At 64.3% G+C, this 54577-nt stretch carries 60 protein-coding genes and 1 tRNA gene (1 of these 61 cut by a window edge); 33 read left to right on the top strand and 28 right to left on the bottom strand.

The annotated features are described in order from the left end of the window. Both Q0C64_RS00800 and ruvA read right to left on the bottom strand, forming a co-directional pair. The coding region (locus tag Q0C64_RS00800) for a GFA family protein (RefSeq protein ID WP_294120144.1) at positions 1-332 on the bottom strand (332 nt) is incomplete at its 3' end. After that, positions 329-925, bottom strand: a complete 597-nt coding sequence (gene ruvA / locus Q0C64_RS00805) for a Holliday junction branch migration protein RuvA (protein ID WP_294120145.1) — start codon at positions 923-925, stop codon at positions 329-331. The genes Q0C64_RS00800 and ruvA, both read right to left, overlap by 4 nt. A 191-nt stretch (positions 926-1116) precedes the next feature. Between ruvA and Q0C64_RS00810 the strand changes: the two genes are divergently transcribed. Then, positions 1117-1992 carry an alpha/beta hydrolase gene (locus Q0C64_RS00810; RefSeq protein ID WP_294120146.1) on the top strand — a complete coding sequence of 292 codons (876 nt, stop codon included), beginning with the start codon at positions 1117-1119 and terminating at the stop codon, positions 1990-1992. 3 nt (positions 1993-1995) lie between these two features. Here the strand turns inward: Q0C64_RS00810 and ruvC are convergent, their stop codons facing one another. Genes ruvC through Q0C64_RS00830 form a run of 4 tightly spaced genes read right to left on the bottom strand, consistent with a single transcriptional unit; the run spans position 1996 to position 4004 of the window. After that, entirely contained in the window at positions 1996-2481 is a 486-nt protein-coding gene (gene ruvC / locus Q0C64_RS00815; protein WP_294120147.1) for a crossover junction endodeoxyribonuclease RuvC, read from the bottom strand. Next, on the bottom strand, positions 2478-2903 hold the full coding sequence (locus tag Q0C64_RS00820; protein ID WP_294120148.1) for a GxxExxY protein: 426 nt from the start codon (positions 2901-2903) through the stop codon (positions 2478-2480). Before Q0C64_RS00820 ends, ruvC begins: the two co-directional genes overlap by 4 nt. Positions 2904-2959: 56 nt before the next feature. Further along, positions 2960-3703, bottom strand: a complete 744-nt coding sequence (locus tag Q0C64_RS00825) for a YebC/PmpR family DNA-binding transcriptional regulator (RefSeq protein ID WP_294120150.1) — start codon at positions 3701-3703, stop codon at positions 2960-2962. 58 nt (positions 3704-3761) lie between these two features. Continuing rightward, a complete protein-coding gene (locus Q0C64_RS00830; RefSeq protein WP_294120152.1) occupies positions 3762-4004 on the bottom strand; it encodes a DUF2312 domain-containing protein in 243 nt (80 codons plus the stop codon). Positions 4005-4116: 112 nt separating this feature from the next. Between Q0C64_RS00830 and pyk the strand changes: the two genes are divergently transcribed. From pyk to Q0C64_RS00890, 12 genes are all read left to right on the top strand, one after another. After that, positions 4117-5571: a pyruvate kinase gene (gene pyk, locus Q0C64_RS00835; RefSeq protein WP_294120154.1), complete on the top strand. Its 1455-nt coding sequence runs from the start codon at positions 4117-4119 to the stop codon at positions 5569-5571. A 116-nt stretch (positions 5572-5687) separates the two neighbouring features. Continuing rightward, positions 5688-7250, top strand: coding sequence for a hypothetical protein (locus Q0C64_RS00840; RefSeq protein ID WP_294120156.1), 1563 nt, complete (start codon positions 5688-5690; stop codon positions 7248-7250). Between the two features lie 84 nt (positions 7251-7334). After that, on the top strand, positions 7335-10382 hold the full coding sequence (locus Q0C64_RS00845) for a hypothetical protein (RefSeq protein WP_294120158.1): 3048 nt from the start codon (positions 7335-7337) through the stop codon (positions 10380-10382). A gap of 10 nt (positions 10383-10392) precedes the next feature. Continuing rightward, positions 10393-11439 (top strand): PrsW family glutamic-type intramembrane protease, encoded by a 1047-nt coding sequence (locus tag Q0C64_RS00850; protein WP_294120159.1) that lies wholly within the window; start codon positions 10393-10395, stop codon positions 11437-11439. Between the two features lie 314 nt (positions 11440-11753). Beyond that, positions 11754-13289, top strand: a complete 1536-nt coding sequence (locus Q0C64_RS00855; RefSeq protein WP_294120161.1) for an acyl-CoA carboxylase subunit beta — start codon at positions 11754-11756, stop codon at positions 13287-13289. A gap of 304 nt (positions 13290-13593) precedes the next feature. Next, complete coding sequence (gene mce / locus Q0C64_RS00860) at positions 13594-14013, top strand: methylmalonyl-CoA epimerase (RefSeq protein ID WP_294120162.1); 420 nt, start codon at positions 13594-13596, stop codon at positions 14011-14013. A gap of 2 nt (positions 14014-14015) precedes the next feature. Continuing rightward, positions 14016-14786 carry an alpha/beta fold hydrolase gene (locus Q0C64_RS00865; RefSeq protein ID WP_294120163.1) on the top strand — a complete coding sequence of 257 codons (771 nt, stop codon included), beginning with the start codon at positions 14016-14018 and terminating at the stop codon, positions 14784-14786. 9 nt (positions 14787-14795) lie between these two features. Continuing rightward, positions 14796-15260: an OsmC family protein gene (locus Q0C64_RS00870; RefSeq protein ID WP_294120165.1), complete on the top strand. Its 465-nt coding sequence runs from the start codon at positions 14796-14798 to the stop codon at positions 15258-15260. 169 nt (positions 15261-15429) lie between these two features. Further along, entirely contained in the window at positions 15430-17646 is a 2217-nt protein-coding gene (gene scpA / locus Q0C64_RS00875) for a methylmalonyl-CoA mutase (protein ID WP_294120167.1), read from the top strand. A gap of 218 nt (positions 17647-17864) precedes the next feature. Continuing rightward, positions 17865-19988 (top strand): acetyl/propionyl/methylcrotonyl-CoA carboxylase subunit alpha, encoded by a 2124-nt coding sequence (locus tag Q0C64_RS00880; RefSeq protein ID WP_294120168.1) that lies wholly within the window; start codon positions 17865-17867, stop codon positions 19986-19988. 51 nt (positions 19989-20039) lie between these two features. After that, on the top strand, positions 20040-20327 hold the full coding sequence (locus Q0C64_RS00885; RefSeq protein ID WP_294120170.1) for a GIY-YIG nuclease family protein: 288 nt from the start codon (positions 20040-20042) through the stop codon (positions 20325-20327). 79 nt (positions 20328-20406) lie between these two features. Continuing rightward, positions 20407-20880: a hypothetical protein gene (locus tag Q0C64_RS00890; protein ID WP_294120172.1), complete on the top strand. Its 474-nt coding sequence runs from the start codon at positions 20407-20409 to the stop codon at positions 20878-20880. On the opposite strand, the gene Q0C64_RS00895 is transcribed toward Q0C64_RS00890, so the two are convergent. From Q0C64_RS00895 to Q0C64_RS00915, 5 genes are all read right to left on the bottom strand, one after another. Then, positions 20881-22458, bottom strand: coding sequence for an AMP-binding protein (locus Q0C64_RS00895; RefSeq protein WP_294120174.1), 1578 nt, complete (start codon positions 22456-22458; stop codon positions 20881-20883). Positions 22459-22553: 95 nt separating this feature from the next. Next, positions 22554-22946, bottom strand: coding sequence for a RidA family protein (locus Q0C64_RS00900; protein ID WP_294120175.1), 393 nt, complete (start codon positions 22944-22946; stop codon positions 22554-22556). After that, the gene (locus tag Q0C64_RS00905) at positions 22943-24085 is read right to left on the bottom strand and encodes an acyl-CoA dehydrogenase family protein (protein ID WP_294120178.1); all 1143 of its coding nucleotides are present in this window, start codon (positions 24083-24085) and stop codon (positions 22943-22945) included. Before Q0C64_RS00905 ends, Q0C64_RS00900 begins: the two co-directional genes overlap by 4 nt. Next, positions 24078-24887, bottom strand: coding sequence for an enoyl-CoA hydratase family protein (locus tag Q0C64_RS00910; RefSeq protein ID WP_294120180.1), 810 nt, complete (start codon positions 24885-24887; stop codon positions 24078-24080). The genes Q0C64_RS00905 and Q0C64_RS00910 overlap by 8 nt, the downstream gene beginning before the upstream one ends. Beyond that, positions 24884-25654, bottom strand: coding sequence for an SDR family oxidoreductase (locus tag Q0C64_RS00915; protein WP_294120182.1), 771 nt, complete (start codon positions 25652-25654; stop codon positions 24884-24886). Before Q0C64_RS00915 ends, Q0C64_RS00910 begins: the two co-directional genes overlap by 4 nt. Before the next feature lie 76 nt (positions 25655-25730). On the opposite strand from Q0C64_RS00915, the gene Q0C64_RS00920 reads away from it, so the two are divergent. From Q0C64_RS00920 to Q0C64_RS00945, 6 genes are all read left to right on the top strand, one after another. After that, on the top strand, positions 25731-26975 hold the full coding sequence (locus Q0C64_RS00920) for a hypothetical protein (RefSeq protein ID WP_294120183.1): 1245 nt from the start codon (positions 25731-25733) through the stop codon (positions 26973-26975). A gap of 65 nt (positions 26976-27040) precedes the next feature. Next, positions 27041-28153, top strand: a complete 1113-nt coding sequence (locus tag Q0C64_RS00925) for an S-(hydroxymethyl)glutathione dehydrogenase/class III alcohol dehydrogenase (protein WP_294120185.1) — start codon at positions 27041-27043, stop codon at positions 28151-28153. Then, on the top strand, positions 28153-28509 hold the full coding sequence (locus Q0C64_RS00930) for a cupin domain-containing protein (protein ID WP_294120186.1): 357 nt from the start codon (positions 28153-28155) through the stop codon (positions 28507-28509). Before Q0C64_RS00925 ends, Q0C64_RS00930 begins: the two co-directional genes overlap by 1 nt. A gap of 14 nt (positions 28510-28523) precedes the next feature. Next, positions 28524-28895, top strand: a complete 372-nt coding sequence (locus tag Q0C64_RS00935) for a VOC family protein (protein WP_294120187.1) — start codon at positions 28524-28526, stop codon at positions 28893-28895. After that, positions 28892-29737, top strand: a complete 846-nt coding sequence (fghA, locus tag Q0C64_RS00940; RefSeq protein WP_294120188.1) for an S-formylglutathione hydrolase — start codon at positions 28892-28894, stop codon at positions 29735-29737. Before Q0C64_RS00935 ends, fghA begins: the two co-directional genes overlap by 4 nt. Then, a complete protein-coding gene (locus Q0C64_RS00945; RefSeq protein ID WP_294120189.1) occupies positions 29734-30984 on the top strand; it encodes a DUF4010 domain-containing protein in 1251 nt (416 codons plus the stop codon). Before fghA ends, Q0C64_RS00945 begins: the two co-directional genes overlap by 4 nt. Here Q0C64_RS00945 and Q0C64_RS00950 read toward each other — a convergent pair whose 3' ends face one another. From Q0C64_RS00950 to Q0C64_RS00970, 5 genes are read right to left on the bottom strand one after another with little or no spacing between them, the layout of a single operon-like run. Continuing rightward, positions 30985-31461 carry a YHS domain-containing (seleno)protein gene (locus Q0C64_RS00950; RefSeq protein WP_294120190.1) on the bottom strand — a complete coding sequence of 159 codons (477 nt, stop codon included), beginning with the start codon at positions 31459-31461 and terminating at the stop codon, positions 30985-30987. Positions 31462-31484: 23 nt separating this feature from the next. Further along, entirely contained in the window at positions 31485-31940 is a 456-nt protein-coding gene (locus Q0C64_RS00955) for a DoxX family protein (RefSeq protein WP_294120191.1), read from the bottom strand. Between the two features lie 21 nt (positions 31941-31961). Continuing rightward, positions 31962-32675, bottom strand: coding sequence for a DNA-binding domain-containing protein (locus Q0C64_RS00960; RefSeq protein WP_294120192.1), 714 nt, complete (start codon positions 32673-32675; stop codon positions 31962-31964). Then, a complete protein-coding gene (locus Q0C64_RS00965) occupies positions 32668-33510 on the bottom strand; it encodes a DUF692 domain-containing protein (RefSeq protein ID WP_294120193.1) in 843 nt (280 codons plus the stop codon). Before Q0C64_RS00965 ends, Q0C64_RS00960 begins: the two co-directional genes overlap by 8 nt. Before the next feature lie 5 nt (positions 33511-33515). Beyond that, on the bottom strand, positions 33516-33791 hold the full coding sequence (locus Q0C64_RS00970; protein ID WP_294120194.1) for a DUF2282 domain-containing protein: 276 nt from the start codon (positions 33789-33791) through the stop codon (positions 33516-33518). 266 nt (positions 33792-34057) lie between these two features. Here Q0C64_RS00970 and Q0C64_RS00975 point away from each other — a divergent pair, with 266 nt between their 5' ends. The 3 genes from Q0C64_RS00975 (at position 34058) to Q0C64_RS00985 (ending at position 36246) form a co-directional block, all read left to right on the top strand. After that, positions 34058-34564, top strand: a complete 507-nt coding sequence (locus tag Q0C64_RS00975) for a sigma-70 family RNA polymerase sigma factor (RefSeq protein WP_366004065.1) — start codon at positions 34058-34060, stop codon at positions 34562-34564. Next, entirely contained in the window at positions 34564-35199 is a 636-nt protein-coding gene (locus Q0C64_RS00980; RefSeq protein ID WP_294120195.1) for a DUF1109 domain-containing protein, read from the top strand. Before Q0C64_RS00975 ends, Q0C64_RS00980 begins: the two co-directional genes overlap by 1 nt. Positions 35200-35304: 105 nt before the next feature. Next, a complete protein-coding gene (locus tag Q0C64_RS00985) occupies positions 35305-36246 on the top strand; it encodes a LysR family transcriptional regulator (RefSeq protein ID WP_294120196.1) in 942 nt (313 codons plus the stop codon). Here the strand turns inward: Q0C64_RS00985 and Q0C64_RS00990 are convergent. The 3 genes from Q0C64_RS00990 to Q0C64_RS01000 form a co-directional block, all read right to left on the bottom strand. Then, a complete protein-coding gene (locus Q0C64_RS00990) occupies positions 36187-36582 on the bottom strand; it encodes a carboxymuconolactone decarboxylase family protein (protein WP_294120197.1) in 396 nt (131 codons plus the stop codon). The two genes, Q0C64_RS00985 and Q0C64_RS00990, sit on opposite strands and share 60 nt — an antisense overlap. Beyond that, positions 36579-37772 (bottom strand): MFS transporter, encoded by a 1194-nt coding sequence (locus tag Q0C64_RS00995; RefSeq protein WP_294120200.1) that lies wholly within the window; start codon positions 37770-37772, stop codon positions 36579-36581. Before Q0C64_RS00995 ends, Q0C64_RS00990 begins: the two co-directional genes overlap by 4 nt. Before the next feature lie 96 nt (positions 37773-37868). After that, a complete protein-coding gene (locus Q0C64_RS01000) occupies positions 37869-38315 on the bottom strand; it encodes a cupin domain-containing protein (protein ID WP_294120202.1) in 447 nt (148 codons plus the stop codon). A gap of 233 nt (positions 38316-38548) precedes the next feature. Between Q0C64_RS01000 and Q0C64_RS01005 the strand changes: the two genes are divergently transcribed. The 9 genes from Q0C64_RS01005 (at position 38549) to Q0C64_RS01045 (ending at position 45850) form a co-directional block, all read left to right on the top strand. Then, complete coding sequence (locus tag Q0C64_RS01005; protein WP_294120203.1) at positions 38549-39373, top strand: 3-hydroxybutyrate dehydrogenase; 825 nt, start codon at positions 38549-38551, stop codon at positions 39371-39373. 1 nt (position 39374) lies between these two features. Further along, positions 39375-40652, top strand: coding sequence for an NAD(P)/FAD-dependent oxidoreductase (locus tag Q0C64_RS01010; protein WP_294120204.1), 1278 nt, complete (start codon positions 39375-39377; stop codon positions 40650-40652). Between the two features lie 11 nt (positions 40653-40663). Beyond that, entirely contained in the window at positions 40664-41812 is a 1149-nt protein-coding gene (locus Q0C64_RS01015) for a patatin-like phospholipase family protein (protein ID WP_294120205.1), read from the top strand. Further along, complete coding sequence (locus Q0C64_RS01020; protein WP_294120206.1) at positions 41809-42390, top strand: NAD(P)H-dependent oxidoreductase; 582 nt, start codon at positions 41809-41811, stop codon at positions 42388-42390. The genes Q0C64_RS01015 and Q0C64_RS01020 overlap by 4 nt, the downstream gene beginning before the upstream one ends. A 36-nt stretch (positions 42391-42426) precedes the next feature. Continuing rightward, positions 42427-42897, top strand: a complete 471-nt coding sequence (locus Q0C64_RS01025; RefSeq protein ID WP_294120208.1) for a RidA family protein — start codon at positions 42427-42429, stop codon at positions 42895-42897. A gap of 66 nt (positions 42898-42963) precedes the next feature. Beyond that, complete coding sequence (locus tag Q0C64_RS01030) at positions 42964-43476, top strand: DUF302 domain-containing protein (RefSeq protein ID WP_294120209.1); 513 nt, start codon at positions 42964-42966, stop codon at positions 43474-43476. Further along, the gene (locus tag Q0C64_RS01035) at positions 43473-43646 is read left to right on the top strand and encodes a hypothetical protein (protein WP_294120210.1); all 174 of its coding nucleotides are present in this window, start codon (positions 43473-43475) and stop codon (positions 43644-43646) included. Before Q0C64_RS01030 ends, Q0C64_RS01035 begins: the two co-directional genes overlap by 4 nt. 7 nt (positions 43647-43653) lie before the next feature. Further along, positions 43654-45156, top strand: a complete 1503-nt coding sequence (locus tag Q0C64_RS01040; protein ID WP_294120211.1) for a hypothetical protein — start codon at positions 43654-43656, stop codon at positions 45154-45156. Continuing rightward, positions 45143-45850, top strand: coding sequence for an SDR family oxidoreductase (locus tag Q0C64_RS01045; protein ID WP_294120212.1), 708 nt, complete (start codon positions 45143-45145; stop codon positions 45848-45850). Before Q0C64_RS01040 ends, Q0C64_RS01045 begins: the two co-directional genes overlap by 14 nt. A gap of 28 nt (positions 45851-45878) precedes the next feature. Here Q0C64_RS01045 and Q0C64_RS01050 read toward each other — a convergent pair whose 3' ends face one another. The 6 genes from Q0C64_RS01050 to glpX form a co-directional block, all read right to left on the bottom strand. Then, entirely contained in the window at positions 45879-46409 is a 531-nt protein-coding gene (locus Q0C64_RS01050) for a hypothetical protein (protein WP_294120213.1), read from the bottom strand. Between the two features lie 138 nt (positions 46410-46547). Further along, positions 46548-46622, bottom strand: a tRNA-Glu gene (locus Q0C64_RS01055). A 45-nt stretch (positions 46623-46667) separates the two neighbouring features. Then, positions 46668-48422 (bottom strand): single-stranded-DNA-specific exonuclease RecJ, encoded by a 1755-nt coding sequence (gene recJ / locus Q0C64_RS01060; RefSeq protein WP_294120214.1) that lies wholly within the window; start codon positions 48420-48422, stop codon positions 46668-46670. Next, complete coding sequence (locus Q0C64_RS01065; protein WP_294120215.1) at positions 48419-49909, bottom strand: PH domain-containing protein; 1491 nt, start codon at positions 49907-49909, stop codon at positions 48419-48421. Before Q0C64_RS01065 ends, recJ begins: the two co-directional genes overlap by 4 nt. Then, positions 49906-50394 (bottom strand): PH domain-containing protein, encoded by a 489-nt coding sequence (locus Q0C64_RS01070; protein ID WP_294120217.1) that lies wholly within the window; start codon positions 50392-50394, stop codon positions 49906-49908. The genes Q0C64_RS01065 and Q0C64_RS01070 overlap by 4 nt, the downstream gene beginning before the upstream one ends. 28 nt (positions 50395-50422) lie before the next feature. Then, the gene (gene glpX / locus Q0C64_RS01075) at positions 50423-51397 is read right to left on the bottom strand and encodes a class II fructose-bisphosphatase (protein WP_294120218.1); all 975 of its coding nucleotides are present in this window, start codon (positions 51395-51397) and stop codon (positions 50423-50425) included. A gap of 229 nt (positions 51398-51626) precedes the next feature. Here glpX and Q0C64_RS01080 point away from each other — a divergent pair, with 229 nt between their 5' ends. Further along, positions 51627-51839, top strand: coding sequence for a hypothetical protein (locus Q0C64_RS01080; protein WP_294120219.1), 213 nt, complete (start codon positions 51627-51629; stop codon positions 51837-51839). A gap of 10 nt (positions 51840-51849) precedes the next feature. On the opposite strand, the gene Q0C64_RS01085 is transcribed toward Q0C64_RS01080, so the two are convergent. Together Q0C64_RS01085 and Q0C64_RS01090 are read right to left on the bottom strand one after the other, a co-directional pair. Further along, the gene (locus tag Q0C64_RS01085) at positions 51850-52338 is read right to left on the bottom strand and encodes a DUF2721 domain-containing protein (protein ID WP_294120220.1); all 489 of its coding nucleotides are present in this window, start codon (positions 52336-52338) and stop codon (positions 51850-51852) included. A gap of 35 nt (positions 52339-52373) precedes the next feature. Continuing rightward, positions 52374-52952 (bottom strand): L,D-transpeptidase family protein, encoded by a 579-nt coding sequence (locus Q0C64_RS01090; protein ID WP_294120221.1) that lies wholly within the window; start codon positions 52950-52952, stop codon positions 52374-52376. A 196-nt stretch (positions 52953-53148) separates the two neighbouring features. Here Q0C64_RS01090 and Q0C64_RS01095 point away from each other — a divergent pair, with 196 nt between their 5' ends. Next, the gene (locus tag Q0C64_RS01095) at positions 53149-53976 is read left to right on the top strand and encodes a hypothetical protein (RefSeq protein ID WP_294120222.1); all 828 of its coding nucleotides are present in this window, start codon (positions 53149-53151) and stop codon (positions 53974-53976) included. Here Q0C64_RS01095 and Q0C64_RS01100 read toward each other — a convergent pair. Beyond that, positions 53973-54577 carry the 3' portion of an LL-diaminopimelate aminotransferase gene (locus Q0C64_RS01100; protein WP_294120223.1) on the bottom strand. The gene runs 574 nt beyond the window's last position, so the window shows 605 of its 1179 coding nt (coding positions 575-1179); its start codon lies beyond the right edge, outside the window; the stop codon is at positions 53973-53975. The genes Q0C64_RS01095 and Q0C64_RS01100 overlap by 4 nt on opposite strands.

The following is a 54577-nucleotide window of genomic DNA, read 5'->3' on the forward strand; positions in this document are numbered from 1 at the left end:
TATTGCGGCACCAGGAAATAAGGGTCGTCGAACGCGCCTAGCGGAATGGCGATCTGCCCATCGGCCCCGCCTTCGTTGTGGTAGTAGACGTCCGAGCCGCAGTCCGGGCAGAAATGGAATGTCGCCCGGCCGCCGCTATCCCCGACCATTTCGAACGAGCTCGAGCGGCCCTCGATGATGACCTGTTCGGCAGGCCAGCGCGCCTGGGCGGCGAAGGCCGAGCCACTGCGCTTCTGGCAATTGAGACAATGGCAGACCGACACGCGAACCGGTTCGCCGGTGACGGTGGCCTTAAGCTGCCCGCAGCGGCACGAAGCCGAGCGATCGCTCATTTCGCTGCCTTCCGGAGCGCCAGCCGGACCAGCGCGTCGAGGCTGGCGTCGGGGCCAAGTTCTTCATTGGCGGCATGGACCGCGGCGCTGGCTTCGGCCGGCTTGAAGCCAAGGTTGGCTAGCGCGGAGAGGGCATCATTGGCCGGTCCGCCGCGCGGCGTCGGCGTGCCGGCCGCACCGGCCAGAGCGGGCGAGCCGAGCTTGCCGGCCAGTTCGTTGACGATCCGCTGGGCGAGCTTGGGGCCGACGCCATTGGCCCGCGCAACCATCGCCTTGTCGCCGCGCGACACGGCGGTCGCCAGTTCGGTCGGATCGAGTACCGAGAGGATCGCCAGCGCGACCCGGCCGCCGACGCCCTGGACGCTGGTCAGGGCGCGGAACGTCTCGCGCTCCCCCGCCGAGCCGAACCCGAACAGGGTCCAGCCGTCTTCGCGCACCTGGAGTTCGGTGAGGATCGTGACATCGCCGCCGATCGGGCCGAGGGCATCCAGCGTCCGGGCGCTGGCCTGCACCTGGTAGCCGACGCCCTGCACGTCGATAATCGCGCCGTCGGCGCTGGTCTCGGCGAGCTTTCCAGTCAGGCGAGCAATCATGCAACGCTAACTGTCATTGCGAGCAGGGCGAAGCAATCCATTGCGCTGGATTGCCGCGTCCCCTCGATCATGTCGAGGGTCCTCGCAATGACGAAATTCCAATGACTCCTCTTGAGTTGCGCAAAGGCGTAATAATCTCAACCTACGGAGTCGCCGGGGGGCGGGGACCAGGAGCCCAAGGAGACCTGACCATGCCGACCACTAAAACCCGCGACGGGACCGAGATTTTCTACAAGGACTGGGGTCCCAAGGACGCCCAGCCGCTGTTCTTCCACCATGGCTGGCCGCTCAGCGCGGACGATTGGGACAATCAGCTGATTTTCTTCCTGAACAAGGGCTATCGGGTGATTGCCCATGATCGCCGGGGCCATGGCCGTTCGGAACAGACTTCCGGCGGCAACGAGATGGACACTTATGCGGCCGACGTCATCGACCTGGTGACGGCGCTCGACCTTAGGAACGCCATCCATATCGGCCATTCGACGGGCGGCGGCGAAGTTGCCCATTATGTTGCGCGATCCGAGCCCGGACGCGTCGCCAAGGCCGTGCTGCTCGAGGCCGTGCCCCCGGTGATGGTCAAGAAGGAGTCCAACCCGGGCGGAACGCCGATCGAGGTGTTCGACGGATTCCGTACCGCACTCCAAACCAACCGCGCCCAATTCTACTTCGATATCCCGACCGGGCCATTCTACGGCTTCAACCGGCCGGGCGCGAAGGTCAGCCAGGGCCTGATCGACAATTGGTGGCGGCAGGGCATGATGGGCAGCGCCTGGGCGGGCTATGAATGCATCAAGGCCTTCTCAGAAACCGACTTCACGGAAGATCTCAAGCGGATCGATGTGCCGGTGCTGGTCATCCACAGCGAAGACGACCAGATCGTGCCTTATGCGGACTCGGGCCCGCTGTCGGCGAAGCTGCTGAAGAACGGCACACTCAAGACCTACAAGGACCTGCCGCACGGCTGCGCCCAGACGCATCCCGACATCGTCAATGCCGACCTGCTTGCCTTCATCGAGGGCAAGGAAGTCGGTGAGAAGGTGAGGCAGGAAGAGGCCGAACTGGCCTAGTGCTCAGCCCAAACGCCGGGCGCTGGCGAGGTGGTGCGCGTGCGTGATCGCCACCGCCAGCGCATCGGCCGCATCGGGGCCGGAAATCGCACAGCCGGGAAGCAGGCGCTGGACCATCGCATGGACCTGCGCCTTCTCGGCGGCGCCGGTGCCGACCACCGCCTTCTTGACCAGGCGCGCGGCATATTCACCGACGTCGAGGCCGGCGCGGGCGGCGACCATCAGCGCCACGCCGCGCGCCTGGCCAAGCTTCAGGGTCGTCTGGGGGTTCTTGTTGACGAACACTTCCTCGACCGCGGCGGTCTCCGGCGCATGATCGGCGAGCAGCGCTTCAAGCTGCGAGGCGAGGTGCGACAGCCGCTTCGGCAGCGGTTCCGACGCATCGGTCTTGAGCTGGCCGTTGGCAAGGTGCGACAGGCGATTGCCCTCGGCCTGGATCAAGCCCCAGCCGGTCGTTCCCAGGCCGGGGTCGAGGCCGAGGATTCTCACGATGAGATTTGGTTCGCGCAGAGGCGCTGAGACGCAGAGGGGTGGTAGTCGTTCACCAGCCTCTTAAACCCCTCCTTCAACGTCGCACCGCCAAAGTTGATAAGCAGCCCGAGAGGCTGCTTGGTCAGGCGAAGATAGGTAAGAAGCTGCTTGGCGTGGGCTGCATTCAGTCGCTCCACCGATTTCACTTCGACGAGTACCCTCTCATCGACGAGCAAGTCGATCCGGAATGCCGCGGGGAAATGAAGGTCCTCGAACACAATGTCGACTGCCCGCTGGCGCTCAACCATGTAGCCACTTGCAGCAAGTTTTGCTGCCAAAACAGTCTCGTAGACGGACTCTAGCAGGCCAGGACCAAGCTCACGATGAATATGGATCGACAGGTCGAGCACATCGCCACTGATCTGATCGATACTTTTCAAGCCGACGCCCCCTCGGCGTCTCTGCGTCTCTGCGCGAGCAAATTCAAGGGAGGGGATTACGCAAGCTTCTCCAGCTCCTCATCGGGGACGTCATAATTGCCCCAGACGGTCTGGACGTCGTCATCCTCCTCGAGCGCGTCGATCAGCTTCATCAGGGTCGCCGCATCGTCGCCAACGACGGTGGTTTCATTCTGCGGCTTCCAGCCGAGCTTGACCGCTTCGGCCTCGCCGAGCGGCCCTTCCAGCGCCTTCGCGACTTCGTGCAGCGAGTCGATCGCGGTCCAGATTTCGTGGCCGTCCTCATCGCTTTGGACGTCATCGGCGCCGGCGTCGATCGCCGCTTCCAGCACCTTTTCCTCATCGCCGGCGCTGGCCGAATATTCGATCAGGCCCATCCGGTCGAAACCGTGGCTGACGCTGCCCGAGGCACCAAGGTTGCCGCCATTCTTGGAGAAAATGGTGCGGACGTTGGTTGCGGTGCGGTTGCGGTTGTCGGTCAGGGCCTCGACGATGATCGAGACCCCGCCGGGGCCGAAGCCTTCGTAGCGGATTTCCTCGTAATTCTCGGCGTCGCTGGCCGAGGCCTTGTCGATCGACCGCTGGATATTGTCCTTGGGCATCGACTGCGCCTTGGCGGCGAGGATGGCGGCGCGCAGCCGCGCGTTCATGTCCGGGTCGGGCAGGCCCATCTTCGCCGCGACGGTGATTTCGCGCGCAAGCTTGGAGAACATCGTTGAACGCTTTTTGTCCTGCGCGCCCTTGCGATGCATGATGTTCTTGAATTTGGAATGGCCGGCCATGCAAACCCCAAAAAGTGGTACTTTTGGGGGACCCCGAAAGGAAGTCCCCGGAAGCTCTTTAGCTTAGGCCCAGCGCCGAGCGATAGGTTTCCAAGAGCGCGTCGGCTTCCTGCCGGACGTGAGTTTCCATGCGGCGCAGGGCGACGACCTTGCGCATCGTCTTGGTGTCATAGCCGTTGGCCTTGGCTTCGGCGTAGACGTCCTTGACGTCGTCGGCGATGCCCTTCTTCTCTTCCTCAAGCCGCTCGATACGCTCGATAAACAGCCGCAGCTGGTCCGCCGCGACAATGCCTTCGCTCATGCAAATGCCCTCTTCGAATCTCATGAAATTGCAATTGAGTGCGCTCACTAGGCGAGGGGCCGGTCCGCCTCAAGCCGGTTGAACAGGAAGCCACAGCCGCTATGGCAAGCCGATGCTGAAACCCCGCGCCCGCAAAGTGAAGATCCTGGCCACGCTCGGCCCGGCCTCGTCGGACCCGGACATGATCCGCGCGCTGGTCGAGGCGGGGGCGGATGCCTTCCGCATCAACATGAGCCACGGCAGCCAGGCCGAGAAGGTCAAGCTGGTCGAGGCCATCCGCAACCTCGAGAAGACCCTTCACCGGCCGATGACGATCGTGTTCGACCTGCAGGGGCCGAAGCTCCGGGTCGGCAAGTTCAAGGGCGGGTCGGCCCAGCTGACCGTAGGCCATATGTTCGTGCTCGACCGCGACAAGGAGCCGGGCGATGCTTCGCGGGTCGAACTGCCGCATCCCGAGCTGTTCGCGGCGCTGGCCAAGGACGCAACGCTGTTGATCGACGATGGCAAGATCCGGCTCCGGGTCGTTGCGGTCGAAAAGGACAAGATCGCTGCGGTGGTCGAGGTCGGCGGCAAGGTCAGCAACAACAAGGGCGTCAACGTCCCCGGCGTCCTCATCCCGATCCCGGCCCTGACCGACAAGGACCGCAAGGACCTGGTCTTCGCGCTGGAGCAAGGGGCGGATTATATCGCCTTGTCGTTTGTCCAGCGGCCGGAGGACGTCGCCGAGGCGCGCGAGCTGGTCGGCGACCATGCCGCGTTGATGGCCAAGATCGAGAAGCCGCAGGCAATCGACCGGCTGGACGAGATCCTCGAACTGGCCGACGCGGTGATGGTCGCGCGCGGCGACCTTGGTGTCGAACTGCCGCCGGAAGGCGTGCCGCCGCTGCAGAACAAGATCGTTGCCGCCGCCCGCCAGGCCGGCAAGCCGGTGGTCGTCGCGACCCAGATGCTGGAATCGATGATCGTCTCGCCGACACCGACAAGGGCCGAGGTCAGCGACGTCGCCAACGCCATTTACGAGGGTGCCGACGCGGTGATGCTGTCGGCCGAGAGCGCTGCCGGCGCGTTTCCGGTCGAGGCGGTGGCGATGATGGACAAGATCGGCCGCAGCGTCGAAGCCGACCCTGTCTATTCGGCCCGCGTGCACTTCACGGAGACGCCGGCCGAAGCGACGACCGCCGACGCGCTGTCGGAGAGCGCCGCCCAGATCGTCAAGATTCTCTCGGCCAGCGCCATGGCCTGCTACACTTCGTCAGGCTCGACCGCGCGCCGGATCGCCCGCGAGCGTGCCCAGGTGCCGACGCTGGCCATGACCGCCAGCATGAAGGTGGTGCGGCGGCTCGGGCTGCAGTGGGGCGTCCACGCGGTCCACACCCGCGATGTCGGCAATTTCGAGGAAATGGTCGGCAAGGCCAAGCGAATGGTGCTGCGCCATCACCTGGCCGGGCCCGGCGACCGGGTCCTGATCATGGCCGGCGTGCCGTTCCGCACCTCGGGTTCGACCAACGTGATCCATGTGGTCAAAATCGTCGGCGACGAGCTCGACAGCTATTCCAACGAAGCCTGAAGCCTCGAAACCCTCAGCTAATCGGCAAATATGGAACGTTTTGTCGGTCAATTTGTTGACATTGGTTAACCAAAAGTAAACAATGTACGATTGGTGACAAAGCGAGGGGGTGCAACGTGACCACTACCGAGTCGACTCATACCAGCAACAGGAAATACCTAGTAACCGGCGCAGCCGTGATTGCCGTTGCCGTGGCCGCTTATGGCCTTGGCAGGGTCTATCCGCCGCTCGGGCCGGTCGAGGGCACCATTGCTCCGTCGGGGCGCTATGTTTCGCCGCAAATTGGCGAAGGCGACGTGACGCTGGGCGATACGTCGATCGCGCAGTTGATGCAGACCGACGCGTTCGAGGTGATGACCAAGAATCCGAGCTTCAGGACACTGGCTAGCGACCCGGGGTTCGCCAAGCTGGCCCAGAACGGCGCGGCCATGGCGGCAATCGCCGCCAATCCGCAGGCCTTTTCCGGCCTGGCCAAGGATCCAGCGGCCTTTTCGGCCATCCTGACCTCGGCTGAAGCGGTCTCGGCCGTGGCGAAAACCGCCGACGCCGGCCAGGCGGCGGCATTTTCGTCGATGACCCGGCAGCCCGAGGCGTTCGCCGGGCTGGCCCGCCATCCCGAGGCCTTCGCGGCAATTGCCCGCAACCCGCAGGCCTTCTCCGGCTATGCCAAGGACTTCAACGGCTTCAGGGCGGCGGCATCCAACCCTTCGGCGGTGGCCGGAATGGCCAAGGACGCTTCGGCATTCTTGGCGCTGTCTAAGGACCCGGCAGCCATGTCGGCGATCGGCCGTTCGCCTGAAGCGTTTGCCGCAATCGCCAAGAACGCCGATGCGTTTAGTGGCATTGCCCGCAATCCGCAGGCGCTGCAGATGGCGGCCAAGAGCGCCGAGGCCTTCTCGGCCGCGGTTGGCCGCAATCCCGAAGCCGCAGCGGCGATGGCCAAGGATGCGTCCGCATTCCACGCCCTGTCGCTGCAGCCGCAGGCTTTCTCGGCGATCGCCCGCCAACCGGAAGCGTTCGCCGGACTGGCTCGCCATCCGGAGGCCTTTGCCGCGATCGCCCGCAACCCGCAGGCCTTCTCCGGCTATGCCAAGGACTTCAACGGGTTCAAGGCAGCGGCATCCAACCCGCAAGCGACGGCCGGAATGGCCAAGGACGCCTCGGCGTTCCTGGCCCTGTCCAAGGACCCGGCGGCGATGTCGGCAATTGGGCGTGATCCCAGCGCCTTTGCCTCGATCGCCAAGAATGCCGATGCGTTCAGTGCGCTTCTAGGCAGTGCCAAGAGCTTCTCGTCGAGCGCCAATGCGATCCAGTCGATCGCCACCAACGCCGAAGGGTTCAAGGGGCTGGCGGCCAACGCCAATGCCCTGGCTTCAGCGGCGCAAGCGGCGCAGGCCTTCACCGCGGCCTCGGCAGCGGCGAAATATGCCTCGCAAGGACAGTTCAACGCCCGGTCGATGGCGGCGATCGCGTCCAACCCGCAGGCATTCTCGGCGATGGCGGCCAACCCGCAGGCATTCGCCGGCGTGGCCAAGGACGCCAGCGCGCTGTCGGCGATTGCCAAGAACGCTGACGCCTTCAATGCGCTGAAGGGCGTCGCTCAGTTCCAGGCGCTGGCGGCAAATCCATCATTCGCAGCGGCGATGAAGGATGCTAGTTTCGCGGCCAGCTTTAGGTAAAAGCGCTGCCGGGCCGCGTACCGGCCCGAAAGGGGGGCAATGTCAGGGGGATGCGCTCGCCGCGACAGGCGTTGGCTCAGGCGTATGGCGGCGCTTTGCCTAGGCAGCGTCGCCAGCGGGGCTTTGGCCCAGGCTCAACCCGAGCCCCCGCCGCCCCAGACTGACACGACCATGGTCAAGGAGCCGGTTGCCGAACCGGCTCCTTCGCCGAAACAGGCCAAGGCCGAAGAGCCCAAGCACTCACCGCAGAATGCCGGCGGCATCCCGCTGTCGACGATCGAGACCGACAACCAGCTGCTGCTCTATTTCGACCCGGTCCAGACCTACCTGACGCCCTATGTCGCACGGGCCGTCGAAAATGCGCTCGAGTGGCACAAGAAGCGTTGGCAATGGGAACCGTGGGACCGGACCACGGTGCTGCTCAAGGATTTCGGCGACTTCGGCAATGCCGCCGCCCGCGCCTCGCCAAACAACGGCATCATGCTGGATGTCGCGCCGCTGACGCAGCGGATGGAGACGTTCACGCCGGGCGAGCGCTTCTTCACGCTGATCAACCATGAGCTGACCCACGTCGCCACGCTCGATGCCTACAACAGCCACGACGCCTCCTGGCGCCGGCTCCTGGGCGGCAAGCCGATGCCGATCCAGGAGCATCCGGAATCGATCCTCTACAATTATCTGACGACCCCGCGGAACAACATCCCGCGCTGGTATGCCGAAGGCTCGGCGGTGTTCTTCGAAACCTGGATGGCGGGTGGCCTCGGCCGCGCCCAGGGCGGCTATGACGAGATGGTGTTCCGGGCCAAGGTCCGCGACAACGACAAGCTCTATTCGCCGCTCGGGCTGGAGAGCGAAGGGATCAACGTCGACTTCCAGATCGGCGCCAACGACTATCTCTACGGCACGCGCTTCTTCTCCTACCTGGCGCTGACCTATGGGCCGGACAAGGTCCTGCTATGGCTGCGCCGTGACGAGCAGAGCGACGGCTTCTACGCGTCCCAGTTCCACCGCGTATTCGGCAAGAAGCTCGACGATGCGTGGAGCGACTGGCACGCCTTCGAACGCCAGTTCCAGCAGGCAAACCTCGCCAAACTGTCGGCCTATCCGCTGACCGAAGTGCAGCATTTGAGCCCACAGGGCCTGGGCTCGATGTCGCGTGGCTTTGTCGACGAGCGCAACAACCAGCTGATCGCCGCCTTCCGCTACCCGGGCAAGGTCGGGTTCGTTGGCACCATGGACCTCGCTACCGGCAAGCTCCGCCCATTGGTCGATCTCAAGGGCATGATGCTCTATTTCGTGACCAGCCTGGCCTATGATCCCGACAGCAGGAAGGCCTTCTACGTCAATGACAACCGGGCCTACCGCGACCTGCTGGAGGTCGACGTCGACACCGGCAAGAAGCGCATGCTGCTCAAGGATGCACGGATCGGCGACATTGTCGTCAATCCCCGCGACAAGTCGATCTGGGGCATCCGCCACCAGAACGGCTATGCCACCATCGTTCGCATTCCGCCGCCCTATGCCGGCTTCAACCAGATCCATACGTTCGACTATGGCATCACGCCGTTCGACCTCGACATTTCGCCCGACGGGACGCTGATTTCGGCCAGCTATGGCGAGGTCAACGGTATCCAGTCAGTGCGGGTGTGGAACCTGCAGAGCTTCGAGCAAGGCAATGGCCCGGACGAGGTCGCCCGGCTCGACTTGCCGCCGTCGACCCCGGAGGGGTTCACCTTCGCGCCCGATGGCAAGTCGCTCTACGGCACCAGCTACTACACCGGCGTCTCCAACGTCTTTCACTTCGACATCGCCAGCAAGAAATATGACGTGCTGTCCAACGCCTCGACCGGCTTCTTCCGGCCGATGCTGCGGCCCGACGGCAAGCTGCTGGTCTATGAATATACCGGCGAGGGCCTGACGCCGTCGCTGATCAAGCCGGAGGTCAAGAACGACCTCGGCACGGTCGAATTCCTCGGCACGCGGGTGGTCAACACCCATCCGGAGCTCAAGGAATGGGGCGTCGGTTCGCCCGCCAAGGTCGACCTCGATGCGCTGATCAAGAAGCGCGACATGTACCACGCGACCGAGCGGATGAAACTTTCCGCCGCCTATCCGATCGTCGAGGGTTACAAGCGCGACCCGACGTTCGGCTATTATTTCCACTTCGAGGATCCGCTGCAGTTCCACCAGCTGGACGCGGCGTTCAGCGTCTCGCCGTTCGGCGGCATCCGCGACAAGGAGCGGATCCACGCCGACATCGAATATCGTTCGCTCGATTGGAAGCTGCGTTACTGGCACAATGACGCCGACATCTACGACCTTGCCGGGCCGGTGCTGAGGAGCCGCAAGGGCGACGCGGTCATCATCAGCTACGACAAGGCCAAGATCTACGATCCGCCGCGGCAGTTGAACGTGTTCGGCAGCATCGCCGGCTATTGGGGACTGGAGCAGCTGCCCTCTGCGCAGAACATCGCCAGCCCGAAGAACATCTATTCGGGCGAACTCGGCATCCGCTACACCAATACCCGCCAGTCGCTGGGCGGGGTCGACCATGAAAAGGGCTTCCAGGGGCGGATCGTCGGCGGCGTCGATATGGCCCGGGACCGGCTCTATCCGCACCTCTACGGCGGGGCCGATTATGGCATCGCTTTGCCCTGGCCCAACAGCTCGGTGTGGATCTACGGCTCGGCCGGCTTTGCCGCCGGCGAACCTGAGAGCCCGCTCGGCGCCTATTATTTCGGCAGCTTCCGCAACAACTATGTCGATAACCGGCCGGAGAAACGGTATCGCGAGCTGGAGAGCTTCCCCGGCTTCGACATCGACCAGATCGGCGCCCGCCAGTTCGGCAAGCTGACCGGCGAACTCAACTTGCCGCCGGTCCGGTTCGAGGAGATCGGGGCGCCGGCTTTCTTCCTCAGCTATGCCCGCCCGGCGCTGTTCGCCGGGACGATGATGCTGGGTTCGCCCGAGAAGCGGAACTATCATTTGTACAATATCGGGGCACAGGTGGATCTCGGCTTTACGGTGGTGATGCGGTTGCCGATGGTATTTTCGGTCGGCGTGGCCCATGGTTTCGGCGACAAGGATATCGATGGGCAAACCGAATGGATGGCATCGTTGAAAATCCTGTAGGGTCGCGTCTGTGATTGCATTCGAGCTGACCGATTGGCTTATCGCCCTCATTCCGGTGCTGCTGATGGCGGCACTGTTCGTCTGGCTCGACGTCTTTAAGCTGATGTCGCCGTGGGAAATGGCCGCCTGCCTGTTGCTCGGCATGGTGGCGGCGCTGCTCGCCTGGCCGATCAGCGGGCGCATGCTCGACACGCTGCCGATGGGCTACAGCTTCTACAGCCGGATCGTGGCGCCATGGATCGAGGAGGCGCTGAAAGGCTTCGCGCTGGCGATGCTGTTCATGGCCAATCGCATCGGCTTCAAGATCGATGCAATCATTTGCGGGTTCGCGATCGGCGCCGGCTTCTCGGTGATCGAGAATATCTTCTACCTCGCCCGCTTCCCGGAGCTGACCACCGCCGTTTGGCTGGTGCGTGGGCTTGGCACGGCGATCATGCACGGCACGACCACCGCTATTCTCGCCACCATCACCCACGAACTGGCGGAACGGTCGCTGAGGCGTGTGGGCGGCAAGACGTTCAACCCGCTTTGGATGTTGCCAGGCTATGTCGTCGCCAGCCTGGTGCACACCGCCTTCAACCAGTTCCCGGCCCATCCCAGCGAAGTGATGATCATCACCTTGGTGGTCGCGCCGATCGTATTGATCGGCCTGATGCGGTTCGGCGAGGGCGAGACGCACAAATGGCTGGTCGAGGAAAGCGAAAGTCACCGGCAATGGCTCGAGGAATGGCGAACCGGCGGCTTTCCCGCCGACGCCAGCGGGCAGCGCATCGCCGCGCTGGTCGCGAGGTCCAGCCCGGCCGAGGCAGCACTGATCCGCGAATATTGCATGCTCAAGACCGAGTTGGTGGTGACTGCCGAAGTTGAATTGCTCGACCGTGACCGCAAGCTCGATGCAGGGCAGGACGAGCGGCTGCGGGCGGCGTTCAAGAAGCTGGCCGAAACGCGGATTGCGCTCGGCAAGGCCGGTTTTGCCGCGCTTAGCAGGCTGCTTCCGTTCAGCCGTAACGACGAGTGGGAGCTGGCCGAGCTCAAGGAGCTGGTCGACCGCGACTAAGCCGCCGAGCGTAACGAAAGCGGAGCGGAGCGAGCGTCGTTACGTTGAGAGACGGCGCAGGCCGGCCGACGGGTCGCCCCGGACTTGATCCGGGGAGAACCCGATCGACGTCACGCGATTCACTCGCGTGACGGCCCTGTCGAAACGGTAGCATGCCGGCGCGGAGTGAATCCGCGCCGTCGGTCCTGTCGAGCTTCGCTCGCAGGCCGTCCGGATTTCGGCATCTCTTCGACACAAGCTCCCATTTGCTCGACGCAAATGCTCCCTTGTGTTCGGTGCCTCAATCGTGGCAGCGCACCCTCTAAGGAGACACAATGTCCGCCACGACCATCGAACAGCTTGAAGCCAAGCGTGCCCATGCACGGTTGGGCGGCGGGGAGAAGCGGATCGAGGCGCAGCACGCCAAGGGCCGGCTGACCGCGCGCGAGCGGCTGACCGTGCTGCTCGATCCCGGCAGCTTCGAAGAAGTCGACATGTTCGTCGAGCATAATTGCTCCGACTTCGGCATGGAGACGCAGAAGATCCCCGGCGACGGCGTGGTCACTGGTTCGGGCACGATCAACGGCCGGCTGGTCTACGTCTTCGCCCAGGATTTCACCGTGTTCGGCGGCTCCTTGAGCGAGCGGCATGCGGGCAAGATCTGCAAGGTGATGGACGCGGCGATGAAGGTCGGCGCGCCGGTCATCGGGCTCAATGATTCAGGCGGCGCGCGCATCCAGGAGGGCGTGGCATCGCTCGGCGGCTATGCCGAGGTGTTCCAGCGCAACGTGCTGGCCAGCGGCGTCGTCCCGCAGATCAGCCTGATCATGGGGCCGTGCGCGGGCGGCGCGGTCTATTCGCCGGCGATGACCGACTTCATCTTCATGGTGAAAGATTCGAGCTACATGTTCGTCACCGGGCCGGAGGTGGTGAAGACCGTCACCAATGAGATCGTCACCCAGGAGGAGCTGGGCGGGGCGATCACCCACACCACCAAGTCGGGCGTGGCCGATGTGGCGTTCGAGAATGACATCGACGCGCTGCTCGCCACGCGGGACTTCTTCGACTTCCTGCCGCTGTCGAACCGCCACGACATTCCCGAGCGGCCCTGCTTCGACCCATGGGACAGGCTTGAGGACAGCCTCGACACGTTGATCCCGCCGTCGGCCAACCAGCCCTATGACATGCATGAGCTGATCCGGAAGATCGCCGACGAAGGCGACTTCTTCGAGATCCAGCCGGCCCATGCCGCCAACATCATCGTCGGCTTCTGCCGGATCGAGGGGAAGACGGTCGGCATTGTCGCCAACCAGCCGATGGTGCTGGCCGGCGTGCTCGACATCAATTCATCGAAGAAGGCCGGGCGGTTCGTCCGCTTCTGCGATGCATTCGATATCCCGATCGTCACCTTCGTCGATGTCCCGGGGTTCCTGCCGGGCACCGGCCAGGAACATCACGGCATCATCAAGCATGGCGCGAAACTGCTGTTCGCCTTTGCCGAGGCGACGGTGCCGAAGATCACGGTGATCACCCGCAAGGCCTATGGCGGGGCCTACGACGTCATGGCGTCGAAGCATCTGCGCGGCGACTTGAACTATGCCTGGCCGACCGCCGAGATCGCGGTGATGGGCGCCAAGGGCGCGGTCGAAATCATCTTCAGGAAGGATGCCGACAAGCCCGAGGAAATCGCCAAGCGCACCCGCGAATATGAGGAGCGCTTCGCCAATCCGTTCGTGGCGGCCGGCCGCGGCTATATCGACGAGGTGATCATGCCGCATTCCACGCGGCGGCGGATCGCGCTGGGCCTCCGCAAGCTGCGCGACAAGCAGTTGGAAAATCCATGGAAGAAGCACGACAATATTCCGCTTTAACTACGTTCCAATGGATCGCAGTTGCCGGATATCTTGGGTTTGGTTTTTGCGCGCTGGCGATTCTCGTCTGCGCACTCGTTCGGCCAGATTGGATACGACCGATTGCAGCGTTGGCTTGCGGATTCGCCGTTATTCAATTGTCTGCCAATTCGATCCAGGCTTTGCAGTCCGGACAGATCAAAAGGCGAAAGAGCACTTACGATCGAGTTGGTCGTCCTAGAACGTTCTGGGGGCTGCTTGCCTTAAATGGGACTTTCGTGGCGCTCTGCGCCGTCATCGGACTATTCCTGCGGGATAGGTTGAAATGAAACTCGGACGATTGAATCACGTAGGCGTGGCCACCCCATCGATCGAGAATTCGGTCGCCCTTTACCGCGAGAGGATGGGCGCCGAGGTGGTGCGGGACCCGTTCGACCTGCCGGCGCAGGGTGTCCGCGTCTGCTTTGTCGACACGCCCAACAGCCAGATCGAGCTGATCGAGCCGCTGGGCGCGGACTCGCCGATCGTCAAATTCCTCGAGAAGAACCCCGAGGGCGGTCAGCATCACCTCTGCTTCGAAGTGCCGGATATCGAGGTGGCGCGGACCTTCTACGACGGCAAGGGGGTACGGATCCTCGGACAGACGCGGATCGGGGCGCACGGCACGCCGATCTTCTTCCTCCACCCCAAGGATATGGGCGGCGTGCTGACCGAGATCATGGAAAGCCCCAAGCAGGCGCATTGAGCATGAAGGCCCGCTGGCCGATCGCTTTCCTGTTCCTCGCGGCGTGGTCCGCAAATGGGCCTGCGCGTTCGCCCAGGTTGACGCTGACCTCGTCCGCTGCCGCTCCCGCCGACAAGCCCGGCATCCAGACGCTGAGCGATTACGCCTATTTCTACCGTCCCATCGGCGCCGCAAGCGGCCCTCGGCCACTGCTCGTCCTGCTGCACGGTGCGGGCCTGTCGGCGAGCGGCTTCATCGACGGAGCCCGCGCCGAGGCAGACCGCTGCGGGTGCCTGCTGCTGGCGGTCCAATCGAAGGGCGCGACCTGGGACACGATCAGGCTGGCGACTCGACCCGCGTTCGACGGGGCGACGAACGTCTATCGCATGTTCGGAACCGATACCGGTCGGATCGAGGCAGCACTTTCGACCGCGCTCAGGGCCGGCGATGCCGACGCGCAATCGGTCGTGCTGGTCGGCTTCTCCGACGGTGCCAGCTATGCGCTGAGCCTTGGGCTTGCCAACCAGTCGATCTTTCGCGGGGTGGTCGCGATTGCGCCGGGCTTCTACGTCGAGCCTCCCTCGACCGGCGCGAAGCAGCGGCTGTTCATCGCCCATTCCCCGGCCGATCGCATCTTGCCGTTCGAGCGTACCCGGGACGATATTGTTACGCCGCTCAAGCGCGCTGGGTTCGATCTTCGCTTCCGGCAATTCGAGGGCGGGCATACTGTAATCCCGTCGGTTCTCGCCGAAGGAGTGGACTACGCCCTGGACCGCACCGCGGCGGCAGACTGAGGAGGAACAATGGCCAAGCATTTCGCAACCATCCGCTGGTTCGCCTCGCCCGGCGAGGACTTTGCCAAGGGCCAGTACAGCCGCGCGCACAGCTGGAATTTCGACGGGCTGGCCAATGTCGCCGCTTCGGCCAGCCCGCACATCGTGCCGATGCCCTGGGCCAATCCCAATGCGGTCGACCCGGAGGAAGCTTTCGTCGCCAGCGCCGCCAGCTGCCACATGCTGTTCTTCCTCGATTTCGCGCGGCGTGCGGGGGTGATCGTCACCAGCTATGACGACGAGGCCGAAGGCGAGATGGCCAAGGGCGACGACGGCAAGATGCGCATCACCCGCATCACCTTGAGGCCGCGCATCGTCTTTGGCGATGTCGCGCCGACGGGGGAGATGCTCGATGATCTCCACCACAAGGCGCACGACGCCTGCTTCATCGCCAATTCGATCACCAGCGAGATCGTCATCGACCCGCGCGACTGAGCAACGCTGAAGCTTCCCCTTCCCGCTCATCCTGAGTAGGGACTGAGCGAAGCGAATGGCCCGTATCGAAGGACGGTCCTTCGATACGCTGGTTCGACAAAAGGCCCCATCAAAGTACTACTTTGATGGGAACCCTGGCTCACCAGCTACTCAGGACGAGCGGTTTTTGATGTCGAATGATTTTGAGAAGTGGAAAGCGCTCGCGGCCAAGGAGAGCAAGGGCCGCGACCTGACGCGCGACACGCCCGAGCATATCCGCCTCAAGAATGTCTACGGGCCCGAAGACGCGGCCGCGATCGACAGCGGCCTGCCGGGCCTGCCGCCCTACACCCGTGGCCCCTATGCGACCATGTACGCCGGCCGCCCCTGGACCATCCGCCAGTACGCCGGATTCTCGACCGCCGAAGAATCCAACGCCTTCTACCGCCGCAATCTGAAGGCCGGGCAGAAGGGCCTTTCGGTCGCGTTCGATCTCGCCACCCACCGCGGCTATGACAGCGACCATCCGCGCGTCGCCGGGGATGTCGGCAAGGCGGGCGTCGCGATCGACAGCGTCGAGGACATGAAGCTGCTGTTCGACGGCATTCCCCTGGGCGAAATGTCGGTCAGCATGACGATGAACGGCGCGGTGCTGCCGGTGATGGCCTTCTACATCGTCGCCGGCGAGGAGCAGGGCGTGCCCCGCTCGGCGCTTACCGGGACCATCCAGAACGACATCCTGAAAGAGTTCGCAGTCCGCAACACCTACATCTACCCGCCCGAGCCCTCGATGCGGATCGTCTCCGACATCATCGCTTACTGCGCGGAGGAGATGCCCAAGTTCAACAGCATCTCGATCAGCGGCTATCATATGCACGAGGCCGGGGCGACTGCGGTGCAGGAGCTGGCCTACACACTCGCCGACGGCATGGAATATGTCCGCGTCGCCAAGGCCGACGGGCTCGATATCGACGATTTCGCGCCGCGCCTCAGCTTCTTCTTCGGCATCGGCATGAACCTGTTCATGGAGGTCGCCAAGCTGCGCGCGGCGCGCACGCTTTGGGCGCGGATCATGACCGACCTCGGGGCCCAGACCGAAAAGTCGAAGCTGCTCCGCACCCACTGCCAGACGTCGGGCGTGTCGCTGACCGAGCAGGACCCCTACAACAATGTCATCCGCACCACGATCGAGGCGCTGGCGGCGGTGCTGGGCGGGACCCAGTCGCTGCACACCAACAGCTTCGACGAGGCGATCGCGCTGCCGACCGATTTCTCGGCCCGCATCGCCCGCAACACCCAGCTGATCCTGGCCGAGGAGAGCGGGGTGACCGCGGTCGCCGACCCGCTCGGCGGCTCCTACTATGTCGAGGCGCTCACTCGGGAGCTTGAGACCAAGGCCTGGGCGCTGATCGAGGAGGTCGAGCAGCATGGCGGCATGACCAAAGCGGTCGCGGAAGGGCTGCCCAAGATGCGGATCGAGGAAGCCGCCGCCGAGCGCGCGGCCAAGGTCGACATGGGCGAGACGGTGATCGTCGGCGTCAACCGTTACCGGCTGGAGAATGAACCGCATCTCGACATTCTCGAAGTCGACAATGCCAAGGTCCGCGCCGGGCAGATCGCGCGGCTGGAGAAGATGCGCAAAGGCCGCGACGAGGCCAAGGCGCGCGCGGCGCTGGATATGCTGGAGGCGGGCGCCAAAGCTCCTCCCCCATCGGGGGAGGTGGCGCGAAGCGCCGGTGGGGGCGCCCCCCTCAGTCAGCCTTCAGCTGACAGCTCCCCCAAGGGGGGAGCAGCGAACCTCCTCGCCCTGGCCGTCGAATGCGCGCGGGTGCGCTGCTCCTTGGGCGAGATTAGCGACGCGCTGGAGCGAGCGTTCGGCCGCTACCACACCAAGCCGGAACCGGTGCGCGGCATCTATGGCCGCCGCGACGACGGCCGCTGGAAAGAGGCGGTCGCGGGAACCCAATCGGTCGCCAAGCGGATGGGCCGCAAGCCCCGCATCCTGGTCGCCAAGATGGGCCAGGACGGGCACGACCGCGGCGCCAATCTGGTCAGCTCGGCGTTCGGCGACCTGGGGTTCGAGGTGATCGCCGGGCCGCTGTTCCAGACCCCACGCGAGGCGGCCGAACTGGCGGTCGAAAGCGACGTCGACGTGGTCGGCGCGTCATCGCTCGCGGCGGGCCACAAGACTTTGATTCCCGAGCTGATCGCGGCGCTGAAGGAGGCCGGCCGCGCGGACATCAAGGTGGTCGCCGGCGGGGTCATCCCGCCGCAGGATTACGCCATGCTGCGTGAGGCGGGGGTCCAGGCGATCTTCGGGCCGGGGACCAACCTGGCCGACGCCGCCGACGAGGTGCTCCGCCTGCTCGGTCATAACAAGCCGCCGGTCGAGGAAGCGGCGGAGTGAGACTTGGATGGCACGAAATTCTGCTGGTCATCGGCAGCATGATTTGTGCTGCCGTCGTTGCTGTTCAGTATATGCTCGTCGACGCGAACGACTGTAGCTACACGCCGACCGATGCTTGCCGCGCTTTCATGTTTTACGAGCCGCGTTTGGTCCTATGGCGGGGCGCAGCGATCGAGCTACTGATTGTTGCGGTCTATCTCTGGTTTCGGAAGCGCTGAATGTTCAAAAAAATCCTGATCGCCAATCGCGGGGAAATCGCCTGCCGAGTGATCCGCACCGCGAAGCGCATGGGGATCAAGACGGTCGCGGTCTATTCCGACGCCGACGCCCGCAGCCCCCATGTCCGCATGGCCGACGAAAGCGTCCGGCTCGGCCCGGCGCCGGCGGCGGAAAGCTATTTGAAGGCCGAGCTGATCATCGACGCCTGCAAGGCGACCGGCGCCGAGGCGGTGCACCCGGGCTATGGCTTCCTTTCCGAGCGGACCAGCTTCGCCAAGGCGCTCGACAAGGCCGGCATCGCCTTCATCGGCCCGCCGCCCAAGGCCATCGCCGCGATGGGCGACAAGATCGAATCCAAGAAGCTGGCGTCCAAGGCCGGGGTCAATGTCGTCCCTGGCTATCTCGGCGATATCGCCACCACCGACGAGGCGGTCAAGATCGCGCATGGCATCGGCTTTCCGGTGATGATGAAGGCCAGTGCCGGCGGCGGCGGCAAGGGCATGCGCCTCGCTTACAACGAAAAGGACGTCCGCGAAGGCTTCGAGGCGACCAAGCGCGAGGGGCTCAGCAGCTTCGGCGACGACCGGGTGTTTATCGAGAAATTCATCGAGGACCCGCGCCACATCGAGATCCAGGTGCTCGGCGACAAGCATGGCAACATCCTCTATTTGAACGAGCGCGAATGCTCGATCCAGCGCCGCAACCAGAAGGTGATCGAGGAAGCGCCGTCGCCCTTCGTCACGCCCGAAATGCGCAAGGCGATGGGCGAGCAATGCGTCGCACTGGCCCGCGCCGTCGGCTACTACAGCGCCGGCACGGTCGAGCTGATCGTCAACGGCGCCGACCCCAGCGGCAAGAGCTTCTACTTCCTGGAAATGAACACGCGGCTGCAGGTCGAGCATCCGGTGACCGAGGAAACCACCGGCATCGACCTGGTCGAGCAGATGATCCGCGTCGCCTATGGCGAGAAGCTCAAGCTCAAGCAGGAAGACGTGCCGCTCAATGGCTGGTCGATCGAGGCGCGAGTCTATGCCGAGGATCCGTATCGCGGCTTCCTGCCGAGCACGGGGCGTCTGACGATCTATCGTCCACCGGCGCAGTTCGGCTCCGTTCTATTGGATCGCGCAGAGACGCAGAGACGCAGAGGGGTCGAGACTGACTCCAACGTCTCTGCGCACTCCGCGTCTCTGCGCGAACAAAATATTCCCCGCTCGCGCGGGGGCGGTGAGCCACGAATAAGAGTGGATGACGGCGTCGCCGAGGGCGGTGAGATTTCGATGTTCTACGACCCGATGATCGCCAAGCTGATCAGCTGGGCGCCGACGCGCGAGGCGGCGATCGACGAGGCCGTGGCGGCGCTCGACGCGTTCCAGCTCGACGGCATCTCGGACAATGTCGATTTCCTCTCCGCGCTGCTGCAGCATCCACGCTTCCGCGCAGGCAACCTCACCACCGGCTTCATCGCCGAGGAATATCCCGAGGGCTTCCACGGCGCGCCGGCCGACGAGCAATTGCTGGCCGATTTGGCGGCGCTGGCCGCGATCGTCGAGCTGACCTACGAAACGCGCGCCGCGCTGATCGACGGTCAGCTCGGCCAGCCGCAATTTCCCGAGGCGGTACAGGTAGTGCGCATTGGCAAGCGCGACTTCACCGTTGCGATTGCGCCCTATGACGGCGGCAACCTCGCGATCGTCGACGGCGGCGAGGCGGTCGACGTGGTCGGCGACTGGGCGCCGGGGAACAGGCTGATGGTCGCGGACATGGACGGGCGCTCGCGCATCGTCCAGGTGGCGAAAAGGGGACGCAGCTGGCTGCTCACCACGCGCGGCGCGGCGCATCCGGTGCTGGTGATGCCGCGACATATCGCCGGGCTGGCCGGGCACATGATCGAGAAAGTGCCGCCCGACATGTCGCGCTTCCTGCTGGCGCCGATGCCGGGGCTGCTGACCCGGCTGGAGGTCGCCGCCGGCGACAAGGTCGAGGCCGGCCAGCCGCTCGCGGTGGTCGAGGCGATGAAGATGGAGAATATCCTCCGCGCCGAGAAGGGCGCGACGGTCAAGGCCACCGCGGCCAAGGCCGGCGACAGCCTGGCGGTCGATCAAATCATCGTGGAGTTTGAATAGTTCCCCGGCGAAGGCCGGGGCCCAGGATCCGAAGGATTTGATGGAGGGTCAATGAAAGCCGGCTTCGTCTACATCATGGCGAACCGGAAGAATGGGACGATCTACACTGGCGTCACCAGTGACCTCATCGGTCGTGTCTATCAGCATCGTGAGGGATTGATTTCTGGATTTACGAAGCGGCATGGCTGCAGATTGCTGGTGTGGTTTGAAGTTCACGACGACCTCCAGGACGCCCGATTGCGTGAGTTGCAGATCAAGGAATGGAAGCGAGCCTGGAAAATTCGGCTGATCGAGGAGAGCAATCTCGAATGGGAAGATCTCTATCCGACATTGACATGATCCGGCTCTCGCCGGCCTGGGCCCCGGCCTTCGCCGGGGAACAAGTGGTGGCGGTCGATCAGGTTGTCGTGGAGTTTGAATGAGCGCGTGGCTTGCCGCACTGATGATTATCGCGCCGGCTGACGCCGATCCCGTAACGAATTTGCTGAACTCACTGGCGGGCGAGTGGGCGATCGTCGAGCATGGCGATGGGAAGGATGTGCAAGGTCTAGAACGCTGGTCCGTCGGCGTCGCCGGCCAGATTTACTTCGAACATTACGATGCCGGTTCCGGCAATGACCGTACGCTCGGCTCGGCAGCGATCTGGAAGGGCGATGGCGGCAAGTGGCGTGGCGTATGGTGCCAGGACGGCCAAGGCTGCATGAACCTGCACGTTGCCGCAGATAACGGCGAGCTTGTGATCATTCCCGACCCGACAGCGCCGGCCGAGCTGCGCTCCATGCGTGAGCGCTTCGTGCTGAAGTCGCCAACCGACATGGAGCAGGTTATCGAGACCTGTTCCGAAAAAGGCGTCTGCGTCAAAGTGCTGACTGTCACCGGCCGGCGAAGATAATCACTGATTCCTCAACTCCACCCTTCTCAGTTTCCCCGTAGCCGTCTTGGGCAAAGCCTCGACGAACTCGATTTCGCGCGGATATTTGTATGGCGCAATCGTTTCTTTGACGAAATTCTTGAGTTCGGAAATCAACGCCTCGCTGGGCGGCACATTGGCCCCCAGGACGATATAGGCCTTCACCTTCTGGCCGCGCTCGGGGCACGGCACGCCGATCACCGCGCATTCGGCGACGGCGGGGTGGCCGAGCAGCGCGTTCTCGACCTCCGGCGCGCCGATATTGTAGCCGCTGGAGACGATCATGTCGTCGCTCCGCGCCAGGTACCAGAAATAACCCTCCCGGTCCTTGCGGTAGGTATCGCCGGTGAGGTTCCAGCCGTTCTCGACGTAGCTCCTCTGCCGCGGGTCATCGAGGTAGCGGCAGCCGGTCGGCCCCTTGACCGCCAGCCGGCCCTCGCCCTCGTCCATCGGCCAGCCGGCTTCGTCGAGCACGGTCGCTTGATAGCCGGGCACCGCGCGGCCGGTGGAGCCGGGGCGGATCGCGTCGCCGCTCTCGGAAATGAAGATGTGCATCATCTCGGTCGAGCCGATGCCGTCGACGATGCTGATCCCGCTATGCGCCTTCCACGCCGCCCAGGTCGCGCTGGGGAGGTGTTCGCCGGCCGAAAGGCAGCCGCGCAGCGTCACCAGCGCCTCTTCCAGTCCGGGCTGCGACAGCATCGCTTTGTAGGCGGTCGGCGCGGTGGCGAGATGGCTGACGCCATGCTTGGCCATCGCCTCCAGCATGGCCGGCGCCGAGGGCTGCTCGATCGTCGCGGTGGCAGCGCCGAAATAGAGCGGGAACAGCATGGTCGCGCCCAGCCCGAAGGTGAAGGCGATCGGCGCGCTGCACATGATGATGTCGCCCGGCGCCATCAGGAAATGCGCCATGGCGAAGGTCGCGCATGGCGCCATTATGTCGCGGTGATACTGGATGCAGCCCTTGGGGATGCCGGTGGTGCCGCTGGTGAACGCCACCAGGGCGGGATCGTCGCTGTGCGTGTCGACCGGCGGCAGCGGCTCCAGCCCAGCGCAGCGCGTCTCCAGCTCGCCCTGGCCATAGTCGCCGTCATATTTGACGAGATGCTTGATGAAGCGCGTCTGGCTCATCGCCCCGCGGAAGTCGCCGATGTAGCGGCTGTCGACGATCGCATGGCTGATCTCGGCGCTGTCGATTACCGTCGCGATCTCGCCGGGGCGGAGTAGCGGCATGGTCGTCACCGCCACCCCGCCGGCCTTCAACACGCCGAGCCAGGCGGCGAACAAGGTATAGCCGTTGGGTCCGCGCAGCAGCACGCGGTTGCCGGGGATCAGTCCCTGGGCCTCGACCAGCAGCCGGGCGATGCGGCCGGAGAAATCGTCCAGCTCGGCATAGGTCCAGCGGCCATGGTCGTTGACCACGGCGAGGTTGCCCGGCTTGCCGCGCTTCAACAGCTCGGCGGCGGCGTTCAATCGTTCGGGAAAGTCGAGCAGGAGGAATTCGGGCTGCTGGTCGGCGGGCGGCAGCCGGTCACGGACGAAGGAATCATACCCACTCATTCGTCATTCCCGCGCAAGCGGGAATCCCGCTTCTTTTATTGCGCCGGAAGGAAGCGGGGCCCCCGCTTTCGCGGGGGTGACGGGTTGGGGGAAATTCACTCCGGCACCACGGCCGTCGCCTCAATCTCGACCTTGGCGGCGGGTTCGACCAGGCGCACCACCTCGACCAGCGCCATCGCCGGATAGTGCGGCCCCATGATTTCCTTCCAGGCCTCGCCGATCTCCTTCAAACTGGCGAGATATTCGTCGATCGAGGTGACGTAGCAGGTTAGTTTGGCGATATTCGCCGGACCGGCGCCGTCGCAGGCGAGGATGGCGAGGATGTTGCGCAGCACCTGGGCGAACTGGCCGGCGAGCGTGTTGGAGACGAAATGCTCCTGCTCGTCCCAGCCGACCACTCCAGCGGTAACGATCACACGGCCGTGCGCGGCCATGGCGTTGGAATAGCCCTTGGGCCGTGGCCAACCGGGAGGAAGCAGGCTCTTCATCGCGAATAGCCCTTTACCACGTCGCGGCCGATGATCATCCGCTGCACTTCGCTGGCGCCTTCATAGATGCGCAGGGCGCGGATTTCGCGGTATAGCTCCTCGACCTTGGCGCCGACCGTGACACCCAGTCCGCCATGCATCTGCACCGCGGCGTCGATCACTTTCTGTGCTTCGTCGGTGGCGTGGAGCTTGGCCATCGCCGCGGCGAGGCGGTTGTCGGCGACTCCCTGATCCTGTTGCCAGGCGGCGCGGGCGATCAGCAAGGCCGAGGCGTCGATGCTCGTCGCCATCTGGGCCAGGCGATCCTGGGTCACAGCATTGTCGGCGAGCGTGCCGTCGCCAAGCTTGCGGCTCGTCGCGAACCTCAACGCCTCGTCGAGCGCGCGGCGGGCGAAGCCCAGCGCCGCCGCGCCGACCGTCACGCGGAACAGGTTCAAAGTCTGCATCGCGACCTTGAAGCCGTCGCCCTCGCTGCCCAGCAATTCACCGCGCACGCCGTCGAATTTGAGCCGGGCCAGCGGGTGCGGCGCGATCACCTCGATCCGCTCTGCGACCGTGAGGCCTGGGTCGTCGCCGCGGACGATGAAGGCCGAAATGCCGCGCGCGCCGTCTTCGGCGCTGCCGGTCCGCGCGAACACCGTCAGCACATCGGCGATGGTGCCGTTGCTGATGTAGCTTTTCTCGCCGGTCAGCACCCACCCGTCGCTATCGCGTGCCGCGCGCATGGCGATATTAGCCGCGTCGGACCCGGTCTCTGGCTCGGTCAGGGCATAGGCGGCGATTGCCTCCCCTCCGCCGACCTTGGGCAGCCACGCGCCCTTCTGCGCTGCGCTGCCGAACAGGCTGATCGCGCCCGATCCCAGGCCTTGCATGGCGAAGGCGAAATCAGCCAGGCCATGGACCCGCGCCAGCGTCGCCCGGGCGATCGCCAGGCTGCGGACGTCGGGCGCCTTGCCGTCCTGCGCCACGCACAGCTGTAGGAAACCGGCCTTGCCCAGTTCTCCTACCAGCGCCCGGCAGGCCTCGTCGGGATCGGCGGCATGTGCGTCATCGATGGTATCATGAGACCATTGCTCGATCCGCTTCGCCAACTCGCGATGGCGCGGCTCAAAGAACGGCCAGTCGAGCCAGTCAGTCACCCTGGAACTCCGGCTTCTTCTTGGCCGCGAAGGCTTCGTAGGCGCGGCGGAAATCGTTGGTCTTCATGCACTCGGCCTGGGCTTCGGCCTCCATGTCGATCGCTGTCTCGATCGACACATGCCATTCGGCGTCGAGCTGCTTCTTGGTCATATAATGGGCCTGGACCGGCCCGCCGGCGAGGCTGCGCGCCAGCGCCAGCGCCTCGGCCTGCACATCGTCGACGATGCGGCTGAAGAAGCCCCACCGCTCGCCCTCCTCGGCGCTCATCGAGCGGCCGGTGAACAGCAGTTCGGCCGCACGGCCATGGCCGATGATCCGCGGCAAGATGGCACAGGCGCCCATGTCGGCGCCGGAGAGGCCGACGCGGGTGAACAGGAAAGCGGTCTTGGCGCTCGGCGCGGCGAGGCGGAGGTCGCTAGCCATGGCGATGATCGCGCCCGCTCCCGCGCAAATCCCCTCGACCGCGGCGACGATCGGCTGCGGGCAATTGCGCATCGCCCGCACCAAATCGCCGGTCATGCGGGTGAAGTTGATCAGGCCGCTGTCATCCATCCGGGTTAGCGGGCCGATGATTTCGTGGACGTCGCCGCCCGAGCAGAAATTGCCGCCCGCGCCGGCGATGACCACGCATTTGACCGCCGGCGTATGCTCCAGCTCGAAGAACAGGTCGCGCAGCTCGGCATAGCTGTCGAAGGTCAGCGGGTTCTTCTTGTCCGGCCGGTTGAGCGTGATGGTCGCGACATCGCCGTCGAAGTCCCAAAGGAAATGGCTGGGCTCGAGGTTGTTGGGATCGATGCTCATGCGGTGGTGCCACCATCGATGGTCAGCGCAGCGCCATTCACATCGCGGCTTTGCGGCAGGCAGATCGAAAGGATCATCGTCGCCACCCCATCGGGGTGGATCAGCTTGCCGTGTCGGTTCATCGCCGCCAGCGATTGGCGGGCTTCATCTTCGCTGCGCTTGGAGACTTTGGAAATGCGCGCGGCACTGTCATCGACCATCGGCGTGTCGACGAAAGCCGGGCAGATGGCGTTGACGGTCATGTTCGACGTGGCGAACTCGACCGCGAGGCTGCGCATCAGCCCGATCAGGCCATGCTTCGAGGCGGCGTACGGCGCTGCATAGGCGGCGCCCTTCAAGCCGGCGACCGAGGCAATGAACACCATCCGGCTGTCTTCCTGTGCCAGTAGGTCGGGAAGGCCGAGCTGGGCGCAATCGAAGGCGGCGCTGAGATTGGTAGCGATGATCCGGTCCCAGGCTTCGCGCGAGGTCCGGCCGAACGGCGCGCTGTCGCCGATTCCGGCATTGACGATCAGGAAGCTGATCGGGCCGTTGGCGGCGCGAGCCTCGTCGAAGGCGCGGGCGATTGCGTCCCGGTCGGTGACGTCGCAGGCAATCGCCTTGCCGTCGACTAATGCCGCCGTCCGTTCGAGCGGCTCCAGCCGGCGGCCGAGCAGCGAGATTTTGGCGCCGGCGGCATGAAGATGGGTTGCGGCCGCCGCACCGATGCCGGTGCCGCCGCCGGTGATCAGGGCGTGGCGCCCCTGAAGCCAATCATTCTCGGCCATTGCGTTCCTCTCTTTCCCTGCTTGGCCGAACAGCCGCGACGTGGCAAGGACACGGCGGGGCATAGGGGGAGCGATAATGTTTCGAACCTTGCTGGCGATCTCGGCATCGCTTTACCTGGTGTCATCGCCGTCCGGCGCGGCAGCGAAGCCGGGGGATTACCTGTTCGTTTTCACGGGCGACCAGGCGGCCAAGGGCAATGATTTCCTGGCGGTGATCGACGCCGATCCGGCCTCGCCGGGCTATGGCAAGCTGCTGACGTCCGTGGCGACCGACCAGGTCAGCGTCCGTCCCCACCATACCGAATATGAAATGCCGGCGAGCGGGATGCTGTTCGCCAACGATCACAACGCCAACCGCAGCTTCATTTTCAACCTCACCGATCCGCTGCATCCCAAGGTCGTGACCTCGTTCCGCGACCTGGCCGGCTTTGCCATGCCGCACAGCTTCCTGCGCTTGCCCAACGGCAATGTCCTGGCGACCTTCCAGCAACGCCGCAGCGCCGACGGAGCGCACGACATGCATGGCGAGCATGACATGGCGGGGATGAGCGGCAAGGAACTGACCGGCGGGGTGGTCGAGATCGACGATCGCGGCCAAGTGGTCCGGGCCGTCAGCAACGCCGATCCGGCCCATCCCGACTGGCCGCTGCTGCCTTATTCGCTGATCCCCATGCCGGGCATAGACCGGGTGCTGGTGACCAATGCTCCGATGCAGGATGAATATTTTCTGCAGAGCGTGACCTACCAGATCTTCCGCCTGTCGGACCTCAAATTGTTGGGTACCTACCAATTGGACCCCGGGCCATCGCTCAGCGGCCACATCGACCCCGAAGAGGCGCGTGTCGGCCCCGATGGCGCGGTCTATATCCAGACCTTGAGCTGCGGATTACAGCGGGTGACCGGAATGGACGGCACTCACCCCAAAGCGTTTATGGTTCACCAGTTTCCCGGCACCTTCTGCGGCGTGCCGACTATCGCGGGACATTATCTGGTCCAGTCGGTCGGAAGCATCGGCGGGTTCGTCGTGCTCGACATTGCCGACGGCACCAAGCCGGTCGAAGTGTCGCGGCTGACGATCGATCCCGGCTATGCATCGCACTGGACCGCCTGGGATCCCACGACCGGGCGGCTGGTGGTGACGTCGGGCAAGGCGGGGGACCGGCTTTATATCCTCAAGCTCGACGCCAAGACCGGGCAGCTGACGATTGACGAGACGTTCCGCGATGCCGACGGCAAGGCGGGTTTCAACATGGCCGGCAAGACCTGGCCGCACGGTTGGACCGGCGACGGCAAACCTCATGGGGCCGTGTTTTCACGCTGACCGAGTGCCGCCGGGCTTGGCGAGCAGCGATGGCCGTGCCAAGCGCGTGGCGAGGAGATTGCCCAATGAAGACCCGCGCCGCCGTTGCCTTCGAAGCCAAGCAGCCGCTCGAGATTGTCGAGCTCGATCTCGAAGGTCCCAAGGCCGGCGAGGTGCTGGTCGAAATCATGGCGACCGGCATCTGCCACACCGATGCCTATACGCTCGACGGGTTCGACAGCGAGGGCATTTTTCCCTCGGTCCTCGGTCATGAAGGCGCCGGCGTGGTCCGCGAGGTCGGCGCGGGCGTGACCAGCGTGAAGCCGGGCGACCATGTCATCCCGCTCTACACGCCCGAGTGCGGCAAGTGTAAGACCTGCCTCAGCGGCAAGTCGAACCTGTGCACCGCGATCCGCGCCACGCAGGGCAAGGGGCTGATGCCTGACGGCACCAGCCGGTTCAGCTACAATGGACAAACCATCTACCATTATATGGGCTGCTCGACCTTTTCGAACTTCACCGTGCTGCCCGAGATCGCGGTCGCCAAGATCCGCGAAGACGCGCCGTTCAAGACCAGCTGCTACATCGGCTGCGGCGTCACCACCGGGGTCGGCGCGGTGACCAACACCGCCAAGGTCCAGCCGGGCGACAATGTCGTCGTGTTCGGGCTCGGCGGCATCGGCCTCAACGTCATCCAGGGTGCCAGGCTGGCCGGCGCGAACAAGATTGTCGGCATCGACATCAACCCCGACCGCGAGGGATGGGGCCGCCAATTCGGCATGACCGATTTCCTCAACACCAAGGGCATGACCCGCGACGAGATCGTCGCCAGGATCGTCGAGATCACCGATGGCGGCGCCGACTACTCGTTCGACGCGACCGGCAATACCGAAGTGATGCGCACCGCGCTGGAATGTTGCCATCGCGGCTGGGGCACCAGCATCATCATCGGTGTCGCCGAAGCCGGCAAGGAAATCGCCACCAGGCCGTTTCAGCTGGTCACCGGCCGCAACTGGCGCGGCACCGCGTTCGGCGGCGCCAAGGGCCGCACCGACGTACCGAAGATCGTTGATATGTATATGGACGGGAAGATCGCGATCGACCCGATGATCACCCATGTCCTGACCCTGGAAGAGATCAACAAGGGCTTCGACCTGATGCATGCCGGCGAGAGCATCAGGAGCGTGGTGGTCTACTGATGAGCGACAGGGTCAACCTCGATGAGAAGCTGGGCAGTTTCTCCGACCATTGGGCGCCGCGCATCGTCGCGCGCTACAACGACCATGAGGTACGACTGGTGAAGGTCGAGGGCGAGTTCATCTGGCACCAACATGACGACACCGACGAACTGTTCCTGATCCTCGACGGCACCCTCGACATGGAATTCCGCGACCGGACGGTGACGCTCGGCCCCGGCGAGCTGATTGTCGTACCAAAGGGAACCGAACATCGGCCGTGCGCGCGTAACGGCGAGGTCCAACTGATGCTGATCGATCCCAGGGACATGCCCAATACCGGCGATCCGGCCACCGCCACGGTCGCCGTCGAAATCTGAGGGGAGAAGGACGGATGTTCAGTCATGTGATGGTCGGGTCGAATGACCTGCAACGATCGAAACATTTCTATGACGCGTTGTTCGGCAAGGAAGGCCGGGCCGACGACAAGGGCCGGCTGAGCTACGGCCGGCGCGGCGCGGTGTTGATGGTGTCCAATCCGATCAACGGCGAGCCCGCGACCCATTCCAATGGCGGTACCATCGGCTTTACCTTCGACAGCCCCGCTGAAGTCGATGCCTGGCACGCGGCCGGCTGCGCCAATGGCGGCAAGTCGTGCGAAGACCCGCCCGGCTATCGCGAGAATGCATTCGGCAAGCTCTATCTCGCCTATCTGCGCGATCCCGACGGCAACAAGCTGTGCGGACTGTACCGCCCGCAGCAATGACGATTGAAGCGGTCAGCGAGGTCAAGAGCCACGGCGGGGTGCAGGGCGTCTATCGCCACGCCTCGTCGAGCACCGGCACGGACATGGTGTTCAGCGTGTTCGTGCCCGAGCATAAGCCGGGCGCGAAGCTGCCGGTGCTCTGGTATCTGTCCGGCCTGACCTGCACCCATGCAAACGTCACCGAAAAGGGCGAGTTTCGCGCCGCTTGCGCAGAGTCGGGTATCGTCTTTATCGCGCCGGACACCAGCCCGCGCGGCGAAGGCGTTCCCGACGACAGCGAGGGTGCCTGGGATTTCGGGCTTGGCGCCGGCTTCTATGTCGATGCGACCGAGGAGCCGTGGGCGGCCAATTACCGTATGTGGAGCTATGTCACCTCGGAACTCCCCGGCCTGATCGCCGAACATTTCCCGGTCGACATGGATCGCCAGGGCATCACCGGCCATTCGATGGGCGGCCATGGCGCATTGACGGTCGCGCTACGCCATCCGGGCTGGTTCAAGTCGGTTTCGGCCTTCGCGCCGATCGTGGCGCCGAGCCAGGTGCCGTGGGGCGAGAAAGCGCTCGGATATTATCTCGGCGAGGATCGGCTGGCGTGGCGCGCGCATGATGCCGTCGCGCTGATCGAGGATGGCGCGCGGCTCGAAGAGTTGCTGGTCGATATCGGCGAGACCGACCCCTTCTTCGAGCGCGAGCTCAAGCCCGAGCTGCTGGATCAGGCCTGCGCCAGCGCCGGCATCCCGCTGACCCTGCGCCGCCAGCCGGGCTATGACCATAGCTATTATTTCATCTCGAGCTTCATGGCCGACCATGTCCGCTGGCACGCGGAACGGTTAACCGGATGATCGGCTGGGCGGACGAGGCGCTACGTGGCGGCACCGCCCTGGCCGCCGGAGTGCTGATCGGTATCGAGCGGGGCTGGCACCAGCGGGGCCGGGAAGAAGGTTCCCGCGTTGCCGGGATCCGGACGTTTTCGCTGCTTGGACTGACCGGAGGCCTGGCCTCCTTGCTCGGAGCGAAAGGGCAGCCGCTGATTGCCGGTGCCATTGCCATTGCCGCCTGCGCGGTGCTGGTGATCGGCTATGCCGGTTCGCTCCGGGAGCGGCACGATGCGACCACGGCCATCGCCGCGTTTGTGACGTTGACCATCGGCTTGCTCGCCGGACTGGGCAGCATTGGCCTGGCGATTGCCGCGGCAGCCGTCGTCGTCCTGATCCTTGCCATGCGCGAAGAGTTGCACGGCTTTGTCGACCGGCTCGACGAAGCCGACGTCAAGGCGCTGGCGCGCTTTGGGATCATCGCGCTGGGTGTCCTGCCCTTCCTGCCCAACCGGGCAATGGGGCCCTACGACGCCTGGAACCCGTGGAAGCTGTGGTGGGTGGTGGTGCTGGTCACCGGCTTCTCGTTTATGGCCTATGTCGCCAACCGTATCTTTGGCGCCCGGCGAGGGACCATCGCCACCGCCTTGATCGGCGGCGCCTATAGCTCGACGGCGGTGACGCAGTCGCTTGCCCAGCGGCTGGGCTCGAAGGAAGCCGGCGGCGCCGAGGCCGCCGGCATCGCGCTGGCCAGCGCGGTCATGTTTCTGCGCGTGGTCTTGCTGGTAGCGATCATCGCACCGCGAATCCTGCCGCCGTTTGTGCTGGTCATCTTGCCGGCTTTGCTGGTCGCCTGGGCGGTCGGCTGGTGGCTTTATCGCAAGGCCAGCAGCTGCGAGGGGCCAAGCCCGCCCGGCAACCCTATTGCCCTGGGACCGGCGCTCGGCTTCCTCCTTTTCATTGCAGTGGCCGCGGTAGTCGCCCGCTGGGCGCAAGGACAGTTTGGCGAGCAAGGCATTGCCATATTGCTGCTGATCATGGGCTCGATGGACGTTGACGCCGCGATCGTCACCGCCGGCGGGCTGCCCCCGGAGTCGATCACCGCCGCGCTGGCCGCGCTGGCGCTGGGCGGAACGATCATCGCCAACATGGCGGTCAAGATCGGCGTGACGCTGGCCTATGCGCGAACCAAGGGCAGGCCGGCGGCACTGGCCCTCGGTGCGAGCACGGCCGCGCTGGCGGCGAGCCTGGTCGTCGGGTGGTTCAGGCTTTGATCAAGGATTGTCCTGGTTTTTGGTCAGGACCGTCGGCCAGTTGGCCTTGCCGCGCTCGATGGCGGCGGCCTGGTCGGCTTCCCACAGTTCCTTCGCGCGGGCGTTAAAGTTCAGGTAAAGCTTGCCGTCGACGATCTTCCATTGTTCCGGATCGCCGGGCGCGACATAGCCCTGGCTTACCGCCCAAGCACAATAGCCACCGAACTGGGGCTCGAATGCCGCGGGGTCCGCCTTGAACTTGGCCAAAGCGTCGGCTGACGCGAACAGCCAGGTCGCGCCCTTATATTGCAACTGGTGGGCCTTGCTGCCGCGCGCTGGCTTTCCCTGCAGGAAATAGGCCGTGACGTCGTAGCCTCGTGCGGCAAGATGGTCGGCCTCGACGCTGATTTCGGGTGCGGGCGTGCTTGCCGCTGGCACCGCGGCAGGGACCGCAACCAGCATAGCGAGCGGGATCAAACGCAAAGCAACGAAACGCATATCATTCTCCAGCTTGGGGTTGGTCAGGCGATTTTGAGCAGCCGGTCGAGCGACAAGCGGCCGCCGCCGAAGGCAATGAGGGGCAGCATCAGCCCAGCCCAGCTGAGGTGCGTCGGCCATGCGTCGGGGTAGACGAAGGTCTGGATGACCAGCGTCATGCCGAGCAGCGCGAGGGCCGACATACGGGTAAAAAGGCCGAGCACCAGTAGGACCGGGAATAGGTGCTCGGCCCCCGCCGCCATATAGGCGGCGAGCTCGGGAGGCAGGAGCGGCAGCGCATATTCGCTGCGGAACAGCTCGATGGTCGTGTCGGGAATGGTGAAGATCCCTTCGACCTTGGTTCTGCCGGATTGGAAGAAGACCGCAGCAATGCCGAGCCGCTGGACAAGCAGCAGCAGGGAAGGCGACAGTGCCCGTTCGGCAAGGACGGTCAGGTGCTGGTAAGCCGACTTGGGCACATCTTCGGTAATGGTGGCCATGGGATGGTCCTTTCCTTTAGGTCACAGAATGATGATCGCGCCGGACGCGACGCCGCGGCGCAGAAGTTCGGGAATGTCGGCCGTCGGAAATATTGCCGCGACCTTTGTCACGACATCGGCAACCGACGTCGGGATGGTGCACGCCAGCAGCAGCCGGTGAAATGCGGCATCAATCGGCTCGGCACGAACGCATTTTCCGGGCCGGGTGAACAGCGCGCCCTCTTCGACCCATTCGGGCTCCAATTCGGCCATTGCCCATGGATCGCGATGCGCCATCCAGGTGGTCATGGCGGGACTCTCCATCCAGGCGAATCGTGCCGTTGGGTGAAGTGCAATTCTGGCACCGGCATTGGGTTGAAATGGCGTCGCTGTTGCATCTGCCGCGAGGAAAGACTCGAGCCATAGCCAATCGAGGAGCGCGACGTCGGCGATATAAGGGAGCTCGGATGTCCATGGCTGGTGGCCGAGGAAGGCAGCAAAGTCATGGCCGTAGTCCGACAGAACCGGGCCCGCCGGCGGTCTTTCCCGCCGATAATCGAGCGCCACCTGGGTAAACATCTCCTCACCGACCAGCATGTCCACCGTCGGAAAGGAGGCGCGCAATGCCTCTACTACGCCTCGCGCCGCCGTGTTGCGGTATACGGCGAACGCTTGCGACCGGAACGAGGGCTCGGACTGGCCATCAGCCATCAATGCCGCAGCGAAATCGCGTTGGAAGTTGGCGAGATCAGACATGAACAACCTGACGCGTTCCGGCCATCATCCCGGCTGCCTTGTCGCGCTCGGCGAGAAGCAGGTCGAATTCGGGAATTGAGTCATCGCGCTCGATCAGCGTCGGCGGGTGATCGGCGCCGCAACGTGCCAGCAGCCAGTCGTAGAGCCGCCAGACTTCTTCCGAAATTGGCGCGTCATGGCTGTCGATCAGCAGCGATCGGCCGAGCAGCGGATCTTCGGAATGCCCTGCCAGATGAATTTCGCCAATGGCATGGCTGGGCAACGCATCGAGGTAGGAAGCAGGATTGAATCCAAGATTATTGGCGCTGACGAAGACATTGTTGACGTCGATCAGCAGGCCGCAACCGGTGCGTCTCACCAATTCGGCGAGGAACAGGCTTTCTGGCCACTCGTGCCCCTCAAGCTTCATATAGAGCGAAGGATTCTCGATCAGGATCTTCTGGCCGAGCACAGACTGGGTGATGTCGATGTTGCGGGTGATGATATCCAGCGCCTCATCGGTACGCGGGAAGGGCAACAGATCGGGGAAGCTGGATTGCTCGAACCGCGACCAGGCCAGATGTTCGGAGACCAGGAACGGCTTGAATCGATCGATCAGGCGCTTGAAGCGGGCAAGGTGATCGCGATCCGGTTCGTCGACGCCGGCCAAGGAAAGGCCGACGCCATGAAAGGACAGCGGGAAGCGCTCCCGCAGTGCTTCGAGCATGGCGAGGCGGGGTCCGCCGTCGACCATGTAATTCTCGGCATGGACTTCGAACCAAAGTCCGGCCGCCGGACAGGCCATGGCCTGCTCGTAATGGACGGGCTTGAAGCTCAGTCCGGCGGTCGGGTTCATGGTGCTTAAGCTGCCTTCGGGGTCAGCGAGCCAAGGCCCTTGGGGGTCTTGATCGCAGTGCAGGTGCCCTTGGCGACGTATTTCCAGGCGTTGCCGGCATAGTTGCGCTTGGACGTTCCGGCACAGCTGGTGCCCGGTCCGGCGGCGCAGTCGTTCTTGCCGGCGAGCGAGACGCCATAGCATTTGTCGGCGTTTGGCTGCGGCTTGGCCGGTCCGGCCATCGCGGCGGTGGCAGCAACAGCAGTGAGCGCGCCGGCAACTACGATGTTGGTGAACTTCATGACAATCTCCTTGGCTTGAACGGTCGTTCAGGCGAGCGAATGATCGGTTCCAGGCGAGCGAAGATAAAATGCCTCTTTCGCATTATCTCGATGCATTCGACCGATTTGCGTGGCCATGATGCGGCCACGAATTACCATTCGACGCGCCGCGAGGATCGGTTACAGGCGAACGCGAACTGGGTGACTTGCCCCGGCTGTAACTTCCGCAACTGGAACTGCGTATGACCGAAGGTATGGACCTGTTTGAAGCGAAGCTGCAGGCGCTGATGGTTGCGGCGATGAACGGCCATGCCCAGGCTTATCATGCCTTGCTTCGCCTCTGCGCCGAACGGCTGCGCTCCTATTTTCGGCGGCGTCTGATCGGTCGCGATGCAGATGTGGAGGACCTAGTGCAGGAAACGCTGATTGCGATTCACCGGAAGCGGGCGACCTATGATCCGTCGTTGCCGTTCACCGCGTGGCTGCATGGCATCGCGCGCTATCGGCTGATCGATTTCCTGCGGCGGGACCGTCGCACGGTGTCACTTGCCGCCGACGAAGAATTCGAACCGATCGACGCGGGACGGGTCGACGCGGTGTTAGCCGAAATCGATGTCAGTGCGATGCTTGCGACATTGACTCCGAAACAGGCCGCCGCAATCCGGCTTACGCGAATTGAGGGATATTCGGTGCGAGAGGCTGCGACGATGACGGAGCAGAGCGAGCCTGCCGTCAAGGTCAACGTCCACCGCGGACTCGGTCGCCTGATGGCCGCCATCAAGGGTGACGAATGATGCGAACCGAAGACTTGATCGCCGATTTTGCGGCTCGCCCCTGGCCGGCAACGAATCCGGCGCTACGCCTGGCATTTGCCATGATCGTCGGTTGGCTCGTGTCGCTCGTCGGGCTTGTCATGATGCTCGGCATGCCGCTCAGCGCGGTAAGCGAGACAGGTACGACGCCATTCGCGCTTAAGTTGGGATATACGATTGCGCTGACCTTGCTCAGCGCGGCTGTGGCCCTGGCGGCAGGAAAGCCCGGCCGCCGACTGGGTCCAGCGTCGGCGCTGATTGCCCTGCCAGTCGCAATCATTGCGGTCGCGGCCGGCCTTGAGTTGGCGGCGACGCCCCCCGCAGGCTGGAGCGGCCTGATCCTGGGCTCGACATCCGGCACTTGCATGGCAGCGATCGCGCTCGCCAGCCTGCCGATCTTCGTGGCCGTCGTCTGGGCTTTTCGGGTGATGGCGCCGACGCGCACGGCAGTCGCCGGGTTCGTTGCGGGCCTGAGTTCCGGCGCGGCGGGATCGGTCGGATATGCGCTCTATTGCCCGGAAACCACGGCTTCCTTCCTGCTCGTCTCCTACACGCCAGGGATCCTGATCCCGGCTTTGGTCGGGGCCATTATCGGACCACGACTACTGCGGTGGTAACCGGGCGCCCCGGACATCGCGCATAGCTTTTATAGTATATCTGTATGGCGCGGATTGGATGGGCCAGTGTAAGAAGGTCATGACTTTCGGAAAGGGACCGTTCCGATGGAAATGCAGCAGGTGCGCTACTTCGTTGCGCTTGCAGATACGTTGAATTTCACGCGGGCGGCTGAAAAGTGCAACGTCAGCCAGCCGGCGTTGACGCGCGCCATCCAACAACTCGAGCATGAGCTTGGCGGGCCGCTGTTCCATCGGGAACGCGGCAATACGCACCTGTCCGAACTTGGCCGGATGATGCTGCCTTATTTGCAGGGTGTCGAGGAACAGTGCCAGGCCGCCAAGCAACAGGCCAAGGCCGTCAAGAAACTGGAAAAGGCCACGCTGACCATCGGCACAATGTGCACGATCGGGCCGCAGCTGGTTACAAGCTTGATGATCCGGTTCCAGGCCGCGCACCCCGATGTCGAGGTTCGCGTAGTGGATGCCGGCGCGCCACGGATGATCGAGATGCTCGAAAAGGGCGAGCTTGAGGTCGCGATTGTTGGGGTTCCCGGCGAGCTGCCAGACACGCTTCACCAGCTGCCGGTCTTCCAGGAGCGGTTCGTCATCCTGCTGCCACCCAACCACCGGCTGGTCGCACACGAGGAGGTCAAGGCCGCCGAGCTCGACAAGGAGCCCTATGTCAGCCGGTCCAACTGCGAGGTGTTCGCCCCGGTCCGCAAAGAGCTCAACAGCCGCGGGATATTCCTGCGCCAGGTATTCAGCTCGCCGCGCGACGACTGGGTGCAGGGCATGATCCAGGCTGGGCTTGGGCTGGGGTTCTTCCCGGAATTCAGCGTGACATATCCGGACCTGGTTGTGCGCCCGCTGGTTGAGCCGACTTTCTATCGGACCGTCTATCTCGCGACCGTGCGCGGACGCCCTCATTCCCCCGCCGTTGGCGCATTCGTCCAGGAAGCGCGCCGTTTCCCTTGGCCAACCAGTCGCTTACCGGCACCGGTCTCCGAAACAATTGTCGTCGGCGAGCAGGTCATGGCAGTCGGCTAGCGCATTGAGAGCTGCCGGAAAGCCGGCGTAAATCGCGGTCTGCATCAGCGTTTCCACGATTTCCGTTTTGGAGATGCCGTTGCTCGCGGCGGCGTCGACATGGATCCGCAATTGCGGACCGGCCTTGCCGCTTGCGGCCAAAACCGCAATCGCGATCAACTCGCGACTTCTGAGGTCCAACCCTTCCCGCGCGTACAAGTCGCCGAACGCAAACTCGATGGTCATTCGTGCAAAATCCGGCGCCACCTCGGCGACACCACTCTCGACAAAGTGGGCGACTTTGTTGGCAGCAATCCGCTCAGCAATGTCGATCCCTCGACGATAACGTTCACTCATTTTACTTCCTTCAGAACCAAACCGGCCCCCAGAAATGCCGCTAATGCAAGTGAAGCGAAGACCCCTGCCACCGCCGCGACCCATCCAAATCGGTCGAACAATTGGCCAATGGCCGCGGCCCCAAACAGCCCGCCGCAATAATAGGACGACAGATAGAGGCCGCTGGCAGCGGCCCGGTCGCCTTGGGCGATGCGGCCGACATGACCGGTCGCGACCGCCTGGGCGAAGAAGGTCCCGATTCCAACCAGCGTCATGCCGGCAAGGACGGCGACCAGGCTGGGCACCAGAAGCATGACCAGCCCCAGCAGCGCGATCGCCAGGCTGACGGGCACGGTCAGGCCCGGCCCAAAACGTTCGGTGATCCGACCTGCCGTCGGCGTGGTCAGCATCGATGGCGCGAACACCAGGAAAACCAGGCCCAGTGCGCCCATCGACAAAGCATGCGGCGGACGCATCAGCACGAAGCCGACGTAAGTGAAGACGCCGATGAAGCCGAACAGGATCAGGAAGCCGATGGCGAAGGTACGCCGGAGGGCGGGGTCGGCAAGGTGGCTTGCCCAGGCAGACCAAAATCGGCTGCTGCGGGACATTGGTTCGGGCTCGTTGCGGGTGAGCGAAACGGCTGCCAACAAGGCACCGGCGACATTCAGTACCGCGAAGAACAGGAAGCTCGACGACGCGCCCACTGCGCCAGCGACCAGTGCAGCGGTCAACCGGCCGATCAAATTGCTGGCGACGACACCGGTCACATAGGCGGCGAGCGCCGATGCGGTGCGGTACTGGCAGCGTTCGGCAAGATGGGTCAGCGTCAGCGTGAAGGCCGCGGCCATGAACAGGCCCTGGGTTACGCGCAGCAGGGAGAAAATGGTCAAGTTGGGTGCAAAGGCCAGCAGCGCGGTCGGAACGGAAAGGACCAGCAAGCTAAGGGTAATGGCCCGCTTGCGCTCGAGATTGGCGCTGATCGCACCAACCAGCAGCCCGGCAATCGCCATGCCAAGCGTGGTCGAGTTCGCGGCCACGCCGATCTCCGACGGCTTCACGCCATATTCGACGGCAAGGCTGGGCAGGATCGCCTGGGTTGCGAACAAATCCACCAGCGTCAGGAAGCCGATCACGCCGATCAACAGCGAGCGGGCAGGGGTCAGACTGGGAATTGGCGAGGCGATTGCTTGGCTATGTGCGGTTTGCATGGGCTTCCCTAGACAAAGTGGCGTCCCGCCGAGGGCAGGGCGGGACGCCAGATGTGCCGGCCGTTAGGGGGGGGCGGCGGCCGGCGCGGGGAACGATTACATGGAGTGGAACACGTCCGACGACAGGAGAACTGCCGGCTCGGTGCCGTGGTTGATCCAATAGTGCGAAATGCTGTCAGCCTCGCGGCTGATGTCGCCGGCGTGATGTTCGATCGGGGTCGAGCAATCCGAGCGGTACTCGGTGATCGAACCGCTGACCGTGACGATCAGGGCCGGGCGATCCTTATGGCTGTGCAGCGGAACGATGCCGCCCGGCTGAACGACCAGCCGGCGGGTGCGCAGCAGACGGCCGTCGACGCCGATTTCCTTGCTGAGGTCGACCGATCCGATCACGGTGTCGGTGACGTCCTTGGGCATGGTCGGGGCATTGGCGAGCGGATTGACGCCCGCGGTCTGGCACTGTCCGGCAAAGGCCGGGGTAGCGCTGAAGGTCGCGATGGCAATGATGCCGGCCGCAACGGTCGTCTTGGTAAGATTCAACATTGCCGTCTCCTTGAATTCGAAATGGGCGCCGTGGGCGGGCGTTGGATGGGCAGGATCATTATGTCGTTCCCGGCCGTCATCGGTTGAGCCCAGCCCCCGACGCACTTTCAAAATGCATGAAGCGAAGCCGCCCGTGAAATTGAGAGGAGGCATGGAGTCGATGCACAAAGTGAATTTTCATCTGTGCGCCGCGACCGGCATCCTTAGCGCCTGCCTTTTAATGGAGACGCACGATGCAGCCGCAAACCATGGACCACAGCGACCATATCCGACCCCTGGCCGGGAAGGTGGCGATCGTCACCGGATCGACCAGCGGAATCGGCCTCGGAATTGCACGCGCTTTGGCCCAGGCGGGCTCGGACGTGGTCATCAACGGACTCGGTGATCCCCAGGAAATCGAGCGTGTTCGCGCCGAGCTCGAGAGCGGCGCCCTGTTCGGCCGCGTCGAATATAATGGCGCCAACCTGATGGACGGCGCCGACGCGCGCCGGTTGGTCGAAAAGACGATCGCCGATTTCGGCCGCGTCGACATCCTCGTCAACAACGCCGGCATCCAGCACGTCAGCCCGATCGAGGATTTCCCGGTCGAGAAGTATGACGCGATCATCGCGTTGAATCTCTCCTCCGCCTGGCACACGACTCGGGCCGCGTTCGCGTCGATGAAAGCGCAGGGTTTTGGCCGGATCATAAACGTTGCGTCGGCCCATGGCCTGGTCGCATCGCCATTCAAGAGTGCCTATGTCGCCGCCAAGCATGGCGTTGTCGGCTTGACCAAGACCGTCGCGCTGGAAGGCGCCGAGCATGGGATCACCTGCAACGCCATCTGCCCCGGCTATGTCTGGACGCCGCTGGTCGAGAACCAGATTGACGATACCGCCAAGGCGCGCGGAATTAGTCGCGACGAAGTGATCCGCGACGTGCTGCTTGCCGCCCAACCCAACAAGCGCTTCGCCACCGTCGAAGAAATGGGCGCACTAACGGTATTCCTGTGCGGGCCCGGCGCCGCGTCGATCACCGGGACCGCGCTCCCGGTCGACGGGGGCTGGACGGCACATTGACATGAACGAGAGGGTGCCAAAAGTCGTCATTGTAGGCGCCGGCTTCGGCGGGCTGGCCGCTGCCAAGCGGCTGGCCGGCAAGGCTGTCGATGTGACTCTGGTCGACCGGCGCAACCACCACCTGTTCCAGCCGTTGCTCTATCAAGTAGCAACGGCCGCACTGTCGCCGGCGGACATCGCCGCCCCGATCCGCTCGATTTTCGCAGATGCGCCAAATGTGCGGGTCTTGCTCGATGAGGTAACCGGCATCGATGCGGGCTCCCATCAGATCTTGCTGGATCGGACGGGGCCGCTCGACTTCGATTGGTTGATCCTCTCAACCGGCGCGCGCCACAGCTACTTCGGCCACGATCATTGGGCCAAGCATGCGCCCGGCCTCAAGAGCATCGAGGACGCGCTGGAAATTCGCCGTCGCGTCCTGATGGCGCTGGAATTGGCTGAAACCGAATCCAACGTCTGGCGCCGGCGTCAGCTGCTGACCTTTGTCGTCATCGGCGGCGGGCCGACCGGCGTGGAAATGGCCGGAGCAATCGCCGAGCTGGCGCGCCGCTCCGTTTCACGCGACTTCCGCAGCATTACGCCGCGCTGCTCACGCGTTGTGCTGGTTGAGGCCGGGGACCGGGTTCTGCCCGGTTTCCCGCCGCAGCTCTCCGCGGCGGCGGAGCAGGCCCTTCGCGACCTGGGTGTCGAAATCCTCGTCAACACGCCGGTCAGCGAAATCGAAGATGATCTGGTGATCGCCGGTCAAGAGCGCATCGCGGCCGACACCGTGGTTTGGGCAGCCGGTGTTCAGGCTTCCCCGGCGGCGCGATGGCTTGGCGCCGAACATGACAAGCAGGGGCGCATTTTCGTCGAGCGGGACCTTCGCGTTCCGCACCACGAACGGATCTTCGCCATTGGCGACACGGCGAATGTGCCCGGCATGGACGGCAAGGCGCTACCGGCAATCGCTCCGGTCGCCAAGCAACAGGGCCGCTGCGTAGCCGACCAGATCCTTGGACGCTGTTCGACCCCATTCACGTACCGCAGTTTTGGCAATCTCGCGACCATCGGGCGCAGCAAGGCCGTGATCGATTGGGGCCGTCACCAGCAGAGCGGCTTCATTGCCTGGCTCATCTGGTCCTTCGCTCACATCTGGTTCCTGATCGGATTTCGCAGCCGCATCGCCGTCGGCGTCAACTGGCTGTGGAACTACCTCACCTACCAACGAAGTGCCCGCCTGATCACCGGCGAGGCGGTGAAATCAAAATCTGAATCCATAAGCCGCCAAGCGGCGTGAAAGGGACCATCATGACGAAATCTCTCGAAAAGGAAGTCTCGGCGCTTGGCCAGACCGTCCTCGTCCTCCAGGGCGGCGGCGCGCTCGGGGCCTACCAAGTCGGCGTCTATGAGGCGCTGCACGAGGCAGGGGTCGCGCCCGACTGGGTGATCGGCACCTCGATCGGGGCGATCAACGCCGCGCTGATCGCCGGCAGCAAGCCGAGCGAGCGCATCGAAAAGATGTGCGACTTCTGGTCGCGCGTCGAAAATGATGCGTTTGTACCGTTCGGCATGCCGTCGTGGATGGAATCGGCCACCCGCAACCTGATGTCGATCACGACTGGCGTGCCGAGCTTCTTCAGCCCCAATCCGCTGGCGTTCCTAAGCCCACACCAGCAGCTCGGTGCGGAAGCAGCGGGCTATTATTCGGTCGATCCGCTTCGCCGCACGCTCGAGGAACTGGTTGACCTCGAGCAGCTCAACCATGGCGGGACGCGGATTACGGTCGGCGCTTCCTGTGTCCGTACGGCGGAGATGCGCTACTTCGATAGCCGCGACATGCCGCTGGCGATCGACCATGTGCTGGCATCGGGTGCGCTTCCGCCCGGTTTCCCGCCGGTGCGGATCGATGGCGAGCTTTATTGGGATGGCGGCATCCTGTCGAACACCCCGGTTGAGGTTGTGTTCGATGACAATCCGCGCCGCGACAGCCTGGTGTTTGCGGTCCATATCTGGAACCCGCACGGCGAGGAGCCTGAGACCATCTGGGAGGTGATGAACCGCCAGAAGGACGTGCAATATTCGAGCCGCGCGGTGTCGCACATCCAGCGGCAGCGCCAGCTCCACCGGATGCGCCACATCATCGCCGAATTGTCGAAGCTGGTCCCGGAGGACCAACGCAAGAACAATCTGTTTGCGGACCTCAAAAGTTATGGCTGCCTGACCCGGATGCATGTCGTCCGGCTGCTCGCCCCGGCGCTCGACCATGAGGACCATAGCAAGGACATCGACTTCAGCGCGGAAGGGATCCGCCGCCGCCGCGAGGCCGGTTATCGCGACACGATGGAAACGCTTGACAAGGCACCCTGGCGCAAGCCGGTCGACGAGCTTGAAGGCTTCATCCTGCATGAGGCCAAGGGCGGCCAGATGGTCGAAACGCCAGCCGCAGGCGGGCGATGAGCAGCCTCAGGGTTGCCGTCCTGCTGGGATCGGTGCGGCGCGACCGGGTAGGAGGCCGCGCCGCCACGCTCGTTGTCCGTGAACTCGAACGGCGCGGCCACCATGTCGACCTGGTCGACCCGCTGGAGCTGCAGCTGCCGCTGCTCGACCGGATGTACAAGGAGCATCCCAAGGGCGAAGCGCCGGAACCGCTCGAAATGCTTGCGGATATTTACCGCAAGGCCGACGGCTTCCTGGTGGTCAGCGGCGAATATAATCATGGCATTCCTCCGGCGCTCAAGAACCTCCTCGACCATTTCCTCGAGGAGTATTTCTGGCGGCCGTCGGGCATCGTCTGCTATTCGGCCGGCGGCTTCGGCGGGGTTCGCGCCGCAATGCAGCTACGCATGACCCTGGCCGAATTGGGCATGTCGAGCGTGCCGAGCATCCTTCCTATCCCGCGCATCGGCCAGGCGATCGACGAGAATGGCGTCGCGATCGAGCCGATCGTCGACCGCTCGGCCAACCGCTTTCTCGACGAGTTCCTGTGGTACGCCAATGCGCTCAAGGATGCGCGAGCGAGCGGCTCACCCTATTAGGTCTTAGGTCTTTGTCTTCAAAAAAGGGCCTGCCCAATGCTCATGATGATCGCCGCGCTCGCTGCAGCTGAACCCCCATACGCCCGCCTGCCTCAAAATGTCGTGGTGCCCGTCCAGGCGGAGAACCAGCAGGTGCTGGACGAATGGGGCTATGCCGACGCGGTCATCGATGGTGACCGCGTCTGGCTGTCGGGTGTCGTCGCGGGCCTGCGGCCCGATGAGACGATGGCCGACCAGGAAGCGGCTTATGACCGCGCCTTCAAGCGACTCGAGGATGTGCTGAAACGTGCCGGATCGAGCTTCGACGGCGTGGTGGAGATCACCACTTTTCACACTGATCTGCCGGCGCAGATCGAGGCGTTCAAGAAGGTCAAGCATCGCTACATTCGCGGACCATTTCCGGCCTGGACCGCGATCGACGTCGACCGGCTGGTTCCCGACCGCGGACTGGTTGAAATCAAGCTCGTCGCGCGGCGTCGACATGCGGCCGACGCATCGAAACCATAGGCATTCGCGATTTTTCGGAAGCGCCTGAAACCGTCACAATCTCAGCCGTCCCAAAGGAGAGTTGAGATGAGCCGTAAGAAGAAGAATTTGGCACCGATCTTCGCCATTGTCCTGGCGGCCGGATCGCTGACCGGAGTTGCCGCGCTGCCGGCCAGAGCCGCAACGCCGGTAGCCACCGCGCCGGCCGACGGCGTGATCAAGCAGCGCAGCGACTATGCGTTCGACGAGACCATCGTCCGGATCAAGGCGGATATCGCCGCCAAGGGCATTCGCTTTTTTGACGAGATTGACCAGCAGAAGCTCGGCGCCGGCGCCAATTTGCCGATCGGCCGCTCGACCCTGTTGCTGTTCGGCAATCCGCCGCTCGGCGTCCAGTTCCTCCAGTCCAATCCGCTCGCCGGGCTCGACTGGCCGGTGCGCATGCTGGTGACCGAGGACCAGGACGGTTCGATCTGGGTTAGCTGGACCGACTTCCGCTTCGTCGCCAATCGCTATCAGCTGACCGACCGCGACGCGCAGATCGCCATGGCGACCGACGTCGCCGCCTCGATCGCCTCCTCGACAAGGAAACAGCCATGATCAGCCTCAGCATCCCGATCGGCAGCAAGCCGGTGCTTCACCGCCGCGACCTGGTCGCCATCCTGCCCTACCTCAACCGCAAGGAGTTCAACTCCAAATCGGCGTGGGAGCAGGCCAAGCAAGTTGAATGCGCGTTGCAGAAGCTCGCTGCCGCTTCCCGCATGCAATAGTTCACCGATGCCGGCCTCGCTCCCCGCCGGCACGCATAGCCTCCCGCCTCTCGGCGGGAGGCTTTTCGTTGCCTATCGGCTGACATGGTGGCTGCTGCTGGCGGCCGCAGTCCTGGCCGTTGGTTCTTCCGCCCTGGATGCAAACACGAACGGCCTGATCATCGCGCTCCGCCTGGCCAAGTCGGCGGTGCTGATCGCGGTCGCCTGGATCCTGCTTAGGCGCCGGCCGCGCGACCCCGTGGCCGCACTGTTCGGCATTTCTTTCCTGCTGTGGACAATCAGCAGCAGCGGCGATTTCACGCCTTCAAATCAGTTTGACTGGAGGTTGCTGGTCGATCGCTTGCGCTTCCTGCCATTCGCCACTGGATTGCTGTTCTTCCCGGACGGTCGATGGCAGATGCGGAGAACGGCGCCGATCGCGGGCGCAATCTTCACCATATTCTTCATTGGCGTTGCCGAGGCGACCGGCTTGTTGGCGACGCAAGCCTATCTGCCGCTTGCGGTTGCTTGCGTGCTCGCCGCTCTTGCGTCCCTGCTCAATCGCTACCGCTCGCTGGACCTGACACAGCAGCAACAGTTTAAATGGATTGCCCTCGGCCTGGTTACGGGGATCGGGCTGATCCTGTCGGCGCGGGCAGGCGCGGCGCTGTTTCCGGGCGGGCCGAAGTCGATGGCGCAAAACATCCTGCTGGAGGCGATGTTCCAACTTGGCGTTGTGATCATCGCGCTGGGCTTTCTTACCTCCTTGCTGCGTTACCGGCTCTACGATGCGGAAACGGCAATCAGCCGCTCGGCTGCCTATGCCGGCTTGACCCTGGCGCTGGTGGGGACCTTCTCGGCAAGCGAGACGATCATTCAAACGGTTGGTCAACGTTATTTCGGATCAGGCATCGGCGATTTGTCGGGCGGCATCGCCGCCGCCATCGCCGCCGTGTTGCTGACGCCTCTACATGGCCGGATCAGCGGCTGGGCCGAGCAATATTTCCAGCGCGACTTGATCGGCTTGAAAAGCGCATTGCCTGACTTGCTGGACGCTCCATCCTTGAGCGCGTCGGTGAGCAAGCTGAGCGCGGCCGTCCTCCCGCTGATCGAAGGCGCTGTCCACGCCGAGCGAAGCGCCTTGGTGGTCGACGGCAGGCTGGTTGGCGCCCGCGGCGTCACCAAAATCGCCGCCCAACGTTGGATCGAGCAATGGGACGAGCCAACCGTGGCCGATCCGTTTGACCGCGATGATGGTGCGCTATTCCCGTTGCGGATGGCTATGCGCTGTCCGCTCGGACGGATCAGGGCCTGGCTGCTGCTCGGCCCGCGGCCCGATGGCAGCTTCTACGGCAAGGATGATCTGGATGCGCTGGCCGAAATTGTGCGTCCGTTGCAGCGAGCCTTGGTTCTCGTCGCCGAGCGCGAGATCGAAAACGCCAGGCAGCGTCGCATTATCAATGGCCTCAGTCGGTCGATAGCCGAGCTCTCAAAGCGATTGGAAAAGGTAGAGAAGCATGACGAAAGATAAGAAGGTAGCAATAGTCACGGCGGCCGGGTCGGGCATGGGTGCGGCCGCCGCGCGGCGGCTGGCCCGCGACGGTTACCACGTCGCCATATTGTCTTCCTCGGGCAAGGGCGAGGCGCTCGCCAGGGAGCTTGGCGGCATTGGCGTAACTGGATCCAACCGGTCCAACGAGGACCTCAAGCGGCTGGTTGACGAAACGATGGAGAAGTGGGGCCGCATCGACGCATTGGTCAACAGCGCCGGTCATGGCCCTCGCGGACCGCTGCTGCAGATCAGCGACGAAGAGTGGCACGCGGGCCTCGATACCTATTTCTTGAATGTCGCTCGGGCAGTCCGGCTGGTTGCGCCCATCATGATCGCCCAGAAGGGCGGAGCGATCGTCAACATCTCCTCGGCTTGGGTCATGGAACCGAGCGCAAGGTGGCCGACGTCGGCGGTGGCACGCGCGGGCCTGGCGGCCTACACAAAGCTGTTCGCCGACCAATATGCTGCCGACAATGTGCGCATGAACAACCTGCTGCCAGGCTGGATCGACAGCCTTCCGGTGGACGAGGACCAGACCGACACAATTCCCATGAAGCGCTACGGCACCAGTGAGGAAATTGCCGCGACGGTGGCTTTTCTTGTTTCGGACGGAGCAGGCTACATCACGGGCCAGAACATCCGCATAGATGGCGGCATCACCCGGTCAGTCTAGATTTCGCCGGCGTGGGCGCCGGAACAGCTTAGCTGACCGCTTCGGGGACCTTCTCGACCCATTCCGGGATGAAGATCGGGGCGCGGATCGACCAGCCGGTCGCGACGACGCTTTGCACCGGGATCGACTGGAGCAGCTGCTTGCGCTGCTCGGGATGCACACAGGGCAACGCGGCGGCCGCGCAAAAGACGCTGATGAGCCAGGGGCGCACGCCCGATCCTAGCAGTCGCTCATAGAGAAACTGGAAGGCCTCGAAATCGCCGAGCTTGCCTTCGGCCAGATCCGAGGCGGCAATGTTGATGAGGGGCGCGATGAAGCATTCCGTACCATCCGGGTCGATGTCGTCCGGGATGCAATCGCGGATGAGGTCGAGGGAGCGGTAGCGACGCCCTTGCGATTCGATGGCCTGCAGTTCTTCGGGTCCGCGCGCCCATGAATTGGCATCGCCGCGGTTCATGCCGACGTCCAGCGACCTGCGAATAAAGCGTTGCTCTGCTGCGGTGAAGCTCGCGAACAGCTTCATCTCGCTCAGCATTTGAATTGATGATTTCCGGTCCATCGCGAACTCCTTTCAGTTCGACGATGCCTTTTCCCATGGACGACTGCCCGGGTTCCAATACCGGTCGCGTATCATTTCGATGTGCGAGGGGAGTCGATGCCACCGAAACCAGGCTTTCCCCCGGAAAGTCCTGGATTTTGGTGACCCCTACGGGAATCGAACCCGTGTTTCAGCCGTGAAAGGGCCGCGTCCTAACCGCTAGACGAAGGGGCCACATGCCGTGGTGCGTGGCGCGCCTAGGCGATGCTCCAGATTCGGTCAAGCCGGAGCGGCATCCTCGACGTGCATTTCCGCCGCATTGCCGCCGTTCCATTCGTCGCGCTTGATCGTCCCGGCCAGCCACCAGCGCTTGTCGGCGGGCGATGAGAGCAGCGCCTGGCCCAGCTCGGTTTCAACAGCGCGGAAGGCGATCAGCTTGAACGATTTACCGTCGTCGCCGCAGGCAATCGCCCGGACATGCCCGTTGCCGACGATGCCGGGGCGCATCAGCCTCGCCGGGCCGGCAGCCACCCGCGGCGCGGGCCAGCCGGCGCCATAGGGACCCGCGGCATCGAGCGCGTCGCACAGGCTGGCGGTGACGCCGCCAGGGGCCAGCAGTGCGTCCAGCAGCAGCGCACGGCCCCCAAGCGCTGCCTCGACGTCGGCGGCCATCCTGTCATGCAGGAAGGCTCGCAGCGCTTCGATGCCGCCGGGTGCGACCGTCAGCCCCGCGGCCATGGCATGGCCGCCACCGGCGACCAGCAATCCGCTATCCTTGGCGGCCAGCACGGCGGCGCCGAGGTCGACACCCGAGATCGATCGTCCGGAGCCCTTGCCGGTGCCGTCCTCCTCCTCGGCGATGACGATCGCCGGACGGCCGAACCGCTCCTTCAGCCGGCTGGCGACAATCCCGATCACGCCGGGATGCCAGCCGCGGCCCGAGACCATGATCAGCGAGCCGCCGGCCTGGGCATTGGCAGCCTCGCCGGCCTGTTCGGTGACCAGCATCTCGATTGCCCGCCGCTCCTCGTTCAAGCGGTCGAGCTCCGCGGCGATAGTCCGCGCTTCTTCCGGGTCGGTCGAGGTCAGCAGCCTGACGCCAAGATCGGACTTGCCGACCCGCCCGCCGGCGTTGATCCGGGGGCCGAGGGCGAAGCCGAGATCGCGTGCGGTCGGCGGTTTTACCAGCCGCGCCGCCTCGGCCAGCGCATTGAGGCCGATATTGCGGCGCTCGGACATCACCTTGAGGCCTTGGGTGACAAAGGCGCGATTGAGCGTCTTGAGCCGCGCGACATCGGCCACCGTTCCAAGCGCCACAATATCGAGCAGGTCGATAAGCTTGGGCTCCGGCTGGTCGTCAAAGCGGCCGCGTTGCCTCAGCTCGCGCAGCAGCGCGACGCCCAGCAGGAAGGCCATGCCGACCGCGGCGACATGGCCATGCGCGGCGCCAATTTCACCTTCGTCGAGCCGGTTGGGATTGATCAGGGCGAAGGTGACGGGCAGCAGGCTCGCGCACTGATGATGGTCGCAGACGATCACCTCGAGGCCAGCATCGGCCGCTTCCTTGAGCGCGTCGAACGCCTGCGCCCCGCAATCGACGGTGATGGCCAAAGTGGCGCCGCGCCGCTTCAGCTCGACCAGGGCCGCGCCCGACGGGCCATAACCCTCCATCAGCCGGTCGGGGATGTAGACCATCGGCTCCACGCCGAGCCGGCGGAGCAGCAAGGTCAGCAGCGCGGCCGAGGTCGCGCCATCGACGTCATAGTCGCCGAAGATGGCGATACTCTCGCCACTCTCGACCGCATCCGCCAGCCTAGCGGCGGCCTTGTCCATATCCTTGAACTCGGATGGGTCGGGCAGGAAATCGCGGATGGTCGGCGTGCGGTGGCGCGCCAGGTCGGCCTCCTCAACCCCGCGTGCCAGCAGCAGCTGATCGGTGAGGTCGCGGCCAAGCTCGTCCCCGCCGGCCCGGCGCCAGCGCCACGGCTGCCCGGTCAGGCTCCGCTCGACTCCGCAGGCGAAGGTGGAGGTCATGACAGCAACTCCGCGCGCAGCGTCTCGGCGGCGGGCCGAGTGAGTGCCGGGACCTGATGGTTTGAAAAACCGGTGCCGCCGGCTACGCCGAGCCGGAGCGAGCAGATACCGAACAGCCTCGTCCACCAGCTCTCGCTGAGGTCGATGCTCTGGATCTTGCGGATTGGGATGACGTTGCGGTGCTGACGCCACCATCCGGTTTCGACAAACAGCGAGCCGTCCTCGAGCGCGTATCTTGTGTGCCGCCAGCTTGCCCAGCGCAGCCCGATCATGGCCGCACCGAAGGCAAGTCCGAGCAATCCGATCGGTCCCAGCGTAATCGACGCCGCGACGGTCGCGATGGCGACCGGCACCAGTGATATCAGGTGGATCGTCACATAGGCCATGGAGACGGGACGCCATGCCGCATCGGTAGGCGCGATTCGCCAGCCCAGCGACGTCAATATTGCCGCCGCCTCTTCGGGGCGCGCCAGCGGTGCGACCACATGGTCACCCTTGCCGCCGTCCTGCGACAGGCTTTGCAGCTTCAGCTCCCACCAGCCAAAATGATGACGGATCGGGCCGGTAGCCAGGATTGCTGCCTGCGCCCGCTTGGCCGGAATGGTCACATCGGTCAGGGTCAGCAGTCCGCGCCGGCGGCGAAATCCGGTCTCGGTCCGGTCGAGCCGGAAGCCATGTTCGCGCAACATGGTACGGATCAGGCCAGTGCCGATTCCGATCAGGATGAGGAGCAGGGAACCGGCCAGAACCGTGGCAATCTGGTGCGCCAGCACCAGCGCCTGCAACGGTCCGGACCGGGCGAGGAGGTCGATCCAGAATCGCTGATCGAACGGATCGATTCCGAGCGGCTGGCCGATCGTCTGGGTCGCGCCGAACAGGCCGGCGATCACTGCCAGTGAGAAGTTGAACAGGCCGCCCGTCAGCACCCGGCGCGTGTCCATTGCGTAGAGGGCGGGCCGATCCGGCTTGGCCTCGGCGGTTACTTGCGTGGGCACGGCCGCAAATCCCTTGCGGGCACGGATATGCTCGCGCAGCGCTTCGGCGCGGGCCAGCGCGATGGTGTGGAGGACGCCTTCCTCTTCCTTGCTGCCGGCCGACGCGCCGGTCTCGAGCTTGACCTTGGCGAGGCCAAGCAGGCGCTGGACCGGCCCCTGCTCGATGTCGACATCGGTCACCCGGTCGAACGGGATTGCGCGGCTGGTGCGGTGAAGGAACCCGCTGTCGATGCGGATCTCGTGCGCACCGACGCGATATTCGAGCTTGCTCCAGCGGATGAACAGCTGGACGAACGAGAAAAGCGCGAAGCCGGCAACCATCAGCGCCGCAATCCACCATTGGCCTTGGGCGGCGAAATAGGCGCCGCCCGCGACCAAGCCCCAAATGCCCTTCAGCGTCTGGCTCAGCCCGGTCAGCAAATAGAGCGGATGGAGCCGCTCGGGCGGGCCGAGGTCGTCCTGCAATCCGCCAAGCGCGATCGCCTCACTCATTCCGCGTCAGCGCGGATTTCGGAGCGGATCGCCTCGCGGATCTCGGCGGCGCGGTCGGGCGCCAGGCCGGGCAGGACGACCAGGCTGTTGTGCGTCCCGGCGGTGTGGACGACCAGGCTGGCCGTGCCGAACAGCTTGTCGATCGGCCCGCGGGTCACGTCGATATGCTGGACCCGGACGAATGGAACGATGGTGTCGGTGTGGAACAACCAGCCGCGCACGGTCCTCAGCAGCCGCCCGTCAATGGCATAGCCGAGCCGGCGATAGACACGATTGGGGGCAATGACGATTGCAAGAAATGCAATCAACGCAACCAGCAGCGGCAGCAGCAGGGGAGGGACGGGCGTCTCCACCAGGGCGATGCGGTCAACAGCCAGCGCGACGAGGAACATCGGCACCCAGAATACCGCCGCCTTCATTTGCAATGCCTGGCGATAGGCAGGTTCGACCGGCTGGAGGTCGGCGGGAATGGCGAGAGCTGTCATGCGCCGATGATACAGGGCGCCAGATGGCTCACAAGGGCTTGTGATATTCCGTCGAAACGCGGCGCACGGTCCCGGTGCTGGCCCGCATGACGATGCTTTCGGTGGTGATGCTGCCGCCCTTGGTGCGCTTGACGCCGCTCAGCAGCGAACCATCGGTCACGCCGCTGGCGGCAAAGATGCAGTCGCCCTTGGCCATGTCTTCCATCGAATAAATGCGGTCGAGGTCGTCGATGCCCCAGCGGTGGGCGCGGCCGCGCTCATCGTCGTTGCGGAACAGCAGGCGTCCTTCCATCTGCCCGCCGACGCAGCGCAGCGCCGCCGCCGCCAGCACGCCTTCCGGCGCGCCGCCGGTGCCGAGGTAAATGTCGATGCCGGTGTCGGGATCGGTGGTGGCGATCACACCGGCGACGTCGCCGTCGGGGATCAGCTTGATGCCGCAGCCGAGCGCCCGCAGCTCATCGATGATCGCCTGGTGGCGCGGGCGATCGAGAACGCAGGCGACAATCTCGTTCGGCGCCACATTCTTGGCCGCCGCCAGGGCGCGAACGTTTTCGGTGACGGACTTTGCCAGGCTGATCGTGCCGGCCGGGCAACCCGGGCCGATCGCGATCTTCTCCATGTAGACGTCGGGCGCGTTGAGGAGGCAGCCCTGCTCGGCGATGGCAAGTACCGCCAGCGCATTGGGCCCGGCGTTGGCGGTGAGGGTGGTTCCCTCGAGCGGGTCGAGCGCAATGTCGATCGCCGGCCCGTCGCCCTGCGCGCTGCCCACCTTTTCGCCGATGTAGAGCATCGGCGCTTCGTCGCGCTCGCCTTCGCCGATGACCACCGTGCCGTCCATCGGCAGCTCGTTGAGCGCATGGCGCATGGCCTCGACCGCGGCGGCGTCGGCGGCGTCATTATCGCCGCGGCCGATCCATTTCGAAGCGGCAATTGCCGCCGCCTCGGTCACCCGGACCATTTCGAGGACGAGGACGCGATCGAGAACGTGGCTGGCACTGACCATAACTAAGCTGCTTCCCGGCAAGAATCGTTGGCGCTGCCGATAAGCTGCGCCAGCGAATGTGTCGAGGCGCGCCTCCACGCAGAAATGTCGCGCGTAATAGAGGCAAGACTGCTAGAAAGGGCGTCGCCGAATCCAGTGCGTCTTCCATTTGAGGGAGAGTGCCATGATGGATGCGGGCTCACTTGCATATTTGGTTGCGGCTTTGGCTGGTTGGGGTGGCGGCGCCATCATGGCCTATGACCCGGAGAAATATCCGCCGACGGGGTGCAAGCCTTGTCCTTATCCTGCGGGCGCGATTGTCGCGGCAATCCTGTGGGCTTTGCTCGGCATCAATGGGCCGATCGCTGAAGTTGCCAGCACGGCCGCGATAACCGGCCTGGTTGGCGGCCTGTTCGGCGGCTCGGCTTCTCGCTTCCTTAGCTCCGGGATGGCGCGCCGCTAGGCTGCGAGCTTCAATCGCCGTCGTCGGCCTGATGGTCGAGAATGTGCGCGCGGACCTGGATGGCGCGAATACCGAGCCTGGTTTCGTGGAGGAAGATGGCGAAGCCGAGGCCGGTGCAGGCCATCGCGGCGATGAACAGCAAGGCGATCGCGGTGCCGAAGCGGTAACCGGTCAGGAACGCCAGGAACAGCAGGATCACCACCGCCGAAATCAGCAGCGCGGCGAGCACGGTGGTGAAGATGGCGCTGCTGACGATGCGGCTGCGGCGGTCGAGCAGCCTGACCTCGCGCAGCATGCGTTCATGCTCCTCGCCGCGACTGTCGAGGATGCGCGGCTCGAGCTTGCGGATGCGATCGACGATCCGCGCCAGGCGGCCGGCGCAGACGTTGAGGAACGCGCCGAGCCCGGCCAGCAGGAACACCGGCGCCACCGCCAACTGGATGATCTGGGCCAGTTGGGTAAGGCCGGGCGTGTGGGGAATGAGGGAGGCCGCTGTCATGCGCGCCTCTATGCCCTACCGGAGGACGCTTGGCACTAGCCCTCGATGACGACCTTGTTGCCAGGCTTGGTCAGCTCATAAAGCTGCTTGGCGAAGGCCATTGGCAGGCGAATGCAGCCGTGGCTCGCAGGGTAACCCGGCGTCACGCCGCCATGGAGGGCAATGCCCTTGTCGTCGATATTCTGCATGAACGGCATCGGCGCGTTGTCATATTTTTTCGACCGGTACATCGGCCGCTTCCAGTTGATCGTCCAGAAGCCGAGCGGCGTCGGGTGCCCCTGCTTGCCGGTCGAGATGTTGGTCACGCCGATCAGCTGCGAGCCCTTGAACACGAAAGCGACCTGGTTGGCAGTATCGATGGTGATGGCGACATCGCCGTCGGCGGGGAAATTGGGCGCCCAGTGAAATTCGGCCGGCCGCAGCGACGTGCGGCCGAGCATCTTGTGCATCGCCTCGAAACCGGACGCGGAGAAACCGTTGGTCCAGCGGTAATTCGTCTGCGGCGGAGCGAACACAGGTTCCACGATCCGGGGCTGGGTCGGCGGCGGAGTGACCGAACAGCCGGCCAACAGCGCCAGCGCGCTGGCCACAATAAGCGTACGAATTTTGATCATTCCCTGCTTCCGCCTGTAAAATCTGTTGCCAATCAAGTGCATGAGCATAGCGCCAAGCACAAGTTGGGGCGGTTAACCGATAAGGGCGGTCGAACGTTCCATCCGCTCGCCTCGCCGATAACCCTCACTTTGGTTAACCGTTCGACTTCATTCCCGCCTGTGCTACGGTCCGGTCGTCGACTTGCAGGGGATAGCGATGGCGACGGTTGCAGAGAATTTCGGCGGTACCGGGCGGGAAGTGGATGTCCTTTCGGGCACGCCGCGGGCTCACGCCATCGACCGGTGGATTTACGTCTTCACGGCGGCGAGCTTCATTGTCGTCACGCTGGCCGGATTCATTCCGGATTCGCTGGGCAAGATCGCGGCGGTGCAGGCCGGGCAGCGGCCGCCGTTCCCGATCGTGCTGCACATGCACGCCGTGCTGATGGGCTCGTTCCTGCTGCTGCTGTTCACCCAGACCTGGCTGATGGCGACCGGCCGCCGTGCGCAGCATATGCGGCTTGGCGCCCTCGGCATGGTGCTGGCCCCGCTGCTGGTGATTGTCGGCTTCATTCTCGCGCCGACCATGTATCACCAGGTGTGGGAAGGCTCACTGCACGCCCCGCCGGGCATCCGCGAACAGTTGCAGGCGCGGGTCCCGGTGCTTGACGACATCCTGCTGCTGCAAATGCGCATCGGCATCCTGTTCCCGCTGTTCCTGGCGATCGGGCTCAAGGCGCGCGGGACCAACGCCGGGATGCACAAGCGGATGATGATCCTGGCGACGGTGATGGCCATCCCGGCCAGCGTCGATCGCATCACCTGGCTACCGACCACCATGCCGGCCAGCGCGCTGACCCCGGATCTCTACACATTCCTGATGATTACGCCGATGTTGCTGTGGGACGTGATCCGCAACCGCCGCATTCATGAGGCCTACTGGATCTGGCTGGCGGTGAACCTGTCGTTCGCGATCTTCGTGCATACGGCGTGGGACACGCCATGGTGGCACGCCACCGCGCGGCAAATCATGGGCGTCGGCTAGGCCCCAGACAACATCTTCTTCACGCCGCGCGCCGCCTGGCGGAGGCGCTGCTCATTCTCGACCAGCGCAAGGCGGACAAAGCCTTCGCCTTCCTCGCCGAAGCCGACGCCCGGCGCGACCGCGACATGGGCCTCGGTCAGCAGCTGCTTGGAGAATTCGACGCTGCCCAGGTGCCGGAAAGCTTCCGGGATCGGCGCCCAGGCGAACATGCTGGCCATTGGCACCGGGATGTCCCAGCCGGCCCGGCCGAAGCACTCGACCATCACGTCGCGGCGCTTCCTGTAGAGCTGGCGATTGGCCTCGACGCAGTCCTGCGGGCCATTGAGGGCGGCGACCGCCGCGGCCTGAATCGGGGTGAAGGCGCCATAATCGAGGTAGCTTTTCACCCGAGTCAGCGCGCCGACCAGCTTCTCGTTGCCGACCGCGAATCCCATCCGCCAGCCGGCCATCGAATAGGTCTTGGACATCGAGGTGAATTCAACCGCTACCTCCTTCGCCCCAGGCACCTGGAGGATCGACGGCGTCGGCGTGTCCCCGAAGTAGATTTCAGCATAGGCCAGATCGGAGATCAGCCACAGGCCCTCGGCGCGGGCGAACTCGA

It is taken from the genome of Sphingomonas sp., from assembly GCF_023266535.1.
Taxonomy (GTDB): domain Bacteria; phylum Pseudomonadota; class Alphaproteobacteria; order Sphingomonadales; family Sphingomonadaceae; genus Sphingomicrobium.

Excerpts from the sequence above, each read along its gene's own strand:
- Q0C64_RS00910 (WP_294120180.1), bottom strand. The coding sequence starts at position 24,887 with ATGAGCATCGATCCCAACAACCTCGAGCCCAGCCATTTCCTTTGGGAC.
- Q0C64_RS00965 (WP_294120193.1), bottom strand. The coding sequence starts at position 33,510 with ATGAACCCGACCGCCGGACTGAGCTTCAAGCCCGTCCATTACGAGCAG.
- Q0C64_RS00855 (WP_294120161.1), top strand. The coding sequence starts at position 11,754 with ATGTCCGCCACGACCATCGAACAGCTTGAAGCCAAGCGTGCCCATGCA.
- Q0C64_RS01010 (WP_294120204.1), top strand. The coding sequence starts at position 39,375 with ATGAACGAGAGGGTGCCAAAAGTCGTCATTGTAGGCGCCGGCTTCGGC.
- Q0C64_RS00975 (WP_366004065.1), top strand. The coding sequence starts at position 34,058 with ATGGTTGCGGCGATGAACGGCCATGCCCAGGCTTATCATGCCTTGCTT.
- Q0C64_RS01095 (WP_294120222.1), top strand. The coding sequence starts at position 53,149 with ATGGCGACGGTTGCAGAGAATTTCGGCGGTACCGGGCGGGAAGTGGAT.
- Q0C64_RS01040 (WP_294120211.1), top strand. The coding sequence starts at position 43,654 with ATGCCGGCCTCGCTCCCCGCCGGCACGCATAGCCTCCCGCCTCTCGGC.
- Q0C64_RS00830 (WP_294120152.1), bottom strand. The coding sequence starts at position 4,004 with ATGAGCGAAGGCATTGTCGCGGCGGACCAGCTGCGGCTGTTTATCGAG.
- Q0C64_RS01080 (WP_294120219.1), top strand. The coding sequence starts at position 51,627 with ATGGCCTATGACCCGGAGAAATATCCGCCGACGGGGTGCAAGCCTTGT.
- Q0C64_RS01035 (WP_294120210.1), top strand. The coding sequence starts at position 43,473 with ATGATCAGCCTCAGCATCCCGATCGGCAGCAAGCCGGTGCTTCACCGC.
- Q0C64_RS00980 (WP_294120195.1), top strand. The coding sequence starts at position 34,564 with ATGCGAACCGAAGACTTGATCGCCGATTTTGCGGCTCGCCCCTGGCCG.
- Q0C64_RS01025 (WP_294120208.1), top strand. The coding sequence starts at position 42,427 with ATGCTCATGATGATCGCCGCGCTCGCTGCAGCTGAACCCCCATACGCC.
- recJ (WP_294120214.1), bottom strand. The coding sequence starts at position 48,422 with ATGACCTCCACCTTCGCCTGCGGAGTCGAGCGGAGCCTGACCGGGCAG.
- Q0C64_RS00895 (WP_294120174.1), bottom strand. The coding sequence starts at position 22,458 with ATGAGTGGGTATGATTCCTTCGTCCGTGACCGGCTGCCGCCCGCCGAC.
- Q0C64_RS00900 (WP_294120175.1), bottom strand. The coding sequence starts at position 22,946 with ATGAAGAGCCTGCTTCCTCCCGGTTGGCCACGGCCCAAGGGCTATTCC.
- Q0C64_RS00970 (WP_294120194.1), bottom strand. The coding sequence starts at position 33,791 with ATGAAGTTCACCAACATCGTAGTTGCCGGCGCGCTCACTGCTGTTGCT.
- Q0C64_RS00810 (WP_294120146.1), top strand. The coding sequence starts at position 1,117 with ATGCCGACCACTAAAACCCGCGACGGGACCGAGATTTTCTACAAGGAC.
- Q0C64_RS00930 (WP_294120186.1), top strand. The coding sequence starts at position 28,153 with ATGAGCGACAGGGTCAACCTCGATGAGAAGCTGGGCAGTTTCTCCGAC.
- Q0C64_RS01030 (WP_294120209.1), top strand. The coding sequence starts at position 42,964 with ATGAGCCGTAAGAAGAAGAATTTGGCACCGATCTTCGCCATTGTCCTG.
- Q0C64_RS01070 (WP_294120217.1), bottom strand. The coding sequence starts at position 50,394 with ATGACAGCTCTCGCCATTCCCGCCGACCTCCAGCCGGTCGAACCTGCC.
- glpX (WP_294120218.1), bottom strand. The coding sequence starts at position 51,397 with ATGGTCAGTGCCAGCCACGTTCTCGATCGCGTCCTCGTCCTCGAAATG.
- Q0C64_RS00995 (WP_294120200.1), bottom strand. The coding sequence starts at position 37,772 with ATGCAAACCGCACATAGCCAAGCAATCGCCTCGCCAATTCCCAGTCTG.
- mce (WP_294120162.1), top strand. The coding sequence starts at position 13,594 with ATGAAACTCGGACGATTGAATCACGTAGGCGTGGCCACCCCATCGATC.
- Q0C64_RS00920 (WP_294120183.1), top strand. The coding sequence starts at position 25,731 with ATGTTTCGAACCTTGCTGGCGATCTCGGCATCGCTTTACCTGGTGTCA.
- Q0C64_RS01090 (WP_294120221.1), bottom strand. The coding sequence starts at position 52,952 with ATGATCAAAATTCGTACGCTTATTGTGGCCAGCGCGCTGGCGCTGTTG.
- Q0C64_RS01015 (WP_294120205.1), top strand. The coding sequence starts at position 40,664 with ATGACGAAATCTCTCGAAAAGGAAGTCTCGGCGCTTGGCCAGACCGTC.
- Q0C64_RS00990 (WP_294120197.1), bottom strand. The coding sequence starts at position 36,582 with ATGAGTGAACGTTATCGTCGAGGGATCGACATTGCTGAGCGGATTGCT.
- Q0C64_RS00935 (WP_294120187.1), top strand. The coding sequence starts at position 28,524 with ATGTTCAGTCATGTGATGGTCGGGTCGAATGACCTGCAACGATCGAAA.
- Q0C64_RS00890 (WP_294120172.1), top strand. The coding sequence starts at position 20,407 with ATGAGCGCGTGGCTTGCCGCACTGATGATTATCGCGCCGGCTGACGCC.
- Q0C64_RS00825 (WP_294120150.1), bottom strand. The coding sequence starts at position 3,703 with ATGGCCGGCCATTCCAAATTCAAGAACATCATGCATCGCAAGGGCGCG.
- Q0C64_RS01050 (WP_294120213.1), bottom strand. The coding sequence starts at position 46,409 with ATGGACCGGAAATCATCAATTCAAATGCTGAGCGAGATGAAGCTGTTC.
- Q0C64_RS00985 (WP_294120196.1), top strand. The coding sequence starts at position 35,305 with ATGGAAATGCAGCAGGTGCGCTACTTCGTTGCGCTTGCAGATACGTTG.
- Q0C64_RS00880 (WP_294120168.1), top strand. The coding sequence starts at position 17,865 with ATGTTCAAAAAAATCCTGATCGCCAATCGCGGGGAAATCGCCTGCCGA.
- Q0C64_RS00845 (WP_294120158.1), top strand. The coding sequence starts at position 7,335 with ATGGCGGCGCTTTGCCTAGGCAGCGTCGCCAGCGGGGCTTTGGCCCAG.
- Q0C64_RS01000 (WP_294120202.1), bottom strand. The coding sequence starts at position 38,315 with ATGTTGAATCTTACCAAGACGACCGTTGCGGCCGGCATCATTGCCATC.
- Q0C64_RS00955 (WP_294120191.1), bottom strand. The coding sequence starts at position 31,940 with ATGGCCACCATTACCGAAGATGTGCCCAAGTCGGCTTACCAGCACCTG.
- Q0C64_RS00925 (WP_294120185.1), top strand. The coding sequence starts at position 27,041 with ATGAAGACCCGCGCCGCCGTTGCCTTCGAAGCCAAGCAGCCGCTCGAG.
- Q0C64_RS00915 (WP_294120182.1), bottom strand. The coding sequence starts at position 25,654 with ATGGCCGAGAATGATTGGCTTCAGGGGCGCCACGCCCTGATCACCGGC.
- ruvA (WP_294120145.1), bottom strand. The coding sequence starts at position 925 with ATGATTGCTCGCCTGACTGGAAAGCTCGCCGAGACCAGCGCCGACGGC.
- Q0C64_RS01045 (WP_294120212.1), top strand. The coding sequence starts at position 45,143 with ATGACGAAAGATAAGAAGGTAGCAATAGTCACGGCGGCCGGGTCGGGC.
- Q0C64_RS01065 (WP_294120215.1), bottom strand. The coding sequence starts at position 49,909 with ATGAGTGAGGCGATCGCGCTTGGCGGATTGCAGGACGACCTCGGCCCG.
- Q0C64_RS00870 (WP_294120165.1), top strand. The coding sequence starts at position 14,796 with ATGGCCAAGCATTTCGCAACCATCCGCTGGTTCGCCTCGCCCGGCGAG.
- Q0C64_RS00885 (WP_294120170.1), top strand. The coding sequence starts at position 20,040 with ATGAAAGCCGGCTTCGTCTACATCATGGCGAACCGGAAGAATGGGACG.
- Q0C64_RS01005 (WP_294120203.1), top strand. The coding sequence starts at position 38,549 with ATGCAGCCGCAAACCATGGACCACAGCGACCATATCCGACCCCTGGCC.
- fghA (WP_294120188.1), top strand. The coding sequence starts at position 28,892 with ATGACGATTGAAGCGGTCAGCGAGGTCAAGAGCCACGGCGGGGTGCAG.
- Q0C64_RS00950 (WP_294120190.1), bottom strand. The coding sequence starts at position 31,461 with ATGCGTTTCGTTGCTTTGCGTTTGATCCCGCTCGCTATGCTGGTTGCG.
- Q0C64_RS01020 (WP_294120206.1), top strand. The coding sequence starts at position 41,809 with ATGAGCAGCCTCAGGGTTGCCGTCCTGCTGGGATCGGTGCGGCGCGAC.
- pyk (WP_294120154.1), top strand. The coding sequence starts at position 4,117 with ATGCTGAAACCCCGCGCCCGCAAAGTGAAGATCCTGGCCACGCTCGGC.
- Q0C64_RS01085 (WP_294120220.1), bottom strand. The coding sequence starts at position 52,338 with ATGACAGCGGCCTCCCTCATTCCCCACACGCCCGGCCTTACCCAACTG.
- scpA (WP_294120167.1), top strand. The coding sequence starts at position 15,430 with ATGTCGAATGATTTTGAGAAGTGGAAAGCGCTCGCGGCCAAGGAGAGC.
- Q0C64_RS00945 (WP_294120189.1), top strand. The coding sequence starts at position 29,734 with ATGATCGGCTGGGCGGACGAGGCGCTACGTGGCGGCACCGCCCTGGCC.
- Q0C64_RS00865 (WP_294120163.1), top strand. The coding sequence starts at position 14,016 with ATGAAGGCCCGCTGGCCGATCGCTTTCCTGTTCCTCGCGGCGTGGTCC.
- Q0C64_RS00960 (WP_294120192.1), bottom strand. The coding sequence starts at position 32,675 with ATGTCTGATCTCGCCAACTTCCAACGCGATTTCGCTGCGGCATTGATG.